The 53659-nt window shown below is 62.9% G+C and carries 58 protein-coding genes and 1 pseudogene; 30 read left to right on the top strand and 29 right to left on the bottom strand.

The genetic code is table 11. The features are described 5' to 3' along the window. Positions 1-87: 87 nt before the first annotated feature. The 4 genes from K6M89_RS07500 to K6M89_RS07515 all read left to right on the top strand — a co-directional run bounded on the left by K6M89_RS07500 (position 88) and on the right by K6M89_RS07515 (position 5847). Positions 88-1512 carry a malonyl-CoA decarboxylase gene (locus K6M89_RS07500; protein WP_222138966.1) on the top strand — a complete coding sequence of 475 codons (1425 nt, stop codon included), beginning with the start codon at positions 88-90 and terminating at the stop codon, positions 1510-1512. Next, entirely contained in the window at positions 1509-3023 is a 1515-nt protein-coding gene (locus tag K6M89_RS07505; protein ID WP_222138967.1) for a malonate--CoA ligase, read from the top strand. The genes K6M89_RS07500 and K6M89_RS07505 overlap by 4 nt, the downstream gene beginning before the upstream one ends. A 92-nt stretch (positions 3024-3115) precedes the next feature. Further along, positions 3116-4465: an SLC13 family permease gene (locus K6M89_RS07510; RefSeq protein WP_222138968.1), complete on the top strand. Its 1350-nt coding sequence runs from the start codon at positions 3116-3118 to the stop codon at positions 4463-4465. A 278-nt stretch (positions 4466-4743) separates the two neighbouring features. Further along, positions 4744-5847: a helix-turn-helix transcriptional regulator gene (locus K6M89_RS07515; RefSeq protein WP_222138969.1), complete on the top strand. Its 1104-nt coding sequence runs from the start codon at positions 4744-4746 to the stop codon at positions 5845-5847. Between the two features lie 49 nt (positions 5848-5896). Here the strand turns inward: K6M89_RS07515 and K6M89_RS07520 are convergent, their stop codons facing one another. Further along, positions 5897-6283: an ectoine synthase gene (locus K6M89_RS07520; RefSeq protein ID WP_097579973.1), complete on the bottom strand. Its 387-nt coding sequence runs from the start codon at positions 6281-6283 to the stop codon at positions 5897-5899. 178 nt (positions 6284-6461) lie between these two features. Here K6M89_RS07520 and K6M89_RS07525 point away from each other — a divergent pair, with 178 nt between their 5' ends. Further along, the gene (locus tag K6M89_RS07525; protein ID WP_222138970.1) at positions 6462-7355 is read left to right on the top strand and encodes a LysR substrate-binding domain-containing protein; all 894 of its coding nucleotides are present in this window, start codon (positions 6462-6464) and stop codon (positions 7353-7355) included. A gap of 541 nt (positions 7356-7896) precedes the next feature. On the opposite strand, the gene K6M89_RS07530 is transcribed toward K6M89_RS07525, so the two are convergent. The 3 genes from K6M89_RS07530 to K6M89_RS07540 are packed head-to-tail and all read right to left on the bottom strand — an operon-like array spanning position 7897 to position 9767. Beyond that, positions 7897-8460: a biotin transporter BioY gene (locus K6M89_RS07530; protein ID WP_097580095.1), complete on the bottom strand. Its 564-nt coding sequence runs from the start codon at positions 8458-8460 to the stop codon at positions 7897-7899. A gap of 24 nt (positions 8461-8484) precedes the next feature. Then, entirely contained in the window at positions 8485-9093 is a 609-nt protein-coding gene (locus tag K6M89_RS07535; RefSeq protein WP_222138971.1) for an energy-coupling factor transporter transmembrane component T family protein, read from the bottom strand. After that, positions 9093-9767: an energy-coupling factor ABC transporter ATP-binding protein gene (locus K6M89_RS07540; RefSeq protein ID WP_097579970.1), complete on the bottom strand. Its 675-nt coding sequence runs from the start codon at positions 9765-9767 to the stop codon at positions 9093-9095. The genes K6M89_RS07535 and K6M89_RS07540 overlap by 1 nt, the downstream gene beginning before the upstream one ends. A 324-nt stretch (positions 9768-10091) precedes the next feature. On the opposite strand from K6M89_RS07540, the gene K6M89_RS07545 reads away from it, so the two are divergent. Beyond that, entirely contained in the window at positions 10092-11282 is a 1191-nt protein-coding gene (locus K6M89_RS07545; RefSeq protein ID WP_222138972.1) for a winged helix-turn-helix domain-containing protein, read from the top strand. A 211-nt stretch (positions 11283-11493) separates the two neighbouring features. Here K6M89_RS07545 and ribB read toward each other — a convergent pair whose 3' ends face one another. Further along, entirely contained in the window at positions 11494-12597 is a 1104-nt protein-coding gene (gene ribB, locus K6M89_RS07550; RefSeq protein ID WP_222138973.1) for a 3,4-dihydroxy-2-butanone-4-phosphate synthase, read from the bottom strand. Positions 12598-12605: 8 nt separating this feature from the next. Beyond that, a complete protein-coding gene (aroC, locus tag K6M89_RS07555; protein WP_064686198.1) occupies positions 12606-13703 on the bottom strand; it encodes a chorismate synthase in 1098 nt (365 codons plus the stop codon). A gap of 322 nt (positions 13704-14025) precedes the next feature. Between aroC and K6M89_RS07560 the strand changes: the two genes are divergently transcribed. After that, complete coding sequence (locus K6M89_RS07560) at positions 14026-14286, top strand: DUF1344 domain-containing protein (RefSeq protein WP_003569889.1); 261 nt, start codon at positions 14026-14028, stop codon at positions 14284-14286. Between the two features lie 83 nt (positions 14287-14369). On the opposite strand, the gene K6M89_RS07565 is transcribed toward K6M89_RS07560, so the two are convergent. The 4 genes from K6M89_RS07565 to K6M89_RS07580 all read right to left on the bottom strand — a co-directional run bounded on the left by K6M89_RS07565 (position 14370) and on the right by K6M89_RS07580 (position 17908). Continuing rightward, complete coding sequence (locus K6M89_RS07565) at positions 14370-14960, bottom strand: histidine phosphatase family protein (protein WP_097579966.1); 591 nt, start codon at positions 14958-14960, stop codon at positions 14370-14372. 20 nt (positions 14961-14980) lie between these two features. Then, positions 14981-15799: an enoyl-ACP reductase FabI gene (gene fabI / locus K6M89_RS07570; protein ID WP_038687296.1), complete on the bottom strand. Its 819-nt coding sequence runs from the start codon at positions 15797-15799 to the stop codon at positions 14981-14983. 121 nt (positions 15800-15920) lie between these two features. Continuing rightward, on the bottom strand, positions 15921-17129 hold the full coding sequence (locus K6M89_RS07575) for a J domain-containing protein (RefSeq protein WP_222138974.1): 1209 nt from the start codon (positions 17127-17129) through the stop codon (positions 15921-15923). Positions 17130-17449: 320 nt separating this feature from the next. Further along, positions 17450-17908 carry an RT0821/Lpp0805 family surface protein gene (locus K6M89_RS07580; RefSeq protein ID WP_097579965.1) on the bottom strand — a complete coding sequence of 153 codons (459 nt, stop codon included), beginning with the start codon at positions 17906-17908 and terminating at the stop codon, positions 17450-17452. Between the two features lie 65 nt (positions 17909-17973). Between K6M89_RS07580 and pdxH the strand changes: the two genes are divergently transcribed. Further along, positions 17974-18594: a pyridoxamine 5'-phosphate oxidase gene (gene pdxH, locus K6M89_RS07585; RefSeq protein WP_222138975.1), complete on the top strand. Its 621-nt coding sequence runs from the start codon at positions 17974-17976 to the stop codon at positions 18592-18594. A gap of 5 nt (positions 18595-18599) precedes the next feature. Here the strand turns inward: pdxH and K6M89_RS07590 are convergent, their stop codons facing one another. Further along, complete coding sequence (locus K6M89_RS07590; RefSeq protein ID WP_222138976.1) at positions 18600-19637, bottom strand: polysaccharide deacetylase family protein; 1038 nt, start codon at positions 19635-19637, stop codon at positions 18600-18602. A 215-nt stretch (positions 19638-19852) separates the two neighbouring features. On the opposite strand from K6M89_RS07590, the gene K6M89_RS07595 reads away from it, so the two are divergent. Together K6M89_RS07595 and K6M89_RS07600 are read left to right on the top strand one after the other, a co-directional pair. Then, positions 19853-21136 (top strand): D-alanyl-D-alanine carboxypeptidase family protein, encoded by a 1284-nt coding sequence (locus tag K6M89_RS07595; RefSeq protein ID WP_222138977.1) that lies wholly within the window; start codon positions 19853-19855, stop codon positions 21134-21136. 76 nt (positions 21137-21212) lie between these two features. Continuing rightward, positions 21213-21566, top strand: a complete 354-nt coding sequence (locus K6M89_RS07600) for a nucleoside triphosphate pyrophosphohydrolase family protein (RefSeq protein WP_222138978.1) — start codon at positions 21213-21215, stop codon at positions 21564-21566. On the opposite strand, the gene K6M89_RS07605 is transcribed toward K6M89_RS07600, so the two are convergent. The 3 genes from K6M89_RS07605 to K6M89_RS07615 all read right to left on the bottom strand — a co-directional run bounded on the left by K6M89_RS07605 (position 21551) and on the right by K6M89_RS07615 (position 24549). Then, positions 21551-22042: a GNAT family N-acetyltransferase gene (locus K6M89_RS07605; RefSeq protein WP_222138979.1), complete on the bottom strand. Its 492-nt coding sequence runs from the start codon at positions 22040-22042 to the stop codon at positions 21551-21553. The genes K6M89_RS07600 and K6M89_RS07605 overlap by 16 nt on opposite strands. A gap of 14 nt (positions 22043-22056) precedes the next feature. Continuing rightward, on the bottom strand, positions 22057-23472 hold the full coding sequence (gene tldD / locus K6M89_RS07610; protein ID WP_222138980.1) for a metalloprotease TldD: 1416 nt from the start codon (positions 23470-23472) through the stop codon (positions 22057-22059). A gap of 411 nt (positions 23473-23883) precedes the next feature. Next, positions 23884-24549 carry an invasion associated locus B family protein gene (locus K6M89_RS07615; RefSeq protein WP_170964757.1) on the bottom strand — a complete coding sequence of 222 codons (666 nt, stop codon included), beginning with the start codon at positions 24547-24549 and terminating at the stop codon, positions 23884-23886. Positions 24550-24864: 315 nt separating this feature from the next. On the opposite strand from K6M89_RS07615, the gene coxB reads away from it, so the two are divergent. The 6 genes from coxB to K6M89_RS07645 all read left to right on the top strand — a co-directional run bounded on the left by coxB (position 24865) and on the right by K6M89_RS07645 (position 30174). After that, positions 24865-25749: a cytochrome c oxidase subunit II gene (gene coxB / locus K6M89_RS07620; protein WP_097579959.1), complete on the top strand. Its 885-nt coding sequence runs from the start codon at positions 24865-24867 to the stop codon at positions 25747-25749. A gap of 18 nt (positions 25750-25767) precedes the next feature. Further along, positions 25768-27471 (top strand): cytochrome c oxidase subunit I, encoded by a 1704-nt coding sequence (gene ctaD, locus K6M89_RS07625; protein ID WP_097579958.1) that lies wholly within the window; start codon positions 25768-25770, stop codon positions 27469-27471. Between the two features lie 68 nt (positions 27472-27539). Next, positions 27540-28490, top strand: coding sequence for a heme o synthase (locus tag K6M89_RS07630; protein WP_222138981.1), 951 nt, complete (start codon positions 27540-27542; stop codon positions 28488-28490). After that, positions 28490-28630: a cytochrome c oxidase system small membrane protein gene (locus K6M89_RS07635; protein WP_092752087.1), complete on the top strand. Its 141-nt coding sequence runs from the start codon at positions 28490-28492 to the stop codon at positions 28628-28630. The genes K6M89_RS07630 and K6M89_RS07635 overlap by 1 nt, the downstream gene beginning before the upstream one ends. Continuing rightward, positions 28627-29235 carry a cytochrome c oxidase assembly protein gene (locus K6M89_RS07640; protein ID WP_222138982.1) on the top strand — a complete coding sequence of 203 codons (609 nt, stop codon included), beginning with the start codon at positions 28627-28629 and terminating at the stop codon, positions 29233-29235. The genes K6M89_RS07635 and K6M89_RS07640 overlap by 4 nt, the downstream gene beginning before the upstream one ends. Positions 29236-29295: 60 nt before the next feature. Then, positions 29296-30174 (top strand): cytochrome c oxidase subunit 3, encoded by an 879-nt coding sequence (locus tag K6M89_RS07645; RefSeq protein ID WP_222138983.1) that lies wholly within the window; start codon positions 29296-29298, stop codon positions 30172-30174. A 113-nt stretch (positions 30175-30287) separates the two neighbouring features. Here the strand turns inward: K6M89_RS07645 and K6M89_RS07650 are convergent, their stop codons facing one another. Continuing rightward, positions 30288-30551, bottom strand: a complete 264-nt coding sequence (locus K6M89_RS07650; RefSeq protein ID WP_097579955.1) for a hypothetical protein — start codon at positions 30549-30551, stop codon at positions 30288-30290. 151 nt (positions 30552-30702) lie between these two features. Between K6M89_RS07650 and K6M89_RS30940 the strand changes: the two are divergent. Next, positions 30703-30869, top strand: a pseudogene (locus K6M89_RS30940) (HIT family protein); the annotation flags it as partial. A 40-nt stretch (positions 30870-30909) separates the two neighbouring features. Here the strand turns inward: K6M89_RS30940 and K6M89_RS07655 are convergent. Further along, positions 30910-31551, bottom strand: a complete 642-nt coding sequence (locus K6M89_RS07655) for a chloramphenicol phosphotransferase CPT family protein (protein WP_222138984.1) — start codon at positions 31549-31551, stop codon at positions 30910-30912. 118 nt (positions 31552-31669) lie between these two features. On the opposite strand from K6M89_RS07655, the gene K6M89_RS07660 reads away from it, so the two are divergent. The 5 genes from K6M89_RS07660 (at position 31670) to rnhA (ending at position 35510) form a co-directional block, all read left to right on the top strand. Further along, positions 31670-32050, top strand: coding sequence for a DUF983 domain-containing protein (locus tag K6M89_RS07660; protein WP_222138985.1), 381 nt, complete (start codon positions 31670-31672; stop codon positions 32048-32050). Then, positions 32043-32795, top strand: a complete 753-nt coding sequence (locus K6M89_RS07665) for an SURF1 family protein (protein ID WP_222138986.1) — start codon at positions 32043-32045, stop codon at positions 32793-32795. The genes K6M89_RS07660 and K6M89_RS07665 overlap by 8 nt, the downstream gene beginning before the upstream one ends. A gap of 242 nt (positions 32796-33037) precedes the next feature. Continuing rightward, entirely contained in the window at positions 33038-34039 is a 1002-nt protein-coding gene (gene ispH, locus K6M89_RS07670; RefSeq protein WP_183839731.1) for a 4-hydroxy-3-methylbut-2-enyl diphosphate reductase, read from the top strand. Positions 34040-34092: 53 nt separating this feature from the next. Beyond that, on the top strand, positions 34093-35058 hold the full coding sequence (locus K6M89_RS07675) for a homoserine kinase (protein WP_222138987.1): 966 nt from the start codon (positions 34093-34095) through the stop codon (positions 35056-35058). Further along, a complete protein-coding gene (gene rnhA, locus K6M89_RS07680; protein ID WP_010032196.1) occupies positions 35055-35510 on the top strand; it encodes a ribonuclease HI in 456 nt (151 codons plus the stop codon). Before K6M89_RS07675 ends, rnhA begins: the two co-directional genes overlap by 4 nt. Before the next feature lie 282 nt (positions 35511-35792). Here rnhA and K6M89_RS07685 read toward each other — a convergent pair whose 3' ends face one another. The 3 genes from K6M89_RS07685 to K6M89_RS07695 form a co-directional block, all read right to left on the bottom strand. Further along, positions 35793-36869, bottom strand: coding sequence for a zinc-binding metallopeptidase family protein (locus tag K6M89_RS07685; RefSeq protein ID WP_222138988.1), 1077 nt, complete (start codon positions 36867-36869; stop codon positions 35793-35795). An 89-nt stretch (positions 36870-36958) separates the two neighbouring features. Next, complete coding sequence (locus K6M89_RS07690) at positions 36959-37150, bottom strand: CsbD family protein (RefSeq protein ID WP_064686221.1); 192 nt, start codon at positions 37148-37150, stop codon at positions 36959-36961. A 106-nt stretch (positions 37151-37256) separates the two neighbouring features. After that, complete coding sequence (locus K6M89_RS07695; RefSeq protein WP_097579946.1) at positions 37257-37862, bottom strand: YqgE/AlgH family protein; 606 nt, start codon at positions 37860-37862, stop codon at positions 37257-37259. Between the two features lie 140 nt (positions 37863-38002). On the opposite strand from K6M89_RS07695, the gene K6M89_RS07700 reads away from it, so the two are divergent. The 6 genes from K6M89_RS07700 to K6M89_RS07720 all read left to right on the top strand — a co-directional run bounded on the left by K6M89_RS07700 (position 38003) and on the right by K6M89_RS07720 (position 42469). Continuing rightward, a complete protein-coding gene (locus tag K6M89_RS07700; RefSeq protein ID WP_222138989.1) occupies positions 38003-38845 on the top strand; it encodes a protein-disulfide reductase DsbD domain-containing protein in 843 nt (280 codons plus the stop codon). Between the two features lie 83 nt (positions 38846-38928). After that, positions 38929-39414 carry a peroxiredoxin gene (locus tag K6M89_RS07705; RefSeq protein WP_222138990.1) on the top strand — a complete coding sequence of 162 codons (486 nt, stop codon included), beginning with the start codon at positions 38929-38931 and terminating at the stop codon, positions 39412-39414. Positions 39415-39806: 392 nt separating this feature from the next. Beyond that, complete coding sequence (locus K6M89_RS31480; RefSeq protein WP_281428468.1) at positions 39807-39935, top strand: hypothetical protein; 129 nt, start codon at positions 39807-39809, stop codon at positions 39933-39935. Further along, positions 39932-40681 carry a metal ABC transporter ATP-binding protein gene (locus tag K6M89_RS07710; RefSeq protein ID WP_222138991.1) on the top strand — a complete coding sequence of 250 codons (750 nt, stop codon included), beginning with the start codon at positions 39932-39934 and terminating at the stop codon, positions 40679-40681. Before K6M89_RS31480 ends, K6M89_RS07710 begins: the two co-directional genes overlap by 4 nt. Then, positions 40678-41550 carry a metal ABC transporter permease gene (locus K6M89_RS07715; RefSeq protein ID WP_222138992.1) on the top strand — a complete coding sequence of 291 codons (873 nt, stop codon included), beginning with the start codon at positions 40678-40680 and terminating at the stop codon, positions 41548-41550. The genes K6M89_RS07710 and K6M89_RS07715 overlap by 4 nt, the downstream gene beginning before the upstream one ends. A 16-nt stretch (positions 41551-41566) precedes the next feature. After that, entirely contained in the window at positions 41567-42469 is a 903-nt protein-coding gene (locus K6M89_RS07720) for a metal ABC transporter solute-binding protein, Zn/Mn family (protein WP_222138993.1), read from the top strand. 59 nt (positions 42470-42528) lie between these two features. Here the strand turns inward: K6M89_RS07720 and modA are convergent, their stop codons facing one another. From modA to thrC, 7 genes are all read right to left on the bottom strand, one after another. Then, entirely contained in the window at positions 42529-43233 is a 705-nt protein-coding gene (gene modA, locus K6M89_RS07725) for a molybdate ABC transporter substrate-binding protein (protein ID WP_222138994.1), read from the bottom strand. 24 nt (positions 43234-43257) lie between these two features. Then, a complete protein-coding gene (locus tag K6M89_RS07730) occupies positions 43258-43566 on the bottom strand; it encodes a Dabb family protein (protein ID WP_222138995.1) in 309 nt (102 codons plus the stop codon). Positions 43567-43662: 96 nt separating this feature from the next. Next, complete coding sequence (locus K6M89_RS07735; RefSeq protein WP_222138996.1) at positions 43663-44082, bottom strand: hypothetical protein; 420 nt, start codon at positions 44080-44082, stop codon at positions 43663-43665. Positions 44083-44202: 120 nt separating this feature from the next. Continuing rightward, positions 44203-47115 carry a sensor domain-containing phosphodiesterase gene (locus K6M89_RS07740; RefSeq protein WP_222138997.1) on the bottom strand — a complete coding sequence of 971 codons (2913 nt, stop codon included), beginning with the start codon at positions 47113-47115 and terminating at the stop codon, positions 44203-44205. Further along, the gene (locus tag K6M89_RS07745) at positions 47112-47726 is read right to left on the bottom strand and encodes a GNAT family N-acetyltransferase (protein WP_222138998.1); all 615 of its coding nucleotides are present in this window, start codon (positions 47724-47726) and stop codon (positions 47112-47114) included. Before K6M89_RS07745 ends, K6M89_RS07740 begins: the two co-directional genes overlap by 4 nt. Positions 47727-47754: 28 nt before the next feature. Further along, the gene (locus K6M89_RS07750) at positions 47755-49053 is read right to left on the bottom strand and encodes a M16 family metallopeptidase (RefSeq protein WP_222138999.1); all 1299 of its coding nucleotides are present in this window, start codon (positions 49051-49053) and stop codon (positions 47755-47757) included. A 3-nt stretch (positions 49054-49056) separates the two neighbouring features. Beyond that, the gene (thrC, locus tag K6M89_RS07755; RefSeq protein WP_222139000.1) at positions 49057-50481 is read right to left on the bottom strand and encodes a threonine synthase; all 1425 of its coding nucleotides are present in this window, start codon (positions 50479-50481) and stop codon (positions 49057-49059) included. 2 nt (positions 50482-50483) lie between these two features. Here thrC and K6M89_RS07760 point away from each other — a divergent pair, with 2 nt between their 5' ends. Then, positions 50484-50687, top strand: coding sequence for a hypothetical protein (locus tag K6M89_RS07760; protein ID WP_222139001.1), 204 nt, complete (start codon positions 50484-50486; stop codon positions 50685-50687). Positions 50688-50743: 56 nt separating this feature from the next. Beyond that, entirely contained in the window at positions 50744-51391 is a 648-nt protein-coding gene (locus tag K6M89_RS07765) for a hypothetical protein (protein ID WP_170964760.1), read from the top strand. Positions 51392-51941: 550 nt separating this feature from the next. Here K6M89_RS07765 and K6M89_RS07770 read toward each other — a convergent pair. The 3 genes from K6M89_RS07770 to K6M89_RS30945 all read right to left on the bottom strand — a co-directional run bounded on the left by K6M89_RS07770 (position 51942) and on the right by K6M89_RS30945 (position 53625). Further along, positions 51942-52631 (bottom strand): HAD family hydrolase, encoded by a 690-nt coding sequence (locus tag K6M89_RS07770; RefSeq protein WP_222139002.1) that lies wholly within the window; start codon positions 52629-52631, stop codon positions 51942-51944. Positions 52632-52824: 193 nt separating this feature from the next. After that, on the bottom strand, positions 52825-53271 hold the full coding sequence (locus K6M89_RS07775) for a hypothetical protein (protein ID WP_222139003.1): 447 nt from the start codon (positions 53269-53271) through the stop codon (positions 52825-52827). Positions 53272-53280: 9 nt separating this feature from the next. Beyond that, on the bottom strand, positions 53281-53625 hold the full coding sequence (locus K6M89_RS30945; RefSeq protein ID WP_246642352.1) for a hypothetical protein: 345 nt from the start codon (positions 53623-53625) through the stop codon (positions 53281-53283). Positions 53626-53659 lie beyond the last annotated feature (34 nt).

Here is a 53659-nt window from a genome sequence, read left to right on the forward strand (position 1 = left end):
CCAATGTACATACTACAGACGAAGCCCTGTGAGGGGAAGCGGTGTCCACCGGCGTAAACAGCGCCCGACCTTCAGAAGGAGAATGGCATGCCTGAGGCGTCTTTCTTCACCGACATGCTGCAAAGCATTACGGATCACGGACGCCAGCTCCTGTTTTCCGGCTCACGCAATACGCAGGCCGCCGCCAAAGCCGATCTTGAGACCCTCTGTGAGATGCTGTTGTCGAGCCGCGGTGAAGCATCCGGCATGGCCCTTGCCGCCGAGATTCTCGATCGCTGGGGCGCGCTCGATGACGAGGGCGCGCAGACATTCTTCCATATGCTGCACGAAAAGTTCGGGCCCGACACGGTGAGGCTCGACCAGGCAATGGAAAATTACCGCACCGACAAAAGCTCTGCCGCGGCCATTGCGCTCCATCAGGCCGCGGAGCCGCGGCGCCAGGAGCTCCTGCGCCGGTTGAATCACGCGCCGAATGGCACCGCCAGGCTCGTCCGCATGCGTCAGCAGCTGCTTGCTTCCAAGGATCGGTCCGAGGCCTATCATGCGCTCGATGCCGACTTCACGCATCTGTTCGGTTCCTGGTTCAATCGCGGCTTTCTGACGCTGCGGCCGATCGACTGGACGACGCCGGCCTATATTCTGGAAAAGATCATCCAATACGAGGCCGTGCACGAGATTGCCGGCTGGGAGGAGTTGCGCCGTCGTCTGGCGCCGGCCGACCGCCGATGCTTTGCCTTTTTCCATCCCCGGTTGGCCGACGAGCCGCTGGTCTTCGTCGAGGTGGCGCTCACCCGATCGGTGCCGAAGGCGATCGCAGATGTGCTCGACGAGGGGAGGGAGCAGATCAATGCCGACGAGGCGACGACGGCCGTCTTCTATTCGATCTCCAACTGTCAGGATGGCTTGCGCGGCATCTCCTTCGGCAATTTTCTGATCAAGCAGGTCGTCGAAGATCTGCGCAAGGATCTGCCGGGCCTCAAGAATTTCGTGACGCTGTCGCCCGTCCCGGGCTTTGCCCGCTGGCTTGCCAAGGCGCGCGCCTCGACCGGCGATCAGTCTATTTCCGAAGCTGCCCTGGGAACACTGACCTTGATCGACGATCCGAACTGGCCTGACAACGAGAAAAGTGCGGCCGAAGTGGAGCGTGTGTTGCTGCCGCTGGCGGCCCGCTATTTCCTGACCGAACGGACGCCGGAGGGCCGCCCCGTCGATCCCGTCGCCCGCTTTCATCTCGGCAATGGCGCCCGGCTCGAAAGGGTGAATTTTCTCGGCGACCGCTCGCCCAAGGCGCTCCAGCAGGCGCACGGTCTGATGGTCAACTACCTCTACAAGCTCGATGACATCGTGGCCAACCACGAGGCCCTGGCGCAACGCGGCGAAGTGATCGCCTCGCCCGCCGTCAAAAGCCTGCTCAACCAGGGCGACGAAGGCCGCCGCGGCGGCAATGGCCAGCAAGGCTCTCGAGCATTCGCGCAACTGATGAATTCCACGCTTGGAGGAGGGCGAAAGTGAGCAACCATCTTTTCGACGCCATGCGGGCCGCCGCACCCGATAACGCACCGTTCATCCGGATCGATAGCACCCGCACATGGACCTATGAGGAGGCCTTCGCCCTTTCCGGCCGCATTGCCGGCGCGATCGATACGCTCGGCATCCGCCCCGGCGACCGGGTTGCGGTTCAGGTGGAGAAAAGCGCCGAGGCATTGATCCTCTATCTCGCCTGTCTTCGCAGCGGCGCCGTCTACCTGCCGCTCAACACCGCCTATACGCTGGCCGAGCTCGATTACTTCATCGGCGACGCCGAGCCGCGTCTGGTGGTGGTTGCCTCGGCCGCTCGCGAAGGCGTCGAGACGATCGCCAAGCGTCACGGCGCGATGGTCGAAACGCTCGACGCCGATGGCAGCGGCTCTTTGCTGGATCTCGCACGCGACGAGCCGGCCGACTTCGTCGACGCCTCGCGCGCCGCCGACGATCTGGCCGCGATCCTCTACACCTCGGGAACGACGGGACGCTCCAAGGGGGCGATGCTCACCCATGGCAACCTGCTCTCGAACGCCCTGACCTTGCGGGATTACTGGCGCGTCACCGCCGACGACCGGCTGATCCATGCCTTGCCGATCTTCCATACGCATGGGCTGTTCGTCGCCACCAACGTCACGCTGCTCGCCGGCGCCTCGATGTTCCTGCTGTCGAAATTCGACGCCGACGAGGTCGTTTCACTGATGCCGCAGGCCACAATGCTGATGGGCGTGCCGACCTTCTATGTGCGTCTCCTGCAAAGCCCGCGCTTCGGCAAGGAGGCGGCAGCCAACATCCGCCTCTTTATATCAGGCTCGGCGCCGCTGCTTGCAGAAACCCATACCGAGTTCCAGGCCCGGACCGGTCACGCGATTCTCGAGCGTTACGGCATGACGGAAACCAATATGAATACCTCCAACCCTTATGACGGCAAACGCATCGCCGGCACGGTCGGCTTGCCGCTGCCTGGTGTGACGGTGCGTGTCACCGATCCCGCCACCGGACAAGTGCTGCCGCCGGAAGAGACCGGCATGATCGAGATCAAGGGGCCGAACGTCTTCAAGGGCTATTGGCGCATGCCGGAAAAAACCGCGGCCGAATTCACCGCCGACGGGTTCTTCATCAGCGGCGATCTCGGCAAGATCGACCGCGACGGCTATGTGCACATCGTCGGCCGCGGCAAGGACCTGGTGATCTCGGGTGGCTACAACATCTATCCTAAAGAGGTCGAGAGCGAGATCGACCGGATCGAGGGTGTGGTCGAGAGCGCCGTGATCGGCGTGCCGCATCCGGACTTCGGAGAGGGCGTCACGGCCGTCGTCGTGCGCAAGCCTGGCGCCGTGCTGGATGAAAAGAGCATTGTCAGCGCCCTGCAGGATCGTCTCGCGCGCTACAAACAACCCAAGCGCATCATCTTCGCCGACGACTTGCCGCGCAACACGATGGGCAAGGTTCAGAAGAACATCCTGCGGCAGCAATACGCAGATCTTTACACCAGGACGTAAGGCGACCGCCCTCTGGGAGGAGGGTCGGCGGCATCCGCATTAATCTTGCAAACAGCAACCACGGCGCTGTAGGCGTCGGAGGGAGGGGAATCATGGGTATTGAAATACTGGCCATAGGCATGCTCGTCGCCATGTTCGTCGTTGCGACGATCCAGCCGATCAACATGGGCGCGCTCGCGTTCGCCGGCGCCTTCGTGCTCGGCTCCATGACCATCGGCATGAAAACCACCGATATTTTCGCCGGCTTTCCGAGTGACTTGTTCCTGACGCTCGTCGCCGTCACCTACCTCTTCGCCATCGCGCAGATCAACGGCACCATCGACTGGCTGGTCGAATGCGCGGTCCGTATGGTGCGCGGGCGCATAGGCCTGATCCCCTGGGTGATGTTTCTCGTCGCCGCCGTGATTACCGGTTTCGGCGCTCTTGGACCGGCTGCCGTCGCCATCCTCGCGCCGGTCGCGCTGAGCTTTGCCATCCAGTACCGCATCCACCCTGTGATGATGGGGCTGATGGTGATCCACGGCGCACAAGCGGGCGGCTTTTCGCCGATCAGCATCTACGGCGGCATCACCAATCAGATCGTTGCCAAGGCGGGCCTGCCTTTCGCGCCGACGTCGCTGTTTCTCTCCAGCTTTTTCTTCAATCTTGCGATTGCGGTGCTGGTCTTCTTCGTTTTCGGCGGCGCGAAGGTCATCAAGCAAGTGCCCGCAGCATCGCTTGGCCCCTTGCCCGAACTGCACCCCGAGGGCGTGTCGGCGTCGATCAGAGGTCACGGCGGCACGCCGGCAAAACCGATCCGGGAGCATGCCTATGGCACGGCGGCCGATACTGCTGCGACGCTGCGTCTGAACAATGAGCGGATTACCACGCTGGTCGGCCTGATCGCGCTCGGCATCGGCGCGCTGGTTTTCAAGTTCAATGTCGGCCTCGTCGCCATGACCGTCGCCGTCGCCCTGGCGCTGCTGTCGCCGAAAACCCAGAAGGCGGCAATCGACAAGGTCAGCTGGTCGACCGTGCTGCTGATATCAGGCATCATCACCTATGTCGGCGTCATGGAGAAGGCCGGTACGGTCGATTACGTGGCAAACGGCATATCCAGCCTCGGCATGCCGCTGCTGGTGGCGCTCCTGCTTTGCTTTACCGGCGCCATCGTTTCGGCCTTCGCATCCTCGACCGCGCTGCTCGGCGCCATCATCCCGCTGGCCGTCCCGTTCCTCATGCAGGGACATGTCAGCGCCATCGGCGTGGTCGCCGCCATCGCGATCTCGACGACGATCGTCGATACCAGCCCATTTTCCACCAATGGTGCGCTCGTGGTCGCCAATGCGCCGGATGACCGGCGCGAGCAGGTCCTCAAGCAGTTGCTGGTCTATAGCGCGCTGATCGCCATCATCGGCCCGATCGTCGCCTGGCTGGTATTCGTCGTGCCGGGGCTGGTTTGACGACGGTCCGGCGAAGCCGCCGCTTCCGCCGCGGGCCATCGCCCGCGGCGGTCAAGGCATTCACGCCGTGGGGACGTTCCGAGTTCCAAACTTCCTCGGGGTCGAAGGCGTCAACCGCAAGATATAATGCCCGTGAAGCAATAACATGCTGCGGTTGTAGTATTGATTGCTTCACGGAATAGAGAAGCTGCCGTTAATGTTCGAATTCCATTGCATTTGCGAAGACAACACTATTCAATATTCGACGATGCTTCATTCGCTCACGTTGAAAATCACTCATGATTCAATCGACTGACGTCTCATCTCTGCTGACGGATATGATTTATGGAAGTCTGTTCGGAGAGTGCAGCTGGCAGGATTTCCTGGACCGCCTTGCGCAGACGTCGCCGGGCGGCAAGGCGGCGCTTCACTATCACGACCTGACCTCTTCCGTCGCCCATGTTCCCTTCATGTCGGGGTTTTCGCAGTCCGAGATCGATCAGTTCATGAGCCACTTCGCCTCGGTCAATCCCTGGATTCCGAGATTGGATCGCGTGCCCGTTGGCCAGGGCCTGTGCGGCGACGAAATCGTTCCGCGCGAGGAGCTGGTCAAATCGGAGTTTTACAATGACTGGCTGAAGCGGCAGACCGGATGCGAGACGAGCGTCGGCGTCTCGATCATTCGCGAGGAAAACCGCACCTTCATCCTGTCGGCCTGCACGACGACGGTGGACCCCGATCTCAACAGCGAGGCGGCCAAGCTTTACACGCAGCTCGCGCCGCATCTGAGAAGGGCTTTCGACTTCATTCGCAAGCGCGATCTGTTTGCGCCGCACGAACAGGCGACGCAGACCCTGTTCGACAGCATCGGCGTCGGATTGATCTATGTCTCGGAGCAACGCAAAGCCCGCGGCTGGAATAGAAGCGCAGAGGCCTTGCTGGCCGCCGGCTTGCCTGTGCGGATCGGCGCCGACGGCACGCTCGCACTTCAATGCGAGAAGACGACTGCGGTTCTCGAATTCCTGACCTCCAGAAACGGCGTGCAGACCAAACCGCACACGGCGATCGTCAAGGGCGGGAACCAGGACAATTACCGCATCACCCTCGTCCGGCTGCACTCCGATACGTTCACAGATTTTTTGGAGGGGCCGACCGTGGCGGTGATCGTCGAGCCGATCGTGGCGACGCCGCTCAATGAGCGGCGCGATTTGCTGATGCAGCTTTACAAGCTGACCGCGACGGAAATCCGCATCGCCTCGAGCATCGCATCGGGTCATTCGCCGAGAGAAGTGGCGATGGCCGACGATATCAGCTACGAGACCGTCAGAACCCACCTGAGAAACATCTATGCCAAACTCGGGGTCAATTCCCGGGTCGGCCTGGTGTCGCTGCTGATGCGGTGAGTTCGGGAGGCGCAAGCCCGGTTTTCATGCGCGTACGAGGTCGCCTGGCTTAATATTCCGAACCGCTTCCATTGTTCAGGTCGTGACGTTCCGTCCCCTTCAATGGCGGATTGAAGACGCTGACGAGAATGAGGTCCTCGTCCTTGCCGCCCCGCAAATAGTGGCGATCATGTTGGTCGAGAACGTAGATGTCGCCGACGCGGATGGGAAAGACATTGCCGTCCATATCCTCGACCTCGCCTTCTCCCTGAATGCAGTAGCAGGCCTCCAGATGGTTGCGGTACTGCAGCAGGGCTTGCGTGTTGGCGCGAACGACAGTGTGGCAGACCGTAAACCCCATGCCGTCATCCCTCGTCAGCAGACGATGGCTCGTGCCATTGCCCCAATCGACGAAACGCTCGGTCTGCTCCACGTCTTTCAGGCTTCTCACAAACATGTTTTTCTCCTCGAAAATCCGGAGATGGCTCGATCTCCATGATCCATTAGGCGCTGAAATCCACGCTTGTTTCAAATGATCTAAATTGAGAAAACTGTTAGAATAATTTACATGTTTCTCCCGAATTTGATGTGGGTGAAGGAGCCGATCCTGGCTCTCATGTGAGGAATTCAAACATATGCAGCTGCCACCGCTGAACGCATTGAAGGCCTTCGAAGCGACCGCCCGGCTGATGAGCCTGTCAAAAGCCGGAGACGAGCTGCATGTGACCCACGCTGCGATCAGTCACCAGATCAAGCATCTGGAGACGTGGCTGGGACGCAAGCTGCTGCAGAAATCCGGGCGCGGCGTTGCGCTGACGCCAGCGGGCGCCGAATATTATCTCGCCGTCTCCGGCTCATTGGCAGCCATCGCCCACGCAACCGGCAACATGCGCCGAGACCACAATATGCGCTCGATCACCGTCGGCTGCATTCCTTCGATCGCGTCGCGCTGGCTGGTTCCCGCGCTGCCGTCGTTCCGGGAGAGCGATCCCGATCTCGATGTCAGGATCGTTTACGCCAGGGCGGAAGAACGCTTCGATGACGAAAGTCTCGATGTTCTCATCACCATGGGGGAGGACCTGTCGGGAGGCCGGGAGAGCCGTCTGCTTTTCTCCCGGCGCAACCAGCCGGTGGCGAGCGTCCATTATCTGGCAAAGCGGAACTGGACGATCGAGAACGTTCCCTTTGCCGCGGCCGACCTGCTGCATGACGAATCCGTGGACGGCTGGAAAGAATGGTTCCGCAAGGCCGAGATAAAGCCACCCGAGCCGATCCGTGGGCCGATATTTCAGGACTTCAACATTCTTGCCACGGCGGCGATTGCCGGTCATGGGGTCGCTTTATGCCCTGTCGAGGTGTTTCGGCGAGAGATCGAACGCGGCGACCTCGTCGTGCTTTCGGATATCTCGACAGCCGGGACCCAGGGATATTACCTGATCACCAGCGCCTGGGCGAAGAAGCCGGTGCGTCGTTTTGCGGAATGGTTCATGAAGGAATGCAACTCCTGCAGTCCTCAGATCATTGGATAAGTGAACGACACGTGGCGAACCGTTTGCTCCGACCAAACATGGATTGTCATGAAAGTTTCATATTGAAGCTATTGCGGAAATCGAAAAATAATCTACAGTTTCTATTGGGAAACAAGATTTCCTGAAGCAAAATGAAAGGAGACTGATTGAATTCATTTTTTCCGGATGCCATGCTCTTCGCATGTTTCGCCCTGGTTTTTGCTCTGATATTTGCGAGTGGCAGGCGCAGATCAAAAAGCTCCGGCGATGGCGGGGGAGGCTGGTTCGATGCCTCGGACGACGGCAGCTGTGACGGCGGCGGCGACGGAGGTGGAGGAGACTAGATCAAACGGAAATCGATAGAATGCCCGACCGCCTCAAGGCGGTTTTTTGTTGCCTGTGTCCCAGGCCGTGCCTTGCTCGCAGCAAGCCTTTCCCTCCTCAATCCATCAGCATCGAGACGCAGAGCCTGCGCCGCAGCAAGCGGTCTTGGCGTGCCGCAAACGCAAATGGCCGCCTTCGGGTGAAGACGGCCACTGCATGTATTTGCGATCGAGGCGCCTTACGCGCGCGCCGGCAGCAGGGGATAGCCGACCATGACGGCGCGGCCGAGCAGGGCGGCGACGAGAGCCTTGATGACGTCGCCCGGAATGAAGGCCATCGAGCCGACGAAGGCCTTGGTGAAGCCGAGCCCGGCGACGGTCGCGAGATAGGTGATGCCGAAGGCGTAGAGCACGACGATGCCGCCGATCATGGCAGTGAGGAAGAAGCTGACCGTCTGCACCAGGCCGGATTGGCCGTGATTGACCAGGCGCTCGCTGAGATAGCCGGTGACGAAGGCGCCGAAGATCCAGCCGACGAGGAAGCCGGCCGTCGGCGAGGCGAAGATGGCAAGGCCGCCGCGGCCGCCGGAAAGCACCGGCAGGCCGATGGCGACGAGCAGCAGCACGATCAGCACGGCAATCGCGCCGCGCCGGGCGCCGAGCACGACACCGGCCATCATGACGCCGAGCGATTGGGCGGTGATCGGCACCGGGATGAAGCCGAGCGAGATCGGCGGCAGCAGGCCGAGCGCCACGATGATCGCGGCAAAGAGGGCGGTAAGGACGAGGTCGCGGGTGCTCATCATGAACTCCGTGGTTAAAATTGGTTAACTTCCATGCCGTCGAATGCGGCGCGCGTCAATCGCGGCGGCGACATTATCCGCATCCCTGAGCGTCAGGATGATCAGCGGCGCCAGCAGGCTCGTCGGCCGGACCTTCAGCCCGCGCGCCTTGTGCGCCTCGCGGATCGCCTGGTAACGGCCGACAATCTCGGGCACGAAGCGCAGCACCAGCCCCAGCGCCAGGCCGATATCGTCGGCCTGCACGAAGCCGGTGCGTTCGAGCGGGCGGGCAAGCGCCGTCACCTCGTCGATGAAGGCGGTGATTGACGTCGTCGCCGTCACGGCGGCGGCAAAAAGCATCAGCGCCGTCAGCCGCAGCACCGGCACGAGTGCTGCCTGCCAGGGATTGAACAAAAGGTTGAAGAGCGCCACGACCGCGATCGTCAGGAGGACCGGCCGCAGCCGCCGCAGCCCCTCGCCGAGCGGCAGGCCGGTCGTGCGATAGACAAACGCCGTCAGCAGCACGAAGCCGGAAAGCAGGGCGATATTCTGGCTGACGAACAGGACGACGCCGAAGACCGCAAGCGATACCAGCTTGACCCGCGGCGAAAGCCGGTGCATCGGGCTGTTGCCTTCGACATAGAGCGACTGCATCAGGCGGCGATCTCCCTGTAGCGGGCGATCGCCTCAGTCGCCGGCGCATCGGCGGCAAGCCGCCCTTCGTGAAACAGCAGCACCCGTTCGAAACCGGCGATCAGCTCCAGATCATGGGTGATGACGATGGCGCTTTCCGGTAGCCCGGCGATAATCCGCTCGACCAGCGCCCGGTTCTTCAGATCGAGCTGGTTGGTCGGCTCGTCGAGGATTAGAATGCCAGGCCCGGTCACCAGCACCGAGCAGAGTGCGGCCACCTGCAGCTCGCCGCCGGAAAGCTCGTGCGCCCGGCGGTCGGCGAGCGCCTCGGCGCCGAAACGGGCGAGAATGCCCGCGACCTTCGCCTCGATCTCCGCCTTGCTGAGGCCGCGCCGTTTCAGCCCGAAGGCGATGTCGTCGCGGACGATCGGCAGGATGATCTGGTTCTGCGGCGACTGGAAGATGAAGCCGACATCGACTGCGGCCGCCTTCTCATCGGCCGTATCGCGGCCGTTGACGGTGACGCGGCCGACCGTCGGCTTGGTCAGCCCGTTGATCAGCCTTGCGAACGTCGTCTTGCCCGAGCCGTTGAGCCCGATGACGCCGATGCGTTTGCCGCTGATGCCGAGCGTCAGCGGCGCCAGCGCCACCCGCGTTCCGAAACTGACCCCGGCGCCTTCGAATTCTATGTCCAAACCAGTCCCTCGCATCCATGCGATCGTGCTGCCGCACCAGCCCCTCATCCGCCTGCCGGCACCCTGCCTGGGTCGAGCCACGCGTCTCGACCCGTCCTTTCGGACCCCCGCTTGCGGGGAGAAGGGAACATGCCGCAGCCTCTCCGTTCCCCGCTAAGCCTCGCAGGGCACGTCCCCTCTCCCGCGTGCGGGGAGAGGGTTAGGGTGAGGGGCAGCCATTCGCGCCAACCTGACAGCAGCGCTTCTATACGGGTAATCGAGGGTGATGAAGAGCAAATCTCGATATCGGGTGGCTAGGAAGATTTTCCGCGATATGATGCGCCCATGACGAATCTGCTTTCCAATTCCGACGCCCGCCGTGTCTTTCTGGCCAAGCAGGGCCTCAGCGCTCCGCCGAACCGCGCCTTGACCAAGGCCGGTCTGCTGCAGCTCATCCATGATCTGGGATTCGTCCAGGTGGACAGCATCCAGACCGTGGAGCGGGCGCATCACCAGATCCTGTTTTCGCGCAACCAGACCTACAGGCGCGAGCACCTGACGGCGCTGCTCGAAAAGGAACGGGCGCTGTTCGAGCACTGGACGCACGACGCCTCCATCCTGCCGAGCGCCTTCTTCGTCTATTGGAAGCACAAGTTCCGCCACCAGGAAAAGGTCTTGATCGAGCGCTGGCGCAAATGGCGAGGCGAGGGTTTCGAGGCCGCCTTTGAGGAGACCTATGAGCGTGTGCGGCGCGACGGCGCCATCCTGGCGCGCGACATCAAGGCCGACGGTCACGTTTCCGGCGGCTGGTGGAACTGGCATCCGAACAAGACGGCGCTCGAATATTTCTGGCATACCGGCAAGTTCGCCATCGCCGGCCGCTCGAACTTCCAGAAGATCTACGATCTCACCGAGCGCGTCGTCCCCGGCCATTTCCGCGAGCCGGAGGTAAGCCGCGAGGAATTCGTCGACTGGGCCTGCAGCAGCGCGCTCACCCGCCTCGGCTTCGCCACCCATGGAGAGATCGCCGCCTTCTGGAACCTCGTCTCGCCTGACGAAGCCAAGGCCTGGGTATCCGCCCATCGCGACGAGCTGATCGAAGTGCTGATCGAGCCCGCACTCGGGGCCAAGCCGCGGCCCTCCTGGGCGTTTGCCGATTTCCTCTCGACGCTCGACAATTACCCCGGCGCGCCGCCGCGCATCCGCGTGCTCAGCCCTTTCGACCCGATGATCCGCGACCGCAACCGCACCGAACGCCTCTTCGGCTTCTTCTACCGCATCGAGGTCTTCGTGCCCGAGCCGAAGCGCGAATATGGCTATTACGTCTTCCCGCTGCTCGAAGGCGACCGGCTGATCGGCCGCATCGACATGAAGGCGGACCGGAAGAAATCGACGCTCGATGTCAAGCGGCTCTGGCTCGAACCGGGCGTCAAGCCTTCGGCAGGGCGGCTGGAGCGGCTGGAAGCGGAGCTGGAGCGCGTGGCGCGGTTTACGGGCGTGGAGAAGGTGGTGTTGCTGGAGGGGTGGAGAGGTTAAAGCCTTCGCCGGAGCAGCAGCATCCTGTGCGAAAACCCCTCCCCAACCCCTCCACAAGGGGGAGGGACTAACACGCGGCACGGTACTGCCACCAAAATACGCCATCACATGCTGCACGGCGAGGAATGAAGCTCGACGGGCGCCACACGGCAGCCCCTCCCCCTTGTGGGGAGGAGTTGGGGAGGGGTCCTTTTTCGTGCTTGCCGGCTCCTCAGCAGATCTCCGTCTTGCTGATCTTGATGCCGAACCCTTCCAGGCCGACATAGTGGCGCTCGCGGCTGGTCAGCAGCTTGATCGAGCTGACGCCGAGGTCCTTGAGGATTTGGGCGCCGAGGCCGATTTCCAGCCATTCGCTTTCGCGGCTCTGCGCTTCGGCATGGGCCTCGCGGCCCTGGCTGCGGGCCTTGCGGCCGTTGTCGTAATGGCCGACGCCGACGGAGCCCTCGCGCAGATAGACAATGACGCCGCGCCCTTCGGCAGCGATCTTCTCCATGTAGAAATCGACCGGGCTCTTCTTGCCGAACAGATCTTCCGCGACATTTTCCGGATGCAGGCGCACAGGGATATCGATGCCGTCGCGGATGTCGCCGAAGACGACGGCGAGATGCTGCATCGGGTCCCAGGGCAGGGCATAGGTATGGGCCTTGGCCTTGCCGAAGGCCGTGTCGATGTCAAAGCTCGCGCCGTGCTCGACCAGCGTTTCCTTGCGCTGGCGATAGGCGATGAGATCGGCGACGGAGACGAGCTTCAGCCCGTGCTTTTCGGCAAAATCGACCACCTGCGGCCCGCGCGTGACGGCGCCGTCATCGTTGACGAGTTCGGAGATGACGCCGATCGGCGGCAGGCCGGCGAGCCGGCAGAGGTCGACGGCGGCTTCCGTATGGCCGGAGCGCATCAGCACGCCGCCCTCGCGGGAAACCAGCGGGAAGATATGGCCGGGACGGACGAAATCGGCGGCCCCGACATTCGGATTGGCGAGGTTGCGCACCGTCAGCGTCCGGTCGTCGGCGGAAATGCCGGTCGTCGTGCCGTGCTTGAAATCGACCGAGACGGTGAAGGCGGTCGTGTGGGCCGAATCGTTTTCCGCCACCATGGCGTTGAGGTTGAGGCGTTTGGCCTCTTCCTTCGGCATCGGCGCGCAGACGATGCCGGATGTGTGGCGCACGATGAAGGCCATCTTTTCCGGCGTGGTGTGCACGGCGGCGACGATCAGATCGCCCTCGTTCTCGCGGTCATCGTCGTCCATGACGACGACGATTTCGCCGGCCTCGAAGGCCCTGATGGCGTCGACGACGCGTTTCTGATCGTAAGACATGGACGCTCCTATTTCAGACGGCCGGTCTGGCCGCGGTCGCGAAGATAATGATCGGCGATGGCGCAGGCGACCATCGCCTCGCCGATCGGCACGGCGCGAATGCCGACGCAGGGGTCGTGCCGGCCCTTGGTGCGGACATCGACATTCTTGCCGTCGGCGTCGATCGACTGGCGTTCGGTCAGGATCGAGGAGGTCGGCTTGACGGCGAAACGCGCCACAACAGGCTGCCCGGTCGAGATCCCGCCAAGAATACCGCCGGCATTGTTGGAAAGAAAGATCGGCGTGCCGTCATTGCCCATGCGCATCTCGTCGGCATTGTCTTCGCCTGACGTTTCGGCGGCGGCAAAACCATTGCCGATCTCCACCCCTTTGACGGCGTTGATCGACATCAGCAGCGAGGCGATATCCTGGTCGAGCTTGGCATAGATCGGCGCGCCGAGACCGGCGGGGACGCCCTCGGCGATCACTTCGATGACCGCGCCGATCGAGGAGCCGGCCTTGCGGATGCCGTCGAGATACTCCTCCCAGACCGGCACGATCGCCGCATCCGGCGAGAAGAACGGGTTCTGCCCGACCTGGTCCCAATCCCAGTTGCGCCGGTCGATCTTGTGTTTGCCGATCTGCACCAGCGCGCCGCGCACGGTCACACCGGGCACGACGAGGCGGGCGATGCCGCCGGCTGCAACCCGCGCGGCGGTCTCGCGCGCCGAGGAGCGGCCGCCGCCGCGATAATCGCGGATGCCGTATTTCAGGTCATAGGTATAATCGGCATGGCCGGGGCGGTATTGCCGGGCGATCTCGCCATAATCCTTGGAACGCTGGTCGGTGTTTTCGATCAGCATCGAGATCGGCGTGCCTGTCGTCGTCATCGTCTCGCCGTCGGCATCGAGCATGACGCCTGACAGCACCTTCACCAGGTCGTCCTCACGCCGCTGCGTGACGAAGCGGGATTGGCCCGGCTTGCGCTTGTCGAGCCAGACCTGGAGATCGGCGAGCTTGAAGCGCAGCCCCGGAGGGCAGCCGTCGACGACGCAGCCGAGCGCCGGACCATGGCTTTCGCCCCAGGTGGTTACGCGGAAGAGGTGACCGAATGTATTGTGCGACATGTGTTCCCACGGTGGCGCCAGGGCCGGTCGCCGCCGGCCGCGCCATTGCTTGAAAAAGGCGCGACACTCATAGGCCAAAAAGCCGCCGGGGCAAAAGCCTTTCTTTGCGTCAAACCGGCCGCTGCCGAAATCCTGTTTCCGTGCTGCACCAGGGATGGCCGCCACGACGCCGGCCGCCATGATTAACTCCGCATCTTGATTATATTTAAAATCCTATTCATCAATTGGGCGGGAAAAGCCATCCTTACGGGCAATTTTCGCCATATTCAGGAGCTTATCTGTGGCCAGTGTTCTCGTGCAGCGTTTCAAAGGGATTGTTGCCATGCGTTTCGTCGTCGCCACGCTTTTGGCCACAGCAAGTTTCCTGTCGCCGATGAGCGGCTTTGCCGAGAGCGCCGATGTCGAGGCGACGATCAAGAAGGTCGACACGGCCAATCTCGTGCTGACGCTCGACGACGGCAAGACCTATCAGGCACCTGAGGAATTCAACTTCGACGGCCTCGAAGCCGGCGTCAAAGTGATCGTCTTCTACACCGAAGTCGACGGCAAGCGCGTCATCAACGATCTCGACATCGTCAAATAGGCGGGATTCAGAAGAATGGCTGGATGAGGTTTGCGCCTGTGGCTGCCCCTCACCCTGGAGCGAAAGCTGGCTGGTGACGACACCTACAGCCAGACGATCGTCCGGTCATTGGTGTCGATCCTGACGATCTGATCCTGCGGAATGCCGCCTTCGGCCGCGCTGCTCTTCGGCAGGTTGGCGATCATCTGGAAGAGCGTGCGGATGACGCCGCCATGGGTGACGCAGACGGTCGGGCGATCGACGGAGCGCAGCCATGCGCCGGTGCGCCAGGAGAGGATCTCATAGCTTTCCGCATCGTCGCCGGGCGGGATGAAATCCCATTTCGAGGCATTGCGTTCGGCCACCCGTTCGCGCTGCGTCGCCTTCAGCTCCTTGAGCGTCGAACCCTCCCAATCGCCGAAGGAAATCTCCACTAGCCGGGGATCGGTGCGATAGGCAAGCGGCGGCAGGCCCATGGCGGTGCGCATGATTTCCATGGTCGCGCGCGTGCGCCCGAGCGGGCTGGCGACGAAATCGAACGCGCCGACCGTGTCGCCGAGAATCTCAGCCAGCGCCACACCGTTCCGCCGGGCCTGTTCCAGGCCCGTGGCGTTCATCGCGATGTCCTTCTGACCCTGCAGGCGGCGCTCGGCATTCCAGTCCGTCTGACCGTGTCTGATCACATAGATAAGCACGGTCCAGACTCCGGAGGCATTTAGTCCTTGACGACCGAAATATCGGGCGCGTCGACCGCTTTCATGCCGATGACATGATAGCCGCTGTCGGCGTGGTGCACTTCGCCGGTGACGGAGCGCGACAGGTCGGACAGCAGATAGAGGCCGACATCGCCGACTTCTTCGATGGTGACGGTACGCCGCAGCGGGGCGTTATATTCGTTCCACTTCAGAATGTAGCGGAAATCGCCGATCCCGGAGGCGGCGAGCGTCTTGATCGGTCCGGCCGAAACGGCGTTGACACGGATGTTCTGCGGCCCGAGATCGACGGCGAGATATTTGACGCTGGCTTCGAGCGCGGCCTTGGCGACACCCATGACGTTATAGTTCGGCATCACCTTCTCGGCGCCGTAATAGGTCAGCGTCAGCATCGAGCCGCCTTCCGTCATCAGCTTCTCGGCACGGCGTGCGACCGAGGTGAAGGAATAGACGGAGATCTGCATCGTCTTGTTGAAATTGTCGGGCGAGGTGTCGATGTAACGGCCGGTCAGCTCGTCCTTGTCGGAAAAGCCGATCGCGTGCACGAGAAAATCGATCTTGCCCCACAGCTTTTCGACATTTTCGAAGACCGCGTCGATGGTGGCTTCGTCGGCGACGTCGCAGTGGCCGACGAGCGTCGCTTCGATTTCGGCGGCAAGCGGCTCGACACGCTTCTTCAGCGCGTCGCCCTGATAGGTGAGCGCAACTTCTCCGCCCTGCGCATGAATGGCCTTGGCAATACCCCACGCAATCGAACGATTGTTGGCGACACCCATGATGACGCCGCGTTTGCCTGCCATGAGGCCGGATGCTTGAGCCATATTTCGCTCCCTAGGATTCTGATCGATCCTGCCTATGGCATAGGCCGTTAATCGGTTCAAGCTTGGCCGGGATCATCAACTGTTAGGGATCGTAACAAAGGGTGCGAATGTCGTAAAAATTTCACAGAAACAGGCCTTCACGCATGCTGCGCATGAGATCGGTGATCTTGTCGTCGGGTTTTTCCCACAGGATGATGCGCAATTCGACGACGAAATCGCCTCTGCTGCCGTCTTCCCGCGGCAATCCCTGGCCGGAAATCCGGATCGTCTTGTCCGAGCCCGACCAGGCGGGAACGGTGATATCAAGCGGCCCGGCCGGTCCGTCGATGTGCGCCTCGGTGCCGAGCACGGCGTTTTCGATGCTGAGCGGCAGCACGGCGTGCAGGTCGAAACCGTCGACGGTGAAGCGCGGATCGGGGGCGATGCGGATATTGACGACGGCGTCGCCGCGCTGCATGCCCGGCAGCTTGAAGCCCTGTCCCTTGAGCCTGATCTCGTGACCATCCGTCGTGCCCGCCGGCAAGGCGAAGCCGATTTCGCGGCCCTCCGGCAGCGATGCGGTGATCCAGCCGCTCTTCAGCACGTCGTCGATCGTCACAGTCGCCGTCGCCACCTCGTCAGGCGCTTTTTCGAGGCCGGTATCCTTGGCGCCGGTGAAACGGCGCACCAGCGATGTCAGAATGCTGAGCGGCAGCGACAGGTTGGCGGCGGCATTGTTTGATTCCTCGGCGGCTTCCTCCTCGGCTTCGGCGGCGTCGCCATCGGCGCGCTTGCCCGCTTCGGCCTGTGTCTGGCCCTGGGTCTGCTGATTATGGGTCTGCTGATTGTGCGTCTGCTGATACTGGGTTTGCTGATTCTGGCCCTGCTGGGCGCGACCCTGCGCCTGGGCGCCCGCCGCGGCGCGGGCCTGCGCGCCGAAAATGCGCTCCACCATCTCCTCGGCGCCTTCACCGGTGCCGGCCTGCTGCCTGGAGCCGTCGGCCGCGGCCTTCTGGGCAGCCCGGGCAAGCTCTTCCATCACCCGCTCGGCATTGGCCTGGGCCGCCTTGGCGCGGGCAGCAGCCTCGCGCGCGGCCTGGCGCTGCTGCATGATTGTCTGTTCGTGCTTCTTGGCTTCCGCCATCCGCACGGCATTGTCGAACAGGCTGCGTTTGCGCGGGTCCCGCAGCGTTTCATAGGCGCGGCCGATCTCGGCGAACCGGGCCGTCGCCGTCGGATCGTCCTGATTGTGATCGGGATGCGCGGCCTTGGCCATGTTGCGCCAGGCCGCCTTGATCTCGTCCGCCGCCGCGTCGCGCTTGACGCCCAGAATTTTGTAAGGATCGCGCATGTCAAAACCGCCGGTGTTGCGATGCGGGCGCCTGTCCTTGCCCGGCATCCCCGCCCAATATCAAAGTCCAATATCAACGCCGTGAGGCGCCACCGGCCGCAAAGGCAGGGGGAGCCACTCTCAACGCCGATCGTGCGGCCGAGTTGCTAATCACTTCTTATTTCTGTGGAGGGATGCGGAGTGTTTCGCCGCAAATGGTTAGCTCTTTGCTAAGCATTCGCCGCAAAGCCGGCGGCCGTTAACCTGTGCGCGCCGAATCGGTTCTCCCGCGGGGATAATCCCCGGCGATCAATTGCCCGCGAGGATCACTTCCCGCCGGATCAACTCTCCGGCTGGAAGCTCAGGAGCTGCCAGTTGCCGCCGCCGACGAGGCAGGTCTTGCCGTAGAATTTGGCGATGCCGACATAGGAGTGCCGGGTGGTGCGGAACTGCCGGCAGACCTGGCCCGACTCATTGTTTTCGACGATCGTATCGATGACGCCGGCGCTGCCGGTCGATGCATTCGCCCAGGGAAGCGGCTGGCCTTCGAGCCTGTTCACATCGGCCGAAGTCACGGCGTTGCGCACGGTCATCTCGTCAGACAGCGTGTCGGTGCTCGGCGGCGTCTGCGGCACCGTGCCTGTTGCCACCGACCGGTCGACCTTGGCTTCGCTCAAGAAATCCATGCCGCCGCCAACGCAACCGGAAAGCGACAGCATTGCGGCGCCGATGATCAGGAAGGCGCTGCTGCGTTGCCGCAGACCCTTTGTATGGCGATATGACTTTGCTATGACTTCCACCCTGCATCCTGTCCAGTTATGAAAAGCTGGGCGAATTTTGAACAATCCGGGGCATTTGAACCAATATGTCGGCAAACGAGTTAACAAGCGGTGACTTTACCGAAAGTGGCGAGCCCTTCAAGCTCTTTGCCGAGTGGCTGAAGGAGGCGGAGGCCTCGGAGCCGAACGACCCGAATGCCGTGGCGCTGGCAACGGTCGATGAAGATGGCCTTCCCAATGTCCGCATGGTTCTCCTGAAGGGATTCGATGATGACGGCTTCGTCTTCTACACGAATTTCGAGAGCCGGAAAGGTCAGGAAATCTTGGGGCAGAGGAAAGCCGCCATGTGTTTCCACTGGAAAAGCCTGCGCCGCCAGGTGCGGCTGCGCGGTCCTGTCGAAATTGTGAGCGACGCCGAAGCCGACGCCTATTTCAAGACGCGGGCGCGCGGCAGCCGCATCGGCGCCTGGGCCTCAAGGCAGTCCCGCCCGCTCGAAAGCCGTTTCGCGCTTGAGAAGGCAGTGGCCGACTATACCGCCCGTTATGCCCTCGGCGACATTCCGCGCCCGGCCCACTGGTCTGGCTTCCGCATCCGGCCGACCTCGATCGAATTCTGGAAGGATCAGGCATTCCGCCTGCATGACCGCATCGAATTCCGCCGGCCCACGCCGGTCGGAGCGTGGGAAAAGGTGCGGATGTATCCGTGATCGGCTTACCTGCCCATCAGCCTCAGCGGAATGCCGGAGGCAAGCGCCGAGACGTAGCGTCGCTTCTGGTAGAAGCCGTTCAGCGACATGCGCGGGAGATAGCCGGTTTTTCCCGCCGCCGGCAGCCCCGGCTGGGTGGTGACGGCGACCGAAAAGCCGAGCCGGCCGGCAATCGCCGCCTCGCGGCCGGTCGCTGCCTCCGGCGTGCCGTAGGGATAGGCGATCGTGACGGGACGGATGCCGGTCACCGCCTCGAGGTAATCGGCCGACACTTCCATCTCGATTCGCGCTTCGGCTTCCGGCAGGCGGGCGAGCGCCCGATGGCTGATCGTATGAGCGCCGAGTGCGGCGAGCGGGCGCTGGGAGAGCCATTGCAGTTGCGCCGGCCCCATCACCAGCTCGCGCACGATATCGGTCGGCTCGATGCCGTTGTCCCGCGCCAGCATATCGAGGGCGGCAACGGCGCGCGCCTCGTCGGAGCGGTGGATATAGGCCGCGAAGCGGTCGAAGGCGTCCCATTGCTGCTGCGGGCTTTCGAGCGCCAGCCGCTCGCTGCCGCGGCCGAAATCGAAGCGGATTTCGGTTGCCTGACGCAGGAGAACGGCGAGCGTCTCCCACCAGATGCTGTGGGAGCCCTCGGCGAAGCCCTTGGCGACGAACACCGTGAACGGCGCCCGATGCCGCTCGAACACCGGCAGCGCATGCTCCAGATTGTTGGTGTAGCCGTCGTCGAGCGTAAAGGCCGCAAACGGCCTGCCGCCCTCGGGCTCGGCCAACAGTGCCGGCAGCTCGTCGAGCGGCACGAAGCGATAGCCCTCCCTCTTGAGCCGCCCGAGCGCCGCGTCGAGAAAGTCAGGCGTGATTTCGAGATGCGCGTTCGGCGCGAAGGATTGGGCGACGTGCGGGCGGACGTGATGCAGCGTGAAGATGACGCCGCGCCCGCGCGCCTGCCGCATCAGCCCGGCCGCGGCGATCAGCCAGGATGCCTCGAGCCCGGCGCCGATCGCCGCGCGTTTTGCCAGTCGCTTCAATCGTCCCGTCATGCGCCGCCCATTGCCCTTTGCGGCAATCTAGCAATAGCGGCTTAAGCCTTGCTGAATCCCGATTTCGCACAGATTCTTTGGTTTTTTGTTAACCAAGACAATGAAAAGACTAGAAAAATGATAGGCGTTGCCGCAAAGTCGCGCCAAACTTACGGCTTCTGTTACACTACGACACAGGGCCGGCCCATTGAGAGCCGGCGCATCAGGGGGATTCCATGAGAAAGCTATTGGCGGCTGTTTTGACCGTAGCGCTGGCGGTTTCGGCGCCGCTTGCGGCTCTTGCCGGCAACGCCTCGCTGATCCTCGATGCCCGCACCGGCAAGGTCCTTGCCGCCGAAAACGCCGACACGCTGAACCATCCGGCCTCGCTGACGAAGATCATGACGCTTTATCTTACCTTCGAGGCCTTGAAGCGTGGCAAGATCGCCTGGGATACGCCGATCAAAATGTCGAAATATGCCGCCGCCCGGCCGCCGACCAAGCTCGGCGTCAAGGCCGGCGGCACCATCACGGTGCGCGAGGCGGTCTATGGGATGATCGTCAAATCCGCCAATGACGCCGCCGCCGCCATGGCCGAGACGCTCGGCGGCTCGGAGAGCGGTTTTGCCCGGATGATGACGGCAAAAGCCCGCCAGCTCGGCATGAGCCGCACCGTCTTCCTCAACGCATCCGGCCTGCCGAACAGCAGCCAGGTGACGACGGCGCGCGACATGTCGACGCTCGCCGTGGCGCTGATGAAGAATTACCCCAATGAATACCGCCTGTTTTCGGTGGCAAGCTTCAATTTCCGCGGCAAGACCGTGCGCGGACACAACAATCTCATGTACCGCTACCAGGGCATGGACGGCATCAAGACAGGCTATACCAACGCCTCCGGCTTCAACCTGGTCAGCGCCGTCAGGGACGGCAACCGCCGTGTCGTCGGCGTCGTGCTCGGTGGCCGTACCGCCCGCAGCCGCGACGCCAAGATGGCGGCGCTGCTCGACCGCTATCTCGGCCGCGCCTCGTCTTCCGGCGGCGCCAGGCTGGTGGCGAGCGTCGGCGCCAAGGAGGCCGTCGAAGTCGCTTCCGCCGCTGATGCTTCCGATGTTCCGGTACCGCTCAACGCGCCGCGCCCGGCCGACGACCTCGCGTCAAAGAGCCTGGCCTATGCCGACGACGCCGTCGTGCCGTTGGACCGTCCGGTCGCGATGGACGAGATCCTGAACGCCGGCAAGGCTTCGAAGACCTCGGCGAAAAAGGCCGATGGCGACTGGCAGATCCAGATCTCGGCCGCCCCGAGCGCCGATGCGGCGCGTGCGCTTCTCGCCCAGGCGCAATCGGAAGGCGGCGCGCCGCTCGTTTCCGCTTCGCCCTATACCGAGGCGGTTGGGGAGGGCGCCAACAGGATCTACCGCGCCCGCTTCGTCGGCTTCGCCAGCAGGGATGCCGCCGTTTCCGCCTGCGATGCGCTGAAGCAGCGCTCCTATGACTGCATGCTGCTGCCGGACCACGGCTGATCGCAGCACCCAGGCAATTCACCCTGGACAAGCATCGGGAATCAGCGTCTCTTCCATAAACAAAAGGAGAACGCCGATGTTGCGTCGTCTTGCCGATCAGTTCGAAACCTCGTCCGCCGCCCATGTCGCCGCCAACGGCATCGAACGCGATGCCGACTGGTTCCTTCTGAAGCTGCAGGAAGAAATGGGCGAGCTGACGCAGGCCTGGAACCGGCTGACCGGCCGGGGCCGTGCCAAAGGCCGTTCGCCAGAAGGCATGCGGCGCGATCTGGCCGACGAGACTGCCGACCTGCTCGGCCATCTGCTGCTGTTTGCCCGCCGCAACGATATCGATCTTGCCGCGGCGATCGAACGCAAGTGGCTGTTTCAGCCGGGCGGAGCTGCCGAAGAGCTGAGGCATGCCGGCTGCATGAATCAGTCGAGCTTGTAGCGATAGAACTTGTTGTCCACCGCCATCAGCGGGAAGGCGCGGGGCAGGGCGCTCTTGGCGATCTCGGTGAAACCGTTCTTCTCGTAGAAGCGATGGGCGGCGACGAACTTGTCCGTCGTGCCGAGGAAGATATCGGTGAGGCCGGCGTCCCTGGCATGGGCGAACATGCGCTCGAGCAGCAGCGCCGCCACGCCATGTTCGCGGCCGCGAACCTCGGCGGCGACGAACATCTTGCGCAGCGCCGCCTGATTGTGACCGATATCCTTCAAGCCCAGTGTGCCGACGATGGCGCCGTCCTTGACGGCGACCCAGAACTGGCCTTTGCCGGACTGATAGAAATCCGGGATGACCCTCAGATCCGGCTGCGCATCGGCGGTGATGTCAATGCCGAATTCCTCGCGCTGGATCGGCAGGATTACCGACAGCACGTCATCGGCGTCGCCTTCGGTAAAAGGTCTGATCTCGATCTCCGCCAACGGTTCCTCCCGCCTCAGGTCTGCGTGCCGCCGACCGTGATCTGATCCATGCGCAGATGCGGCTGGCCGACGCCGACCGGAACCCATTGGCCGGCCTTGCCGCAATTGCCGATGCCGGTATCGAGCTTCATGTCGTTGCCGATCATCGTGACCCGCTTCATCGCATCCGGGCCGTTGCCGATCAGCATCGCGCCCTTGATCGGCGCGCCGACCTTGCCGTTCTCGATCAGATAGGCCTCGGTGCAGCCGAAGACGAACTTGCCGGAGGTGATGTCGACCTGGCCGCCGCCGAAGGAGACGGCATAAATGCCCTTCTTCACCGAGGCGATGATTTCATCAGGCGTTTTGTCGCCGCCGAGCATATAGGTGTTGGTCATGCGCGGCATCGGCACATGCGCATAACCTTGGCGGCGGCCGTTGCCGGTGGCCGCCATGCCCATCAACCGGGCATTCTGCCGATCCTGCATATAGCCGACGAGCTTGCCGTTCTCGATCAGCACGTTGTAGCCGGAGGGCGTGCCCTCGTCGTCGATGGTGATCGAGCCGCGGCGGTTGTCGATCGTGCCGTCGTCGACGACGGTGACACCGGGCGCTGCCACCATCTGGCCGAGAAGGCCGGCAAAGGCCGACGTCTTCTTGCGGTTGAAATCGCCTTCCAGCCCGTGACCGACCGCTTCGTGCAGCATCACGCCCGGCCAGCCGGAGCCGAGAACGACGTCCATCGTGCCCGCTGGCGCGTCGATCGCCTCGAGATTGACCAGCGCCTGGCGCAGCGCCTCGTCGGCGCCGTATTGCCAGCTGCCCTCGGCGATGAAATCGCCGAAGCCGATGCGCCCGCCGCTGCCATAGGAGCCGCTCTCCTGGCGCTCGCCTTGCCCGACCACGACGGAGATGTTGATGCGCGTCATCGGGCGGATGTCGCGCACCCGATGCCCGTCGGCGCGCAGGATATCGACGACCTGCCAGCTCGCCGCCACCGAGGCTGTCACCTGCCGCACCTTGTCGTCCTTGCCCCTGAGATAGGCGTCGATATCCTGCAGGACCTTGACCTTTTCCTCAAAGCTCGGTTGGCCGATCGGGTTCTGGTCGCCGTAGAATTTCTTGTTGGTGCCCTGGGGGGCGGCGGCATAGGAGCCGGAATAGCCGCGCGTCACCGCGCCGACCGCATCCGCTGCCCGCTTCAGCGCCGCCACCGACAGATCGCCGGCATGGGCATAACCCACCGCCTCGCCGGCAACGGCGCGAAGCCCGAAGCCCTGCTCGGTATTGAAACTGCCGCCCTTCAGCCGGCCATTGTCGAAGGTCAGCGCTTCGGCCTGCGCATGCTCGATAAAGAGCTCGCCGTCATCGGCGCCGGCGAGCGCCTTGGCGACAAGGCCGCGCATGGTGGCTTCGTCGGCGTCGAAAAGCGGCAGGAGATCGATGGTCATGGTCTGGCTCCAATGGGCATGCGTTTGGGAATGCGCTTACTCCCTAGATAGGGCTCTACCTTATAAGGAGTGAAGCCCTGCGGCCGAATTATTCTTTGTTGGGCAAGATATCTAGAAGAGGGAATGCTTCAAAGAGCGGGAAGCGCGCGGCATATCTCTTCTCCCCTCCGGGGAGAAGGTGCCGGCAGGCGGATGAGGGGGCCACGCTGCACACCCTCTCGTAATCCCTGTCCGGCGACGCTCACGGCAAGCGACTTGAAGACAGCCGAGACCATGCCAGTGCGGCCGAGCCCGGATGGACGTTCTTCTTGTTGGAAGCTCCGCTTTGCGGCCCCCTCATCCGCCCTACGGGCACCTTCTCCCCGAGGGGAGAAGAGGGACCCGAGAGGTCGCGGCACATATCAGCAGCCCTTACGGCAGTGCGTCGAAACCCTCGGCAAAACCCTTGAGGTCGACGGGGATGCCGATGCCTTCTTCGGGGGTCTGGAAGACGATGAAGGTTGCCTGGGCGCCGCTGCGGAAGGTCTTCAGCAGCTCGTCTTCGAGCACGACCTCGGCATAGCAGCCGTCGGCGAAGCAGCGCACGAAATAGGCGCGGCCGATATCCTTGCCGTCGACATTGAGGCCGAGGCCATTCGGCAGGAGCACGCCGAGCGGTGCGAGCACGCGCAGGATCTTCGACTTGCGGTCGGCCGTCTTCAGGACGACGACGGAAAGCCCGACTTCCGGCCGGTCCTCGGCGATGACGTTCTGCATCAGCGCGCATTGTTCGGCTGAAGCGCCGGCCGGCTTGTCGCAGACAACGGACCAGGCGCCATGATTGGATTTCACCGTACCCGGCGCCTGCGGCTGCGTCTGGCCGGGTGTCACCTGGATATTCGGATTGGCCGCACTCGGCTGCTGCGGTGTCGTAGCAGGAGCAGGGGCCGGAGCGGCAGCCGGTGGCGTGGCCTGCGACGGGGTGGGTTGCTGCTGTGCGAAAACGGGCGTCGTCGCTGCGGCCGCGATGCTGGCAGTCACGAGAAGCGACTGCACGAGGGAACGGAAACCCATGGAAACCTCTGGATATCGAATCATTGCGGCTATTGTTGAAGCTGCCCACCAAAAATGAAAAGCCCCACCCCGTGAAAACCGGGGGACTGCGGCGGAAATTGGACCTTTCGGCAATAATGTGCAGCGCGCGGATTGGCCGGAAAGCCAATTTTTCATATGCTGATGAAAATCTTCTGATGTTTTGCCCTTCGGACCTGCCTATGCTTTGAGCAAAAATGCCGCATAGACAATTGCTCTGGCCTGTTGCGGCAAATGCCAAACTGTGGTTTGAAGCGCTGAAGATGGCAAGGATTCTGCGTTGGTTTTGCAGGTCAAGCGCTCGAGGGAGATAATAAGGTGATGAAGAAGGCTTATGCAGCTCTGACCGCGCTGGTCTGTCTGCTTTTTGCTTCCGGCACATATGCCGACCAGCCGAAGCCGTGGCAGGCGACGCTGCAGCCGGCGGCGACGCCGATCATGCGGGAAATCCACTGGTTCGAACAATATACCCTGTGGTTTATCGTTCCGATCACGCTCTTCGTTCTGATCCTGCTCATCGTCGTCTGCTTCAAGTTCCGCGCCAGCGCCAATCCGGTGCCTTCGAGGACGAGCCACAACACGGTGATCGAGGTCATCTGGACCGTGGGGCCGGTCCTGGTGCTGCTCCTTCTCGCCATTCCCTCCTTCAACCTGCTGACGGCGCAGCTGACGCTGCCCGAAAATCCCGACGTGACGATCAAGGCGACCGCCACGCAGTGGCAGTGGAACTATGAATATGAGGGTTCGGGCGACAGCCCGCTCGCCTTCGATTCCTACCTCTTGAAGGATCAGGACCGCGCCGCTGCCGGCAAGGAAGACAAGTCGGTCTATCCCCGGCTTCTCGCCGTCGACAACGAGCTGGTCCTGCCTGTCAACAAGACGGTGCGCGTCCTCGTGACCGCAGCGCCGACCGACGTCATCCACGCATTCGCCATGCCGTCCTTTGGCATCAAGATCGACGCCGTGCCGGGTCGTCTGAACGAAACCTGGTTCAAGGCCGAGCGCGAAGGCCTGTTCTACGGTCAGTGTTCCGAGCTCTGCGGCAAGGACCATGCGTACATGCCGATCGCCATCCGCGTTGTCTCCGAGGACAAGTACAAGCAGTGGCTGAGCGCAGCCGCCAGCGACCTGCCCGGCGCCTACAAGACACTCATGGCCGCAACCGATGGTCCCGCAAAGGCCGTCGACGTTGCCGAAGCACAGTAATTAAAGGGGATCGGGACAATGGCTGGACCTTCCGCTCACGACGATCATTCTCACGCTCACCACGACCACGCGCATGATGATCACGACCATGGTCATGATCACGCGCACAAGCCGAGCTTTTTCGACCGCTGGCTGTTCTCGACCAACCACAAGGACATCGGCACGCTCTACCTGATCTTCGCGATCATCGCCGGCATCATCGGCGGCGCGCTGTCGGTGGCCATGCGCATGGAGCTGCAGGAGCCGGGCATCCAGATCTTCCACGGCCTGGCCTCGATGGTCTACGGCTACGAGGGCGATGCCGCCATCGACGGCGCCAAGCAGATGTTCAACATGTTCACGACCGCGCACGCGCTGATCATGATCTTCTTCATGGTCATGCCGGCGATGATCGGCGGTTTCGCCAACTGGATGGTGCCGATCATGATCGGCGCCCCCGACATGGCCTTCCCGCGCCTCAACAACATCTCCTTCTGGCTGATCGTTCCTGCCTTTATCCTGCTGCTGCTGTCAATGTTCGTCGAAGGCCCGGCAGGCGCCTATGGCACCGGCGGCGGCTGGACGATGTATCCGCCGCTGGCCACAAGCGGCACGCCGGGACCGGCGGTCGATCTGGCGATCTTCGCGCTGCACATTGCCGGCGCCTCGTCGATCCTCGGTGCGATCAATTTCATCACCACGATCCTCAACATGCGTGCTCCCGGCATGACGCTGCACAAGATGCCGCTGTTTGCCTGGTCCGTGCTGATCACCGCCTTCCTGCTGCTCTTGTCGCTGCCGGTTCTGGCCGGCGGCATCACCATGCTGCTCACCGACCGCAACTTCGGCACCTCGTTCTTCTCGCCGGAAGGCGGCGGCGACCCGATCCTCTACCAGCACCTGTTCTGGTTCTTCGGTCATCCCGAGGTCTACATCCTCATCCTGCCGGGCTTCGGCATGGTCAGCCACATCATCTCGACCTTCTCGAAGAAGCCGATCTTCGGCTACCTCGGCATGGCCTACGCCATGGTCGCGATTGGCGCCGTCGGCTTCGTCGTCTGGGCCCACCACATGTACACGGTCGGCCTGTCGCTCGATGCGCAGCGTTACTTCGTCTTCGCCACGATGGTCATCGCCGTGCCGACGGGCGTGAAGATCTTCTCCTGGATCGCGACGATGTGGGGCGGCTCGATCTCGTTCACCACGCCGATGCTCTGGGCGATCGGCTTCATCTTCCTGTTCACGGTCGGCGGCGTCACCGGCGTCCAGCTCGCCAATGCCGGTCTCGACCGGTCGCTGCATGACACCTATTACGTCGTGGCCCACTTCCACTACGTTCTGTCGCTCGGCGCCGTCTTCGCGATCTTCGCCGGCTGGTACTACTGGTTCCCGAAGATGACCGGCTACCTCTACAGCGAATTCCTGGGCAAGCTGCACTTCTGGATCATGTTCATCGGCGTCAACCTGGTGTTCTTCCCGCAGCACTTCCTCGGGCTTGCCGGCATGCCGCGCCGCTACATCGATTATCCCGATGCCTTTGCAGGCTGGAACTACGTCTCCTCCATCGGCTCCTACATCTCGGCCTTCGGCGTGGTGGTCTTCCTCGTCTGCGTCTTCGAAGCCCTGGCCAAGAAGCGGGTGGCCGGCGACAATCCCTGGGGCGAGGGCGCAACGACGCTCGAATGGCAGCTGCCTTCGCCGCCGCCCTATCACCAGTGGGAACAGCTGCCGCGCATCAAGTAATTTGCGCGGATTACAGGACGCCTCATCTTGATACGGCGTCCTGGCATTGAGACATTCAGGACGGAATGATGACGGTCATCGACAATCACGAGGCGCTTGCAGAGGACGGCGAATTGTCGGAAGCGAGCGCACGCGATTACTTCGAACTCTTGAAGCCACGGGTGATGTCGCTCGTGGTCTTCACCGCTTTTGCCGGTCTGGTGCTGGCGCCGGGCCATATCAATCCGGTCCTCGGCCTGATCGCCATCCTCTGCATCGCCGTCGGTGCCGGCGCCTCCGGTGCGCTCAACATGTGGTACGATGCCGATATCGACGCCATCATGAGCCGCACCGCCAGGCGTCCGATTCCGGCCGGCCGCATCGCGCCCTCCGAGGCGCTGGCCTTCGGCCTGGTGCTGTCGGGCTTTTCGGTCGTCATTCTCGGCCTTGCCGTCAACTGGCTGTCGGCCGGCATCCTCGCCTTCACCATCTTCTTCTACGCCGTCATCTACACGATGTGGCTGAAGCGCTCGACGCCGCAGAACATCGTCATCGGCGGTGCCGCCGGCGCCTTCCCGCCGATGATCGGCTGGGCCTGCGTGACGAATTCGGTGACGATCGAGAGCACCGTTCTCTTCCTGATCATCTTCCTGTGGACGCCGGCGCATTTCTGGGCGCTCGCTCTGTTCAAGATGCACGACTACGAGGCCGTCGGCGTGCCGATGCTGCCGAACGTTTCCGGCGAGCGGGTGACCAAGCATCAGATCGTCGCCTATGCGGTGCTGACCGCGATCTGCGCGGTCCTGCCGTCATTCCTCGGTTTTGCCAGCTTCGGCTACGGCCTCGTCGCCGCCGCGCTTGGCGCGATCTTCATCTACTGTTCCATCGCCGTCTGGCGCATGCCCGACGGCGATCTGAAGATGATCCCGGCGAAGAAGCTGTTCGGCTTCTCGATCTTCTACCTCTTCGCCGTGTTCTCGGCCCTGATGATCGACCGGCTGGCCGCCATGCTGGTCTCGTATGCGGGAGGTTCGTTCTGATGGATCTGGTCAAGCTCACCGAAAAGCAGATGAAGTCGCGTCGCAACCGCAACATCGCCCTCGGGCTGGTGCTTGCCGGCCTCGTCGTGCTTTTCTATGCGATTACGATCGTGAAGATCGGCGGGGGAACGGCCGGATGAGCGAAGCCGCCGCCCCACGCAAGAAGCAGGGCCGCAACAACGGCGCCGTCGTCATGATGTGCCTGAGCTTCGTCTTCGGCATGGGGGCGATGAGCTATGCCGCCGTGCCGCTCTATCGCATCTTCTGCCAGGTGACCGGTTATAACGGCACGACGCAGCGCGTCGATCAGATGTCGAGCGTCGTGCTCGACCGCAAGATGCGCGTGACCTTCGACGCCAATGTCGCGCCGGGCCTGCAGTGGGATTTCAAGCCGGTCGAGCGCGAGGTCAATCCGAAGATCGGCGAAACCATCCAGGTTAATTTCACCGCCGTGAATCGCTCGAACGAGACCCAGCGCGGCCAGGCGGTTTTCAACGTCACGCCGGGCGAGGCAGGCGTCTATTTCAACAAGGTGCAATGTTTCTGCTTTACGGAAACGGACCTGAAGCCGGGCGAGAAGCTCGACATGCCGGTGGTATTCTACATCGATCCGGAAATCGTCAAGGCCGTGGAATCGAAGAACATCCATACGGTCACGCTGTCATATACGTTCTATCCGAAAGAGGGTCCGAAGCCACTGGCTTCGAATGAGGGTAGAGCGGTGAAGATTGAAAAGAAACTTTGATCAAGGCTCGTTTCCGGCTATGCCGGGAGCGAAGTGAGGAAGACATCCGGGGATAGCTACATGGCCGATGCGCACCAGAAGAATCACGACTACCACATCATCGATCCGAGCCCGTGGCCGATTCTCGCCTCGTTCGGCGCCTTCATCATGGCGCTCGGCGGCGTCTGCTACATGCGTTACCTGAACGGCGGCTCCTTCAAGTTTGCCGGCGTCGAGCTCGCCAATCCCTGGCTCTTCTACATCGGCCTCGTTGTCGTCCTCTACGTCATGTACGGCTGGTGGGCCGATACGGTGAAGGAAGCTCATGAGGGCGCCCATACCCGCGTCGTCTCGCTGCATCTGCGCTACGGCATGATCATGTTCATCGCTTCCGAAGTGATGTTCTTCGTCGCCTGGTTCTGGGCCTATTTCGACGCCAGCCTCTATCCGAACGAGGCGATCCAGGCCTCGCGGCTTGCCTACACCGGCGGCGTCTGGCCGCCGAAGGGTATCGAGGTCCTCGATCCCTGGCACCTGCCGATCTACAACACCGTCATCTTGCTGCTCTCCGGCACGACGGTCACCTGGGCGCACCATGCGCTGCTGCACAACGACCGCAAGGGCCTGGTCCAGGGCCTGACGCTGACGGTGCTGCTCGGTATCTTCTTCTCCGCCGTCCAGGCCTACGAATATGCCCACGCGCCTTTCGCCTTCAAGAACTCGATCTATGGCGCGACCTTCTTCATGGCGACCGGCTTCCACGGTTTCCACGTCCTGGTCGGCACGATCTTCTTGGCTGTCTGCCTGTTGCGCGCGCTGCGTGGCGACTTCACCCCGAAGCAGCATTTCGGCTTCGAGGCCGCCGCCTGGTACTGGCACTTCGTCGACGTCGTCTGGCTGTTCCTGTTCTTCTGCATCTACGTCTGGGGCGGCTGGGGCGCACCCGTCGCAGCCGGCTGATCGGCAAGCGAGCTCAAACAAAAGGGCGGGCCTCGGGTCCGCCCTTTTTCGTCTTTGGCCCCACGCTCCGTCATTGTCGGGCTTGATCCACGGCGCGGATTCTTGATTTCCCGCTACGATTGCGTGAGAATCACCAAGGTCTCCGGCAATACTCCGTCATACTCCATCGCATCCGCCGCTTCCTTGGACTTCATAAATTCCTCCAGGCGGCCCATGTCGGGAACGTCCATGACCAGGCCAACTCGATTGGACGCCTGTGGATCGACGAACGTACGAATGTTTGTGCAGCCGAGGGGTTCGAAAACCTCTTTGCGACGCGGTGAAGTGAGCCAATGTTTGACGTCTTTGACGTCGTGGTAGGCCAATATGGTAGGCATAGTATCCTCCTCTCAAAGCCAGATAGAACACTACGCCGCGATTGATCACATTGATATTACCCGGATGGGCGGGGCGCATCGTCGTCGGCAAATGGCAGTCGATGTTCTCGTCTGCTTCCGACGGAGAGTGGGGCGTGCGATTGGCGAGAAGCGCACACCGCAGAATTTTGCGGACGGACCGGGGAAACTCCGACCGACGGCGCTGAACTGACGCTGTTCGTCTGGCGTGAGTCTTGCGAGCGCGCGGAGCCGCCCCAGGTTGAAGGGCGATCCGTCACTGAGACCATTGAATTGCTGCGGGAGGCAATGCGACCTTGATCGCCAGACGCCGCTTTCTACTGCTGACGTTCTAACGCCATCATCGCCCGCCGGCTATCCGTTCGAAAGCCGAAGGTTCGGGGATGCCGAGGTCGAGGCGCTGGCGGATTGCCTCGGCGCATTCGCGTGCTGTCAGAACCGATGTATCGACCTCCATGTCGTAGATGCCCGGCCGATGCACCTCGTCCTGCCAGCGCTGCACCGGTTCGGGGATCGGCACCTCTTCGCTGGCGCGGAGATAAAGCGTCTCGCGCCCTTCTTGTTCAAGTTCCCGCCGCTGCATGATCGTCTCGATCGGACAGCGCACGCCGACGAACAGCACGAAAAATCCATCGAGACGCCGGGCGCAGTCGGCAAGTATGCCGAGCGGGCGCGAATAGCTGTCGTGATGGCCGAGATCGGCGACCACATTGAGGCCCAGGCCGGCATGGATGGCAATCGATTCGTAAAGGGCGGCATAGAGGAACGGGATCAGCTCTTCCAGCTCCGGCCGTTCGCCGCCGGGCCTCAGCCCGATGCCGGGCAGGTAGCGCTTCGGCGTCATGGCATTATAGGCATCGACGCCGAGGTTGATCCACGGCCCCTCGAATTCCTCCTGGATTGCCCGGGCAATGCTGGATTTGCCGCTGCGCGGAGCGCCGTTCAGGATAATGATCTGTCCGGCATGGCTGTCATTGGTCATCAGTTTTCTTCTTCTGTTTGGCGCGAATCGCTGAGGGAGGCCGCGCAGGCATTTCCATTCGGGATGCGAATACTTTATGGGAGAGTTAAGGCAGCATGGAATTGTCAGAAGGAATGGCATGAACGAGGACAGCGCTCATTTTCCCCCTGTCGATCCTGTTAAAACAGGTATCAAGGGCTGCTGCCCGCGTTGCGGCCAGGGCAAGCTGTTCGATGGCCTGCTCGGCCTGAAGCCGCGTTGCGCATCCTGCGGTCTCGATTATGCCTTCGCCGATTCCGGCGACGGTCCTGCTGTCTTCGTCATCCTTATCGTCGGCTTCATCATCATCGGCATGGTGCTCTGGCTGCAGGTGAATTACGGCCCGCCGATCTGGGTGCATATCCTGCTGTTCGGCCCGCTGACGATCATCCTGTCACTGCTGACGCTGCGCTGGTTCAAGGGCATCCTGATCGCCATGCAATACCGCCACAATGCCCGCGAGGGACGCCTGAGTGACTGAAGCAGCGCATGTACTGACGCGCCGCCGGCTGCCTGTGATAACAGGCATCCTGGTGCTGATTGCGCTTGCCCTCCTGATTTCGCTAGGCACCTGGCAGGTCGAGCGCCTCCACTGGAAAGAGGGCCTGCTCGCCGATATTGCCACGCGCCAGGCTGCCGCCCCGGTGCCGCTGGCCGATATCGAGGCGATGGCCGCGAGCGGCGATATCGAATACCGCAAGGTCACCGCCACCGGCCGCTACATCAACAACAAGGAGCGTCACTTCTTCGCCACCTGGCGCGGCCAGACCGGCTTTTACGTCTATACCCCGCTCGAGCTTGCCGACGGGCGTATCCTCTTCGTCAATCGCGGCTTCGTTCCCTATGAGAACAAGGAGCCGGAAATGCGCATGCAGGGCCAGCTGACGGATCAGCAGACCGTCACCGGCCTAGCGCGGGCAAAACTTCCCGGCAAGCCCTCGTCGCTGGTGCCCGACAATGACGTCGCCAAGAACATCTTCTTCTGGAAGGACCTCGACGTCATGGCCGAGAGCGTCGGGCTGGACAAGGCGCGCGTCCTTCCCTTTTTCGTCGATGCCGATTCCACCCCCAATCCGGCCGGCCTGCCGATCGGCGGCGTCACCCAGGTCGATCTGCCGAACGACCATCTGCAATATGCCCTGACCTGGTACGGCCTGGCCGCCGTGCTCGTCGTCGTGGTGGCGATCTCCTGGTTCCGCAAGTCAGGGAAGGCGCCGCGGCAATAGTATCGCTTCAATTCTTGGCCATATTGGGCTAGAGGTCGGTTGCCCCGCACGCGGGACGTCGCTGTTGAAGCTGGACGTTGCCAAGTTCTCCCTCATTCCTGTGCTCGTCACAGGAATCCAATGCGCCCAAGTCATTGGGCGCGAAGGTGGACTTGGATGTTGACGGCCATTCACCGCGCCGACGCGCCGTGGCTGGATTCCTGTGACGGGCACAGGAATGAGGAATGCGTGACGGAACAGACATGAATATTGCGGCGAAACCTCCCTTGACGATCAGGCTCTGCGGGCCGCGCGGCTTCTGCGCCGGCGTCGACCGCGCCATCCAGATCGTCGTGCTGGCGCTGAAATCCTATGGCGCGCCGGTCTATGTGCGCCACGAGATCGTCCACAATCGTTATGTCGTCGAGGGGCTGGAGGCCAAGGGCGCCGTCTTCGTCGAGGAGCTGGACGAGATCCCGGCCGAGCATCGCGCCCAGCCGGTCGTCTTCTCCGCCCATGGCGTGCCGAAATCCGTGCCGGAGGATGCGGTAAGCCGCAATCTATTCTATCTCGACGCCACCTGTCCGCTGGTTTCCAAGGTCCACAAGCAGGCGATGCGCCACAACCGCCTCGGCCGCCACGTCGTCCTGATCGGCCATGCCGGCCACCCCGAAGTGATCGGCACCATGGGCCAGCTGCCGGAGGGATCGGTCTCGCTGATCGAGACGATCGAGGATGCCGACGCCTATGCGCCCGCCGACCCGGACAATCTCGGCTATGTCACCCAGACGACGCTCTCGGTCGATGATACGGCCGGCGTCATCGCCCGCCTGCACGAGCGTTTTCCCAATCTGACCGCGCCGGCCGCCGATTCGATCTGTTATGCGACGACCAACCGCCAGGAAGTGGTGAAGCAGGCGGCCCCCGGCTGCGATCTCTTCATCATCGTCGGCGCGCCGAATTCCTCCAATTCCAAGCGCCTCGTCGAAGTGGCGCTGCGTGCAGGGGCGAAGAAATCGATTCTCGTGCAGCGCGCCGCCGAACTCGACTGGGACGAGATCGGCGCGATCTCGACGCTCGGCCTTTCCGCCGGCGCCTCCGCCCCCGAGGTCATCGTCAACGAGATCATCGAGGCGTTCCGCGCCCGCTTCGACGCCCGCGTCGAACTCGCCGAAACGGTGCAGGAAACCGAGAATTTCCTGGTCAACCGCGAATTGCGCAGCATCGAGCTGACGGCGGCCGACATGGCCTTCGTCAACGGCTAGGCCGTCATCGCGGCCCCGGCCATCCATCATCCATAAACAAGACGAGACCTCACTTGGCAGTCTATACCGATATCGCCGAAGACGATCTGAAGTGGTTCCTGACCGAATATGACGTGGGAAGCCTGCTCTCCTACAAGGGCATCGCCGAAGGCGTGGAAAATTCCAATTTCCTGCTGCACACCTCCAAGGAACCGCTGATCCTGACGCTCTATGAGAAGCGCGTGGAAAAGAGCGACCTGCCGTTCTTCCTCGGCCTGATGCAGCATCTTGCCGCCCGCGGCCTTTCCTGCCCGCTGCCGCTGCCGCGCCGCGACGGCGCGCTGCTCGGCTCGCTCTCCGGCCGCCCGGCGGCGCTGATTTCCTTCCTCGAAGGCATGTGGCTGCGAAAGCCGGAGGCGAAACATTGCCGCGAGGTCGGCCGGGCGCTCGCCCAAATGCATGTGGCGGGTGCCGGTTTCGAGCTGAAGCGCCCGAACGCGCTGTCGCTCGATGGCTGGCGGACGCTGTGGGAAAAGTCCGAGGCGCGCGCCGATGAGGTCGAGCCCGGCCTGCAGAATGAGATCCGCGGCGAACTCGATTTCCTCGCCGCCGCCTGGCCGAAAAACCTGCCGGCCGGCGTCATCCATGCCGACCTCTTTCCCGACAACGTCTTCTTCCTCGGCGATGAGCTCTCCGGCCTGATCGATTTCTATTTCGCCTGCAACGACCTGCTCGCCTATGACGTTTCGATCTGCCTGAATGCTTGGTGCTTCGAAAAGGATGGCGCCTACAACATCACCAAGGGCACGGCGATGCTCGAGGGTTACCAGAGCGTGCGCCCCTTGAGCGGCGAAGAGATCGCCGCTTTGCCGGTGCTGTCGCGTGGGTCCGCGCTGCGTTTCTTCCTGACGCGGCTCTATGATTGGCTGACGACGCCCGAGGGCGCCATGGTCACCAAGAAGGACCCGCTCGAATATCTGCGCAAGCTGCGCTTCCACCGCCAGATCGGCTCGGCCGCCGAATACGGATTGAGCCTATGAAACACGTCGATATCTTCACCGACGGGGCATGCTCCGGCAATCCCGGCCCCGGCGGCTGGGGCGCCGTGCTGCGTTATGGCGACGTCGAAAAGGAGCTTTGCGGCGGCGAGGCGGACACGACCAACAACCGCATGGAACTGCTGGCGGCGATCTCCGCCCTGCAGGCGCTGAAGACCCCTTGCGAGGTCGATCTCTATACCGACAGCGCCTACGTCAAAGACGGCATCTCCAAATGGATTTTCGGCTGGAAGAAAAACGGCTGGAAGACATCGGACAAGAAGCCGGTGAAGAACGCCGAACTCTGGCAGGCGCTGGAGGAAGCTCGCAACCGCCACAAGGTGACGCTGCACTGGGTCAAGGGCCACGCCGGTCACCCGGAAAACGAACGCGCCGATGAACTTGCGCGCCGGGGTATGGAGCCGTTCAAGAAGGGCAAGGCGGTTTCGTTTTAGGGTGCGGTTTTGCCGTCGCGCACCTATCCCTATCATTGCGCTCGCGGCGTGATGTGCCCGTCGGACCAACCCAATCTCCGTCATGCTCGGGCTTGACCCGAGCATCCACGCCGACACCCACCAGCCGGAACATGGATCCTCGGCTCAAGGCCGAGGATGACGGAGTGTGTAGTGGCGTTGCAGCCAATTCGTCGCGGAAGTCCGACAAAGAGCGGAGGCGGATACCCACTTGCTCCCTCATCCTATGAGGTCCACAAACGTGGATCGGAGAGGCTTTGCATCTCACTGCTGCCGCGTCACCGCGGCCCCCTGGATCAGCCGGTGCAGATATTCGAGCTTGGCCACCACGGGTGAAGACAGCACGAAGGGGTAGGCGTCGGGCTGGCCCATGCTGCGCTGGATGGCGTTGATCGCCAGGCTGAGCGGCACCCAGGCGCTGACCAGCTGCTCGGCGCTTTTTGCCCTGTAAGGGATGAAATCCACCTCGCCGGCGATTTCTTCGTGGCCGCGCGGATCGATGGCGATGCCGAAGGCGCGCGCCGTCTCCAGCGTGTCGACGATATGGAGGTAATGGGCGAAGCATTCGGCGAAATCCTCCCAGGGGTGGGAGGCCGCATAGGCGCTGATGAAATTGTTTTGCCATCCCAGAGGCGCGCCGCGGGCATAGTGCTGTTGCAGTGCGGCCGCATAATCCTGCCGTTCGTCGCCGAAGACGGCGCGGAAGTCCGAAAGGCCGTCGCGGTCGCGCACCAGCTTGTTCCAGATGAAATGGCCGGCCTCGTGGCGGAAATGGCCAAGCAGCGTGCGATAGGGCTCGTTCATCGAGCTGCGCGCCTGTTCGCGCGTCGCATCGTCGGCTTCCGCCGCCCGGATGGTGATCAGGCCTTCCTCGTGGCCGGTCATAGCCGGCACGACATAGCCGTTATCCTGCAGCGAATCCTCGAGGAAATCGAAGACCAGCCCGCCTTGCGGATCTTGCGCCCGGTCGGGATGCGGCAGCTTCCAGCGCAACAGCGAATAGAACAGATGGCGCTGCGCCTGGCCGATGCGCCGCCACCGGCCGATCCCGTCCTCGGTATCGGTGTTGGGCACCAGCCGGTTGTGGCGGCAGGCGGCGCAGAACTCGCTGTCGCCGTCGCCCTCCACCAGCCAGTTGCAGATGTCGAGGCCGGCATTGGCGCAGAAGCGCACCTGCCGGTCGGGATCGGCAACGAACTGCCAGCCCGTCTCGCCGCGCGGCTCCAGCGCATGCATGGCGAGATCGCCGGACCGGAAACCGAGGCGATGATTGCAGCGCACGCAGTGGCGGTTGTCGAAATGGACGACCTGATCGCAATTGTCGCAGGCAAAAAGTTTCATCGTATTGATCTCGGCAAAGCGGGGGCGGATTAAAAATGCCCGCCGCGCGAAGCGCAGCAGGCATGGTTCATCAAGGATGCGCTTGTGGTTCAGAGCCGGTCGACGGCGCCCTTGAGCTTGTCCTTGACCTTGCCGGTTGCGACCTGTCCCTTGCCTTTGGCTTCCTGGACGGCGCCCTTGGCCTGCATGTCGCGATTGCCGGTGGCCTTGCCGACGGCCTGTTTAGTCTTGCCGGCAATTTCGTTGGTCTTGCCTGAAATCTTGTCGCTGGTGCTACCCATAGGTGATGTCTCCTTGGTCGGCGTCGGACCTCTCGTCCGCGCCGGAAGAAAACGTCACTTGCGGCTATTCGTTCCAGCGCGCGGTCAAGACCGCCGCCGCGAGATGTCAGGCGTGTCCGGCCTCGGCCGAAAGCATGGCGGCGGTCACGCCCATGCCGGCGAGCGCCCGCTCGTATTTGTCCTCGAGGCTGCGGTCGAAGATCAGCTCCTCATTGGCCGGGCAGGTGAGCCAGCCATTGTTGGCGACCTCGTTTTCGAGCTGGCCGGCGCCCCAGGAGGAATAACCGAGCAGCATCGTCGCCCGCTTTGGCCCGGCGCCCTTGGAGATGGCGCGCACGATGTCGAGCGTCGCCGTCAGGCAGATGTCATCGCTGACCGGGATCGAGGAGTCGCTGGAATAATCGTCCGAATGCAGCACGAAGCCGCGGCCGCTTTCCACCGGACCGCCGGTCTGGATCGGGAAGTCGCGGGCGCGCTGCGGCAGCACGATCGGCTCTTCCTGCTTGATCATGTCGAGATGCAGCAGCACATCGGTGAAGGTGAGGCTCTGCGGCCGGTTGATGACGAAGCCCATGGCGCCGGCATCCGAATGCGCGCAGATGTAAATCACGGTGCGCGCAAAATTGCGGTCTTCCATGCCCGGCATGGCGATGAGGAACTGGCCATCGAAGAAGCCACGTTCCCGTCTGTTCTTCAGCGTCGATAAGGACATTGTTCCTCCTGCTGCCAGACCGCACCAAGGCCCCGACAAGAGAAGGATGGGCCAATGTCACCAATCAATCAACTGAAAATGAAGATTATGTGGCCGGCGCTTCTGGCGGCCAAAGGGCACTTTCGGTAAACCTTTGTTCCATGATGACTATTTCTTTGGCACCGCGCCGGCTTTTCATGGCGGCCATTTCGCTGGTCGCAGCCTTCGCCCCGTTTTGTTCCGCGCAGGCGGAAATGAGCGCCTGGGCCGAGGCCGAGGGCGGCCGCATGCGCCTCGTGGCGCTGGCGCCCGATGCCGGCGGCAAAATCCGCGCCGGCCTGCAGATCGAGCCGAAAGCCGGCTGGATCACCTATTGGCGCGAGCCCGGCAGCAGCGGCATCCCGCCTCACGTCACCATCGCCCCGAAAAGCGGCGTGGCGCTCGATGCCATCGGCTATCCCGTTCCCAAGCATTTTTTCAAGGGCGGGATCGAGGATATCGCCTATGACGCGCCGGTGACACTGCCATTGTCGCTGACGGCATCAGGCAAAGGCCCGGTCGCGATCGACGCGACTGTTTTCATCGGCATCTGCAAGGACATCTGCATCCCCTTCCAGGCGAATTTGGCGGTGAAGCTCGGCCCGGCCAAGCAGTCGCAGCCGGAGGAAGAGGCGATCCTCGCGGCCGCCGATGCGGCCTTGCCGAAGCCGCCTTCGGCCGATTTCAAGGTCGCGGCGCATGCCATGTCGTCCGACAGGAAGGCGCTGTCCCTGACGCTCACCCTGCCGGGCGGGGGGAGCGGCGGCGCGCCCGATATCATCGTCACCGGCCCGAGCGGCTATGCTTTCACCAAGCAGGTCGGCGGCAAACGCGACGGCGCAGCCTTCAAGACGGATATTGCAATCGGCAAGCTGCCGAAGGATTATGACCTATCCGGCAAGCGCTGGAGCGTGCTTGTCATCGATGGGGACAAGGCGATGGAGACCACGCTTGCCTTTGACTGACCGGCACTTATAGTCGCCCCATTCCCGGCGGCGCCCGCCGCCGGCCCGAACCCCAAGAAGCCCGAACCCCGAGGAGAAAACCCATGACCATCGCGATCGGCGACAAGCTTCCGGCCGCCACTTTCAAGGAAAAGACCGGCGACGGCCCGGTCGAAATCACCACCGATCAGCTCTTCGCCGGCAAGCGCGTCCTGCTCTTTGCCGTGCCGGGCGCCTTCACGCCCACCTGCTCGCTGAACCATCTGCCGGGTTACCTCGAAAACCGCGACACCATCCTCGCCAAGGGCGTCGACGACATCGCCGTTCTCGCCGTCAACGATTGGCACGTCATGGGCGCCTGGGCGCAATCCTCCGGCGGCTTCGGCAAGATCCACTTCCTCGCCGATTGGGACGCCGGTTTCACCAAGGCCGTCGGCCTGGAAGCCGACCTCTCCGCCGGCGGCCTCGGCCTACGCTCCAAGCGCTATTCGATGCTGGTGGAAGATGGCGTCGTGAAGGCCCTCAACGTCGAGGAAAGCCCCGGCCAGGCAACCGTCTCGGGCGCGGCGGCGATGCTGGAATTGCTGTGAGTTTTCATGACTGAATGATGCGGGCTGCTTGATGGACACTCGACCTGATCCATTGCGCCGACGCTGAGTTTGGCGGACACCGTGCCCCCAAACTCCGTCATCCCAGGCCCTGAGCCTGGGATCCATGGTCGGTGCTGACAGAGGCCAGCCTGGGTCCTCGGGTCAAGCCCGAGGACGACGGAGGGGGGGTAACTCTGTGGCAAATCAAGCGATGGTGAAACAGCCGTTTCGTTCCGCTTCCTGCCAATGGCCCTCCTAAAACTCCGTCATTCCAGGCCTTGAGCCTGGAATCCACCGACCACCCTGTGACAAGAAGGCCTGACATTCCGCCTCAATCTCGCCGCAATCGTTATAACATAACACGTAATGTTATTACATTGTCAGGACGAGCCATGCACCCGAATCCCGATCGCCCCTCCATCAGCCTTATGGGGCAATCGGCCTTATCCCGGGTGATCGGCATCTCGCTGGTCATTGCCGCGCTCTGGCTTGCCATTCACTGGGCGGTTCTCCTGCCATGACGCTGTTGATCCGTCTCGCTGATCTCACGGTGGCCTATGACAGACACCCCGCCGTCCATCATGTCTCCGGCGCTTTTGCGCCGGGCAGTCTGACGGCGATTGCCGGGCCGAATGGGGCGGGCAAATCGACGCTGCTGAAGGCGATCATGGGCGAGCTTCGTCCCGCCGAGGGCAGGGTCGAGCATCGGTTGGGGCGGGCGGAATTCGGCTATCTCCCGCAGGCGGCCGAGATCGATCGGCGTTTCCCGATCTCGGTTATCGACACCGTCATGCTCGGCGCCTGGAAAAGCAGGGGAGCCTTCGGCCGCGTGGCACCCACCGAAGTCAAAAAGGCGGGCGAGGCACTTGCCGCTGTCGGCCTTGACGGTTTCGGCAGGCGCCATGTCGGCTCGCTCTCGGCCGGCCAGTTCCAGCGCGTGCTCTTTGCCCGCCTGCTCTTGCAGGATGCCGGCGTGATCCTGCTCGACGAGCCGTTTACGGCAATCGATGCCCGCACGACCAGGGATCTCCTCGATATCGTTTCCCGCTGGCATGGGGAGGGCCGTACCGTCATCGCCGTGCTGCATGATTTCGAGCTCGTCCGGACGCATTTTCCCGAAACCCTGCTGCTCGCCCGCGAACTGGTGGGATGGGGCCCGACCGCTGACGTCATGTCGTCCGCCAATCTCATGAAGGCTCGCGCCATGGCCGAGCGCTGGGATGAGGATGCGGCGGCCTGCGCCCCCGAACAGGCGCCGGCGGCATGACGGCTTACGATCTCTTCCTGGCGCCCTTTGCCGATTTCGGTTTCATGCGCCGCGCTCTTGTCGCCTGCCTCTGCCTCGGGCTGGGCTCGGGGCCGATCGGCGTCTTCCTGATGCTGCGGCGCATGAGCCTGATGGGCGACGCCATGAGCCATGCCGTGCTGCCGGGGGCGGCGATCGGTTATCTCGTCGCCGGCTCGCTGTCGCTGACGGCGATGGGGCTCGGCGGCCTTGTCGCCGGCCTGTCGGTGGCGCTGCTGTCCGGCGCCGTCAGCCGCATGACGGTGCTGCGCGAGGATGCGAGCTTTGCCAGCTTCTATCTCGCCTCGCTGGCGCTCGGCGTGCTGATCGTCTCGCTGCGCGGCTCGAATATCGATCTGCTGCATGTGCTCTTCGGCACCATCCTGGCGATCGATGCCTCGGCGCTTTATCTCATCGGCGCGATCACCTCTCTGACCCTCGTCATCCTCGCCTTCATCTACCGGCCGCTGGTGGCCGAATGTTTCGATCCCGGCTTCCTGCGCGCCGTCGGCGGCCGCGGGCCGGTCTATCACCTCCTCTTCCTGCTGCTCGTGGTGCTGAACCTCGTCGCCAGCTTCCAGGCGCTCGGCACGCTGATGGCGGTCGGCCTGATGATGCTGCCGGCGGCCATCGCCCAGCTCTGGTCGCGCAGCTTGGCCGTGATGATGCTGATTGCGACCGCCAGTGCGGCCGCCTCCGGCTATCTCGGGCTGATCGCTTCCTACCACCTCGAGCTCGCCTCCGGCCCGACGATCATCATGACGGCGGCGCTGATCTACGCCTTTTCAATCCTCTTCGCGCCCTCCGGCATCGCCCGGCGCTTCTTTCCCCGCCCGCATCTGAAGGGCTGATTTCAAGGAGACTTCGATGATATCGCGCAGACTGCTTCTCTCCGCCGCCGCACTTTCCGCGCTGATGGCGCTGTCGGCCGCCCCCGCTTCGGCCGAAACGCTGAAAGTCGTGGCGTCCTTCACCGTGCTTGCCGATGTCGTCAAACAGGTCGGCGGCGACCATGTTCACGTGACAAGCCTCGTCGGGCCGAACGGCGACCCCCATGAATTCGAGCCGTCGCCGGCCGACGCGAAGAATTTGAAGGCGGCCGAAGTCACTTTCGTCAGCGGCGAAGGGCTGGAAGGCTGGATGGACCGGCTGATCACCGCCTCGGGCTACAAGGGCAAGCCGGTGACGGTTTCCGATGGCATCGCCACCCGCACCATGGAAGAGGACGGCAAGACCATCACCGATCCGCATGTCTGGAACAGCCCCGTCAACGTCAAGGTCTGGGTCGCCAATATCGAAAAGGCGCTGTCATCGGCCGATCCCGCCGACGCCGCCGCCTTCAAGGCCAATGCCGAAAAATATACCCAGAAGCTGGATGAGCTGAACGCCTACGCCCATTCGAAATTCGACGCGATCGCCGAGGACCGCCGCAAGGTGCTGACCAGCCACGACGCCTTCGGCTATTTCGGCCGCGAATACAAGGTGAGCTTCCTGGCACCGCTTGGCCTCTCCACCGAGAGCGAAGCCTCGGCCGCCGCCGTCGCCAAGCTGATCGAACAGATTAGGAGCGAGCACGTGAAGGCCTATTTCTTCGAAAATTCCAACGATCCGCGCCTGGTCAAGCAGGTCGCCAACGCAACGGGTGCGAAACCCGGCGGCGAGCTCTATGTCGAATCCCTCTCCGACGCCAAGGGACCGGCGCCGACCTATGAGAAAATGTTCCGCTACAATGTCGACCAACTCGCCGCCGCCATGGCGAAATCGAGCTGACAGTCGATCGGATAGTGAAAGCATGATGCCGAGATCCGCTTCGGCGTCATGCTCCCCTGTCAAATAGACTTGTGGCGTCGCTCGACGCCCTTGGCCGCCAGGACCTCATCCGCGGCTGCCGATACCAGAAATTCCGAAAGCTGCCTGGTGGCTTCCGCGTCGCTGGAATCGGCGCCGATGCCCACGTCAAAGTCGATGTAACTTTGAAGCTCTGCCGGAAACCGGCCGACAAGCATGACGTCGGGCGCGGCAGCGAGAATTGAGGTCACGGGGACGACGGCCAACTCGGCCTCCCCACGGCCGACGGCCGATGCCGTCTGCCCTCCTGGCGCGGCGACGAGCCTGGGCTTTACCTCATCCGCTATTCCCAGCCGATCCAGCAGGCTGGAAAAATAGCCGCCGCTGGTTCCGTCACTTGCATAGGCGATCGATTTCGCGTCCTTCAATGCTCGCTTGAACGCTTCTGTCGAGCCGATGTCGAGTGGTCGGCTGCCGGCCTTGGCTGCCACCCCCATCCCGATTCTGCCGAACGCCCTCTGGCTCCCCGCCTCAACCTTTCCCGAGGCGGCCAGCGCCTCAACCATATCAGCGTTGATGATGACGAGGTCGAAAGGCTCGCCGGCCTCGATCTGCTTCTTGACCGTGGGATTGACCTCCCATTTGGCCGCAACAGTCAAACCTGTGGCCCTCTCGAACTGAGGGATGAGAGCAAGGACGGCGGGTCGGACCGCGATCGCGCCAAAGAGCCGGATTTCCTGTTTCATGGCCCCAGCCGTCCCAAATGCGCCTCAAATATTGAGATCGAAGACCAGGATGCCGGCGAGGCCTCCGTCCGTCGAGGAGACGATGCGCTCGCCGACTGCCACATGTTCGGGATGGATGAGATAGGCATCCCGGGCTTCGGCGCTTTCGAAGGTGACGGCAAAGCCGTCGACGAAGCCGCCATGCAGCCCCTCGGGCGAGACATTCGGCCCGTATTTGATATCCTCGATGCCGGGAATGACCTGTTTCAGCGCGACGATCGCGGCAAATAGCGCCTGCTTGTCGTCGATCGTCATCGCGGTCTTCAGCCGCAGGAACACGCAGTGCAGGATCATCAGTGGTCCTCCCGATTGTTGTTGCCGGCAGAATAGCGGCGAAAGCCGGGAGGGCAATCAGATTTATCGTCACCCGGACGCTGCCGTCCGGTGAGGTTACATCTGGTCGCTTTCAACAGGTGCGCGATTGTAGAGCTTGCGGATGAGCTCGCCGGACAAAGCGCGGGCTTCATCCTTCTGCGCCGGTGTCATCGGCCGGCAGGTGTTTCTGAGGTTGGAGCGGTCGAGCACCGTCACTGTACCAGAATTGACAATGACGAGGTACCAGCTGCAGGAGGCGACCCTGTCGATGGCGACAGCACCGTGGCAGCCGGTGGACAGGCAGAAGGCCACGGTCTGCTGGGCGACGTGATCGCCCTTCTGCGCCAGCGCCAGCGATTTCTTGAACTCCGCCGTCCATCGCTCGCAATGGGGCTTGCCCGGCACGCAGGCCTTGGTGGCGGGATAGAGGTCGGTCGCCTGCGCCGGCGAGACGAACAGTGCGCCGACCGAAAGAGCGAGCAGAAATTTGAGCATGGAATTGTCCTTATGCGATAGGAAAGAGGCGCACATCGCCGGTCGTTGGTCAATCACCAATCGTGGGTGAGAGGCGCGCCGCGCAGGCGGGAAAACCGGCTAAGCCCGGTTCGCCTGCGCTCAGGCCCTTTTTGTCAGCGGAAACCGGTCGCGCAGCAGCCGCAACACCGATTCCGACGGGATCGGCGGCCCGAACAGATAGCTCTGTCCGTAGCTGCAGCCCATCTTGGCGAGCTCGATCGCATCCTCGTTGGATTCGATGCCTTCGGCCACCACCTTCATCTCCAGCTCGCGCGCCATTGCTATGACCGAGCGGAGCACGGTCGCCTTCTTGTCATTGTTGTCGCGCACCAGCGCCTTGTCGAGCTTGATCGTGTCGAAGGGGAAGCGGGTGAGATAGGCGAGCGACGAATAGCCGGTGCCGAAATCGTCGAGCGCCAGGCCAATGCCGGCTTCCTTCAGCTTCTGCAGCACCAGGCGGGCTTGTTCCGGATTTTCCATCACCATGGATTCCGTCAGTTCCAGCTTGAGCCGCGAGGGTGCGCAATGGGTCTTGGCGAGAACCGAACGCACGTCGTCATAGAGCTCGTTGTTGAGCAGCTGCACGCTCGACAGATTGATCGACACGAAGATCGGCAATTCGCCGGTCTGGTTCTGCCAGCTCATCAGGTCGTTGGTCGCCTGTTCCAGCGCGAACATGCCGAGCGGGCCGATGAGATCGGAGGCCTCGGCGATCGGGATGAATTCGGAGGGCGGGATATTGCCGCGCTTGGGATGCTCCCAGCGCATCAGCGCTTCGAAGCCGGCGATCTCGACATCCTCCAGCCGGGCGATCGGCTGGTAGACCATCGACAATTCCTTGCGCTCGATCGCGCGGCGCAGATCGGTTTCGAGCTGCAGGCGGTCGGTGCCGAAGTCGCGGAAGGCCGGCTGGAACGGCTCGACGCGGTTGCCGCCGGCGCGTTTTGCCCGGTACATGGCAAGCTCGGCGTCGCTGAGCAGGCCGCTGGCGCTCTCCTGCCGGTCCACCCAGGAGGCGAGCCCGATCGAGGCCGTCAGGATGATCTCGCGACTGGAGAAGTTGATCGGCACCATGATCGCCTTGCTGATCGCATCGGCGAAATCGGCGACCTTGGCCGGATTGTGCTCGGACACCAGGATGAGGCCGAACTGGTCGCCGGCCAGCCGCGCCAGCGTGTCCTGCGGCTTCATCAGCCGGCGCAGGCGCCGGGTCAGCGCGATGAGGATGTTGTCGCCGGCCGCAACGCCGAGCGCATCATTGACCAGCTTGTAGCGGTCGATGTCGATCACCATCACCGTCGGGCGCAGCGTGTCGCCGCCCGGCGCCAGCGCCAGCACCGATTGCAGCCGGTCGAGGAAGACCTGCCGGTTCGGCAGGCCGGTGAGATTGTCGTGCAGCGCATCATGCAGCAGCCGCTCGACGGAATTCTTCTGCTCGGTGACATCGACGATCGTGCCGACGCAGCGGATGATCTCGCCATTGGAGCCGAGCACCGGCCGGGCGCGGATCAGCAGCCAGTGGAAATGCCCGTCCTCGGCGCGGATGCGGAATTCGTGATTGAGCCGGCCGCGCCGGTGTTCGAGCAGCACGTCGAGCGTGGCGCGGAAGCGGTCGCGGTCATCGGGGTGCAGCCGCGGCAGCCAGTTGCGCGCCGCCCCATGCATGGCGCCGGGGGAAAGGCCGAGCTTGACCGAGACGTCGGGAATGGTGACGACGCGGTCGCGCGCCACGTCCCAGTCCCACACCATGTCGCCGGAGCCGGTCAGCGCCAGCGATTGCCTCTCGAGATCGGAAAACAGCCCTTGCTGGAAGGCGCCGCCGGCAAAGGCGTGCTGCATGACGGTGAAGCCGATCAGGAGCACGATCAGCACCAGGCCGCCGCCGAGTGCCGGCTGGATGATGTCATTGTCGAGCCGGCCGGTGACGGTCAGCCACGCCCCGAACAGCCAGACGAGCGTCAGCGCCCAGGCCGGCACCAGGAGGATGGCGCGGTCGTAGCGGTTGAAGCCGAGATAGATGATCAAAAGCAGGCCGGTCGCCGCCGTCAGCGCGAAGGACAGCCTGGCGATGCCGGCGGCAATCGACGGATCGTAGATCGCCACGCCGAAGAGCAGGGCAAGGCCGAGCACCCAGGCAAGCGTGGCGTAACCGAGATGCGCATGCCAGCGATTGAGGTTCAGATAGGTGAAGAGGAAGATGACGAAACTCGAGGCGAGCGCCACTTCCGCGCAGGCGCGCCATATTCGCTGATCGGCCGAGGCGACGCTGATCAGCTTGCCGAGAAAGCCGAAGTCGACGCAGATATAGCCGAGCACCGCCCAGGCCAGCGCTGCCGTCGCCGGCAGCATCGAGGTGCCCTTGACGACGAAGAGGATGGTGAGAAACACGGCAAGCAGGCCGGCAATGCCGAGCACGATGCCGCGATAGAGCGTGAAGGCGTTGATCGTATCCTTGTAGGCGTTCGGCTCCCAGAGATAGATCTGCGGCAGCTCCGGCGTCGACAATTCCGCGACGAAGGTGATGACGGCGCCGGGGTTCAGCGTGATGCGAAAGACGTCGGCCTCGTCGCTCGGCTGCCGGTCGAGCGCAAAGCCTTCGCTCGGCGTGATCGCCATGATGCGCTGCGAGCCGAGATCCGGCCAGAAGAGCTTGGAATTGACCAGGCGGAAATGCGGCGCGACGATGACGCGCTCCAACTGTTCCTCCGAGACGTTGGCAAGCGCGAATACCGCCCAGTCGCCCTGGTGATTCTCCGAGCTCGCCCGGACCTCGATGCGCCGACGGATGCCGTCGGCGCCGGCGGCGGTCGACACCTGGAAGGCCTCGCCCTGGTTGGCGTAGATCTCGGTCGTCGCGGTGAGATCGAGCGCGGTATCGTCACGGGAAATCTTCACCGGTTCGGCCGCGTGGGCCACGCCCGCCATCAGGGCGAAGGCCGCCAGGAAAAGGGCTGCGATCACCGCGATCACTCGTCCGGACGGTGACTTGGGCAGCATGCGGTTTCTTGTCATCGGCTGTCGGTTTTCCTGCCTTTGTCCGTATCAGTGGCGAGCCGCGAAAACATCACGTGGTCGTGCCACTGACCGTTGATCTTCAAATATCCGCGCAGATAGCCTTCCCGCTGAAACCCGGCCTTCTCAAGCAGACGTATGCTGCGCGCGTTATCTGGAATACAGGCTGCTTCAATACGGTGCAACTCAAGCCCGGAGAAGATGTAAGGAATAACCAATTGAAGAGCGGCGAACATATGCCCCTGGCCGGCGTAGCGCTCGCCCATCCAGTAGCCGATCATGCAGCTCTGGGCCGCACCGCGCCTGATATAGCCGATGGTGATGCCGCCGACCAGGGCGCGGTTTTGCTTGAGGAAAATGAACAGCGGGATCGCCTGGCCCGAGGCATATTCCTGCTTGCCGCGGATGACGCGGGCGCGGTAGGCGCCCTCCGTCAGCTCGTCGCGCCTCCAGGTCGGCTCCCAGGGTTCGAGGAACTTGCGGCTTTCGGAGCGCAGCCGGTGCCACTGGTTGAAATCCTGATAGCGCGGCAGGCGCAGGAGATATCTGTCGTTTTCCAGCTCGACTGCATCCGGCTGCCGCGACAGGAACCGAAACACCGATTTTGGCATCGATCACTCCCGGCAGACGGACGGCGGCTCAAAGGCTTGCCTGCATCGTCTTCGGCGCCGGGACCGAAAGCGAGGCTTTGATGTCTTCCATCGGTGCGAGCTGTTCCAGCGGCCCGATCGCCGACAGCGTCGGCACCGTGTCGAAGAACAGTCGGCCGGCGAGATCGGTCAGCCGCTCGATGGTGATGCCCTCCAGCCGTTCCATCATCTCCGGATTGGAGATCGGCCTGCCGTAGAGCATCATCTGCCTTGCGATCTGGCCGGCGCGGGCGGCCGGGCTCTCCTGGCCCATCAGCAGCTGGGCGCGGATCTGGGCGCGGGCGCGCTCGATTTCCTTCTGGTGGATCTCATTGGCGGACTTGTGCAGTTCGTCGATGATCACAGGCACCAGCTCCGGCAGATTTTCGCCGCCGGTCGCCGCATGAATGCCGAAGATGCCGGTGTCGGAAAAACCCCAGTGAAAGGCATAGACCGAATAACAGAGGCCGCGGAATTCGCGCACTTCCTGGAACAGCCGCGAGGACATGCCGCCGCCGAGGATATTGGCGAGGATCTGCGAGCAGTAGAAATCGCGGGCGTGATAGGGCTTGCCTTCGAAGCCGAGCAGGATCTGCGCATCCATCAGGTCGCGCGGTTCGCGCACGCTGCCGCCGACATAACGCGCCGCTTCCATGACCGGCGGGGCGGATGGCGAAGTCGGCAGGCTGGCGAAGCGATCCTCGACCATGCGCAGAAATTCTTGATGATCGACGGCGCCGGTCGCCACCACGAACATGCGGTCGGTCGTATAGTTGCGGCCGAGATAGGTGCGGATCTGCTGCGGCGTGAAGGAAACGACGGTCTGCGGCGTGCCGAGGATGGCCCTGCCGATCGTCTGGTCGCGATAGGCGGCCTCCGAGAACTTGTCGAACACCACGTCGTCGGGCGTGTCGTTGGCGGCGTTGATCTCCTGCAGGATCACCTGCTTCTCGCGCTCCAGCTCCTCCTCCTCGAAGGCCGATTCCGTCAGGATGTCGGCGAGGATGTCGACGGCGAGCGGCACATGGTCCTTCAGAACGCGGGCGTAATAGGAGGTCGTTTCGGTCGAGGTGGCGGCGTTGACCTCGCCGCCGACATCCTCGATCTCCTCGGCGATCTCACGGGCCGAGCGGCGCGCCGTGCCCTTGAAGGCCATGTGTTCGAGCAGGTGGGCGATGCCGTGCTCGTCTGCCGTCTCGTTACGCGATCCCGATTTGATCCACACGCCGAGCGCGACGCTTTCCAGGTGCGGCATGGTTTCTGTGACTACTGTCAGCCCGGATTTCAGCCGGGTGCACTCAACTGTCATTGGCTATCTTTCTGCGCCTGCCGTCGTCTTGCCACGGGCGTGTTCGCCGATAAAGGTTTGTACGGCTTTCAGCTCCGGTTCGATGATCTGGAAACGCTCCTCCCTGTGCATCAGATCAGCAAGCCACGTCGGAAGCGCCGGGTCAATACCGCAGGCCGATTTTACGGCGGCCGGGAATTTCGCCGGATGTGCGGTCGAAAGCGTCACCATCGGCGTATTCGGCTTCTCCTTCTTGGCGGCGACGAAGACGCCGATCGCCGAATGCGGATCGAGGAGATAGCCGGTTTCCGCCTGGGTCTTGCGGATCGTCTCGGCCACCTGGCTCTCGCTGGCGCGCCCGGCGCGGAAGTCGCGACGGATCGCCTTCAGCGCTTGCCCGCCGATCTCGAAGCCGCCCGATTGCCTGAGGCTTTCCATCGCCGCGCGCACCTTCGAGGCGTCGCGCCCATAGGCTTCGAACAGCAGCCGTTCGAAATTCGAGGAGATCTGGATGTCCATCGACGGCGAGCTCGTCGCCTTGACCGCCTTCATGTCGTAGCGGCCGGTCTTCAGCGTGCGTGTCAGAATGTCATTCTCATTGGTGGCGATGACAAGCCGGTCGATCGGCAGGCCCATGCGCCTGGCGCAGTAGCCGGCGAAGATATCGCCGAAATTGCCGGTCGGCACCGTGAACGAGATCTTCCGGTCCGGTCCGCCGAGCGCCACGGCGGTGGTGAAATAATAGACGATCTGGGCCATGATGCGCGCCCAGTTGATCGAGTTGACGCCCGACAGGCTGACCCTGTCGCGGAACGCCGCGTCGTTGAACATCGCCTTGACCAGATTCTGGCAATCGTCGAAATTGCCTTCGACGGCGAGCGCATGCACGTTGGCGGCGGTCGAGGTCGTCATCTGCCGCTGCTGCACCGGCGAAACCTTGCCATGCGGGAAGAGGATGAAGATATCGGTGCGCTCGCGGCCGGCAAACGCGTCGATCGCCGCACCGCCGGTATCGCCCGAGGTGGCGCCGACGATCGTCGCCCGCTCGCCGCGCTTTTCCAGCGCATAATCCATCAGCCGGGCGAGCAGCTGCATCGCCACGTCCTTGAAGGCGAGCGTCGTGCCGTGGAAGAGTTCCATGACGAAGCTGTTCGGCCCGGTCTGGACGAGCGGCGCGATCGCCGGATGGCGGAAGGTGGCGTAGGCCTCGTCGATCATCGCCCGGAAGGTCGCCGCGGGGATCTCACCATTGGTGAAGGGCGACAGGATGGTGAAGGCGATCTCCTGATAGGTCTTGCCTCTCAGCGCGCGGATCTCTTTCTTCGAAAACTGCGGCCACTCCCGGGGAACATAGAGCCCGCCATCGCGCGCCAATCCCGTCAAAAGGGCGTCGCAAAAACCGAGGGCAGGGGCCTCGCCGCGGGTCGAGATATAGTCCACGTTGGTCATCCTTGATCTATCGCTGGAAGAAATTTGGCCGGGCCGAGCCGTGGCCCGCTCCGCCGGAAACCGGCAAGGGGCTGCCCTCAGGCCATACCATTGCCGTTATCTTGTTGAAGTTGCCCGCATCCGGCGGCGAAAAGTGCATCAAAACGGCGCGTACCCAATCGATTTTTGTTTGCGCCGCTGATATAGACCATCGCAAACCGTCGTGAAAGGCCTCGCGAAAAAGACTGGGGCCTCCAAGAAACGCTTGTGCAAAGGGTGGAACATAGTGCTCGGCAAGGTCTCGCGTCTCATCATCTCCACGTCTTTCGTTGCCCTGCTTGCCGGCTGCAACTCGCTCGGCATCGGCGGCGACAGCAAGCCTGAGGCGGCGCCGACCCAGCCGAACGGCAATGCCCAGATCATGCCGCTGGCGCCGGCCAACCCCTCCTCGAACAACCCCTCGATCGGCACGGCCACGACGGCCCAGGGCGCCGTCGCCCCCGTCGTCCAGGGCGCCTGCCCGCAGATCTTCCTGCGTGACCAGGATGCGATCTTCCGCACCTATGCCAAGGGCAAGAAGGACGACCCGCAGCAGATCGTCTTCCAGGCCTCCTTCGGCGATTACACCCGCCAATGCACGCTGAACGACACGGCCCTGACGATGACGGTTGTTGCCCAGCTGCGCCTCATCACCGGCCCGGCCGGCAATCCCGGCCCGGTGACGCTGCCTGTCCGCGTCACCATCCTCGATGGCGAGACCGTGCTCTATTCCGAGGTCACCAAGTTCCCGACCGAAATCCCGGCGGGCGCACCGGGCACGCAGGTCATCTTCCGCAAGGAAGGCATCCAGATGCCGGTCGGCGCCGGCGCGCTGGTGCGCGTCAATATCGGCTTCGACACCCAGCCGGCGAAGACGAAGAAGAGCAGCTGATTATTTCGGCAACCTGCGGTCTGGCGCGCCGGCGCGATGCCTCCGCAGCCGCGACGGACCGATGGCAAAAAAAGCGGCGGCGCTCAAGCTCGGCCGCCGGTGCGTTTGGCGAGAACCCCCACCCCACATTCCGTCATCCCAGGGCTTGACCCTGGGATCCACAGCCAAGCACCCGCCTTCCACTCCTCTGAAGTGCGACGCCATTGCTGTTCAGTGCCAGCCGCATGGATCCCAGGGTCAAGCCCTGGGATGACGGAGGAGAGGTGGGTGCCGGGGGGAGAAGAGTGGCGCGGGATGACTGTGGCGAGATGGTGCCCGGATCATGGACAACAGGTGTTGGCTCATAAGCGCCGCCGGTGCAATGGCGCGGCGGCGAACAAGGGAGCACACGCTGCGTCACCGGTGCGTTTGGCGAGAACCCCAACCCCACACTCCGTCATCCCAGGGCTTGACCCAGGGATCCCCAGCCACGCATTCGGCTGTCCCTGACAGGTGGGTCCCGTGCCATTCAGGCGCTGCCCGCAGCATGGCTCGCCGCGGGTCTGCGGCCTTAAAGCACGCCTTCCCAAGCAGCCAGGGCGGCAACCACGCCCGGCAGGTCGTTCATGCGGGAGATCACCGTCTCGGCGCCGGCATCGGTCAGCTTGTCGGCATGGGCGGGGTAGCTGTGGGAGGCGCCGGTAAAGCCGATGACGCGCATGCCGGCGGCGCGCGCCGCATGCACGCCGTGCACGGAATCCTCGACGACGACAGTCCTGTCGGGCGAGACACCCATCCGGCTTGCGCCGTGCAGGAAGATGTCGGGCTTCGGCTTGACGCGGTCGAGACCGAGATCCTTGGCGGAGAAGATGTTGGGCGCAAACAGCGGCTTCAGACCCACCTTGGTGAGCATCATGTCGAGCCGCTTCGTGCTCGAATTCGAGCAGATGCAGCGCTTCATCGGCAGCCGGGAGACGGCGAATTCGACGCCCGGTATGGCCTTGACGTCATTCGCCAGCCTGACGTCGAGCACTTGCTCCGACTTATCAAGCAGCGAGGCCGAAAGCGGGATGCTCGCCTCGCGCTCGATCTGCAACAGGATATTGTGCCATGTCATGCCGGCGAAGCGCTCGCCCATTTCCTCGGCGCCGATCGGATATCCGGCTTCCGTCAACAGCGCGGATTCCACTTCCGCGGCGATGATTTCGGAATCGACGAGAACGCCGTCGCAATCGAAGATGATGAGATCGAAGCCGTCCATATATTCACGCCTTGCTGGAAATCTGGGTCTTATCAGGGGATGCTGCGGCTTTACACGATGGCAGGCCAAAGCTCAACCTGATCTCCAGCATGGCTGCGATGCGGCAGGCGACCGGCTGCATGGCCGCTTGCGGGTGATGCGATCGCTGAAGGGCAGGGCCCGCCACCATTCATGCATGGCGAGCCCTGGCTGACTACTGTTGTTCCGGCAGGATGATCTTGTTGCTGGTGGTACTCTTGACCGGCTTCTCGCCCGGGACATGCGACATGGTGCGGGTCGTGCTCTGCAGCGTGTCGCCATCGGTGCTGGTCTTGGTGCGGGACTTGCTGAACGTTCCCTGATCGACCGCCTGGGCCTTGGTCTGCGCCTTGAGCTTGTCGCCATTGTCGTTGACATGCGTCTTGCTCTGCGCCTTGCCGTCGGTGGTGGCCGCACTTCCGCCCGATCCGATCGAGGATGTCGTGCCGCCGTCGGTCTGGCAGGCGCCGGCCGTTCCGACCGAGCTGGCGGATGTGCCGCCGGCCGAAGCGCTTCCGCCCGTTCCGACCGTTCCGGCGGCATTGCATTCCTCTGCAAAAGCGGCCGGGCTCGCCGCGAGCAGCGCGATGGACGCGGCTGCGATGAGGTTGATAGGTTTCATAGCCGTCTCCTATTTCGTGGGCTTGGTGACGGAACAGGTTCCGTCCGAACGTTTCGTGATCACGGTGCCGTCAGGCCTGGTGATGCTTGCGGTGGAAAAGCTGTCGACGCTTCCGGATCCGGCCGAGGAGCTGGCGGAAGCGGATGATGAAGAGGAGCCGGCCGAGCCGCTCCCGGTCGTGGTCGATGACGAGACGTGCCCGTTGCCCGCCGTCACGGTAGTGGATGTACCCCCCGCCTGGGACTGGACGATCGTGCAGGTCGTTCCGTCGTCGAGCTTGATCTCCTCCGACATTGTCTGCCCGGCGATCAGGACCAGCGAAGTGGTAAGTGCGATTGTGGAAAACTTGGTCATTGGTTTTCTCCAAGGATGTGGCCGACGCCATGGA

The organism is Rhizobium croatiense (assembly GCF_019793465.1).
GTDB classification, from domain to species: Bacteria; Pseudomonadota; Alphaproteobacteria; order Rhizobiales; family Rhizobiaceae; genus Rhizobium; species Rhizobium croatiense.

What these genes read in the sequence shown, in the direction of transcription:
- ribB (WP_222138973.1), bottom strand. Translation starts at nt 12,597, where the DNA reads ATGTCTTACGATCAGAAACGCGTCGTCGACGCCATCAGGGCCTTCGAG.
- K6M89_RS07510 (WP_222138968.1), top strand. Translation starts at nt 3,116, where the DNA reads ATGGGTATTGAAATACTGGCCATAGGCATGCTCGTCGCCATGTTCGTC.
- K6M89_RS07630 (WP_222138981.1), top strand. Translation starts at nt 27,540, where the DNA reads ATGACGGTCATCGACAATCACGAGGCGCTTGCAGAGGACGGCGAATTG.
- K6M89_RS07595 (WP_222138977.1), top strand. Translation starts at nt 19,853, where the DNA reads ATGAGAAAGCTATTGGCGGCTGTTTTGACCGTAGCGCTGGCGGTTTCG.
- K6M89_RS07640 (WP_222138982.1), top strand. Translation starts at nt 28,627, where the DNA reads ATGAGCGAAGCCGCCGCCCCACGCAAGAAGCAGGGCCGCAACAACGGC.
- K6M89_RS07650 (WP_097579955.1), bottom strand. Translation starts at nt 30,551, where the DNA reads ATGCCTACCATATTGGCCTACCACGACGTCAAAGACGTCAAACATTGG.
- K6M89_RS07690 (WP_064686221.1), bottom strand. Translation starts at nt 37,150, where the DNA reads ATGGGTAGCACCAGCGACAAGATTTCAGGCAAGACCAACGAAATTGCC.
- thrC (WP_222139000.1), bottom strand. Translation starts at nt 50,481, where the DNA reads ATGACCAACGTGGACTATATCTCGACCCGCGGCGAGGCCCCTGCCCTC.
- K6M89_RS07615 (WP_170964757.1), bottom strand. Translation starts at nt 24,549, where the DNA reads ATGATTCGATATCCAGAGGTTTCCATGGGTTTCCGTTCCCTCGTGCAG.
- K6M89_RS07590 (WP_222138976.1), bottom strand. Translation starts at nt 19,637, where the DNA reads ATGACGGGACGATTGAAGCGACTGGCAAAACGCGCGGCGATCGGCGCC.
- K6M89_RS07750 (WP_222138999.1), bottom strand. Translation starts at nt 49,053, where the DNA reads ATGACAGTTGAGTGCACCCGGCTGAAATCCGGGCTGACAGTAGTCACA.
- ispH (WP_183839731.1), top strand. Translation starts at nt 33,038, where the DNA reads ATGAATATTGCGGCGAAACCTCCCTTGACGATCAGGCTCTGCGGGCCG.
- K6M89_RS30945 (WP_246642352.1), bottom strand. Translation starts at nt 53,625, where the DNA reads ATGACCAAGTTTTCCACAATCGCACTTACCACTTCGCTGGTCCTGATC.
- K6M89_RS07525 (WP_222138970.1), top strand. Translation starts at nt 6,462, where the DNA reads ATGCAGCTGCCACCGCTGAACGCATTGAAGGCCTTCGAAGCGACCGCC.
- K6M89_RS07535 (WP_222138971.1), bottom strand. Translation starts at nt 9,093, where the DNA reads ATGCAGTCGCTCTATGTCGAAGGCAACAGCCCGATGCACCGGCTTTCG.
- K6M89_RS07700 (WP_222138989.1), top strand. Translation starts at nt 38,003, where the DNA reads ATGATGACTATTTCTTTGGCACCGCGCCGGCTTTTCATGGCGGCCATT.
- fabI (WP_038687296.1), bottom strand. Translation starts at nt 15,799, where the DNA reads ATGGCTCAAGCATCCGGCCTCATGGCAGGCAAACGCGGCGTCATCATG.
- K6M89_RS07735 (WP_222138996.1), bottom strand. Translation starts at nt 44,082, where the DNA reads ATGCTCAAATTTCTGCTCGCTCTTTCGGTCGGCGCACTGTTCGTCTCG.
- K6M89_RS07740 (WP_222138997.1), bottom strand. Translation starts at nt 47,115, where the DNA reads ATGACAAGAAACCGCATGCTGCCCAAGTCACCGTCCGGACGAGTGATC.
- K6M89_RS07520 (WP_097579973.1), bottom strand. Translation starts at nt 6,283, where the DNA reads ATGTTTGTGAGAAGCCTGAAAGACGTGGAGCAGACCGAGCGTTTCGTC.
- K6M89_RS07575 (WP_222138974.1), bottom strand. Translation starts at nt 17,129, where the DNA reads ATGCGCGATCCTTACAAAATTCTGGGCGTCAAGCGCGACGCGGCGGCG.
- K6M89_RS07775 (WP_222139003.1), bottom strand. Translation starts at nt 53,271, where the DNA reads ATGAAACCTATCAACCTCATCGCAGCCGCGTCCATCGCGCTGCTCGCG.
- tldD (WP_222138980.1), bottom strand. Translation starts at nt 23,472, where the DNA reads ATGACCATCGATCTCCTGCCGCTTTTCGACGCCGACGAAGCCACCATG.
- K6M89_RS07655 (WP_222138984.1), bottom strand. Translation starts at nt 31,551, where the DNA reads ATGACCAATGACAGCCATGCCGGACAGATCATTATCCTGAACGGCGCT.
- ctaD (WP_097579958.1), top strand. Translation starts at nt 25,768, where the DNA reads ATGGCTGGACCTTCCGCTCACGACGATCATTCTCACGCTCACCACGAC.
- K6M89_RS07645 (WP_222138983.1), top strand. Translation starts at nt 29,296, where the DNA reads ATGGCCGATGCGCACCAGAAGAATCACGACTACCACATCATCGATCCG.
- rnhA (WP_010032196.1), top strand. Translation starts at nt 35,055, where the DNA reads ATGAAACACGTCGATATCTTCACCGACGGGGCATGCTCCGGCAATCCC.
- K6M89_RS07560 (WP_003569889.1), top strand. Translation starts at nt 14,026, where the DNA reads ATGCGTTTCGTCGTCGCCACGCTTTTGGCCACAGCAAGTTTCCTGTCG.
- K6M89_RS07530 (WP_097580095.1), bottom strand. Translation starts at nt 8,460, where the DNA reads ATGAGCACCCGCGACCTCGTCCTTACCGCCCTCTTTGCCGCGATCATC.
- aroC (WP_064686198.1), bottom strand. Translation starts at nt 13,703, where the DNA reads ATGTCGCACAATACATTCGGTCACCTCTTCCGCGTAACCACCTGGGGC.
- K6M89_RS07545 (WP_222138972.1), top strand. Translation starts at nt 10,092, where the DNA reads ATGACGAATCTGCTTTCCAATTCCGACGCCCGCCGTGTCTTTCTGGCC.
- K6M89_RS31480 (WP_281428468.1), top strand. Translation starts at nt 39,807, where the DNA reads ATGCACCCGAATCCCGATCGCCCCTCCATCAGCCTTATGGGGCAATCG.
- K6M89_RS07695 (WP_097579946.1), bottom strand. Translation starts at nt 37,862, where the DNA reads ATGTCCTTATCGACGCTGAAGAACAGACGGGAACGTGGCTTCTTCGAT.
- K6M89_RS07635 (WP_092752087.1), top strand. Translation starts at nt 28,490, where the DNA reads ATGGATCTGGTCAAGCTCACCGAAAAGCAGATGAAGTCGCGTCGCAAC.
- K6M89_RS07730 (WP_222138995.1), bottom strand. Translation starts at nt 43,566, where the DNA reads ATGATCCTGCACTGCGTGTTCCTGCGGCTGAAGACCGCGATGACGATC.
- K6M89_RS07500 (WP_222138966.1), top strand. Translation starts at nt 88, where the DNA reads ATGCCTGAGGCGTCTTTCTTCACCGACATGCTGCAAAGCATTACGGAT.
- pdxH (WP_222138975.1), top strand. Translation starts at nt 17,974, where the DNA reads ATGTCGGCAAACGAGTTAACAAGCGGTGACTTTACCGAAAGTGGCGAG.
- K6M89_RS07715 (WP_222138992.1), top strand. Translation starts at nt 40,678, where the DNA reads ATGACGGCTTACGATCTCTTCCTGGCGCCCTTTGCCGATTTCGGTTTC.
- K6M89_RS07710 (WP_222138991.1), top strand. Translation starts at nt 39,932, where the DNA reads ATGACGCTGTTGATCCGTCTCGCTGATCTCACGGTGGCCTATGACAGA.
- K6M89_RS07600 (WP_222138978.1), top strand. Translation starts at nt 21,213, where the DNA reads ATGTTGCGTCGTCTTGCCGATCAGTTCGAAACCTCGTCCGCCGCCCAT.
- K6M89_RS07705 (WP_222138990.1), top strand. Translation starts at nt 38,929, where the DNA reads ATGACCATCGCGATCGGCGACAAGCTTCCGGCCGCCACTTTCAAGGAA.
- modA (WP_222138994.1), bottom strand. Translation starts at nt 43,233, where the DNA reads ATGAAACAGGAAATCCGGCTCTTTGGCGCGATCGCGGTCCGACCCGCC.
- K6M89_RS07660 (WP_222138985.1), top strand. Translation starts at nt 31,670, where the DNA reads ATGAACGAGGACAGCGCTCATTTTCCCCCTGTCGATCCTGTTAAAACA.
- coxB (WP_097579959.1), top strand. Translation starts at nt 24,865, where the DNA reads ATGAAGAAGGCTTATGCAGCTCTGACCGCGCTGGTCTGTCTGCTTTTT.
- K6M89_RS07770 (WP_222139002.1), bottom strand. Translation starts at nt 52,631, where the DNA reads ATGGACGGCTTCGATCTCATCATCTTCGATTGCGACGGCGTTCTCGTC.
- K6M89_RS07515 (WP_222138969.1), top strand. Translation starts at nt 4,744, where the DNA reads ATGATTCAATCGACTGACGTCTCATCTCTGCTGACGGATATGATTTAT.
- K6M89_RS07685 (WP_222138988.1), bottom strand. Translation starts at nt 36,869, where the DNA reads ATGAAACTTTTTGCCTGCGACAATTGCGATCAGGTCGTCCATTTCGAC.
- K6M89_RS07720 (WP_222138993.1), top strand. Translation starts at nt 41,567, where the DNA reads ATGATATCGCGCAGACTGCTTCTCTCCGCCGCCGCACTTTCCGCGCTG.
- K6M89_RS07745 (WP_222138998.1), bottom strand. Translation starts at nt 47,726, where the DNA reads ATGCCAAAATCGGTGTTTCGGTTCCTGTCGCGGCAGCCGGATGCAGTC.